Origin of the sequence: Novipirellula galeiformis, assembly GCF_007860095.1 — a bacterium.
GTDB lineage: Bacteria > Planctomycetota > Planctomycetia > Pirellulales > Pirellulaceae > Novipirellula > Novipirellula galeiformis.
Genome location: NZ_SJPT01000012.1, coordinates 1 through 57,671, shown reverse-complemented (window position 1 = coordinate 57,671; position 57,671 = coordinate 1). Strand labels below are relative to the sequence as shown.

General features: G+C 55.6%; 41 protein-coding genes, 2 rRNA genes, 1 pseudogene and 1 riboswitch (1 of these 45 running past the window's edge). Of the genes and pseudogenes, 20 read left to right on the top strand and 24 right to left on the bottom strand.

From position 1 onward, the window contains the following. The 3 genes from Pla52o_RS23750 to Pla52o_RS23740 all read right to left on the bottom strand — a co-directional run. Nucleotides 1-1,909, bottom strand: partial view of an acetylxylan esterase gene (locus Pla52o_RS23750; RefSeq protein ID WP_146597126.1) — the 5' portion only. Its footprint begins 308 nt before the window's first position; the window shows 1,909 of its 2,217 coding nt (coding positions 1-1,909); it begins with the start codon at nucleotides 1,907-1,909; its stop codon lies beyond the left edge, outside the window. A 135-nt stretch (nucleotides 1,910-2,044) separates the two neighbouring features. Beyond that, the gene (locus Pla52o_RS23745) at nucleotides 2,045-3,508 is read right to left on the bottom strand and encodes a DUF1501 domain-containing protein (protein ID WP_146597125.1); all 1,464 of its coding nucleotides are present in this window, start codon (nucleotides 3,506-3,508) and stop codon (nucleotides 2,045-2,047) included. Next, the gene (locus Pla52o_RS23740; RefSeq protein WP_197169466.1) at nucleotides 3,505-6,570 is read right to left on the bottom strand and encodes a PSD1 and planctomycete cytochrome C domain-containing protein; all 3,066 of its coding nucleotides are present in this window, start codon (nucleotides 6,568-6,570) and stop codon (nucleotides 3,505-3,507) included. The genes Pla52o_RS23745 and Pla52o_RS23740 overlap by 4 nt, the downstream gene beginning before the upstream one ends. 340 nt (nucleotides 6,571-6,910) lie before the next feature. Between Pla52o_RS23740 and Pla52o_RS23735 the strand changes: the two genes are divergently transcribed. Further along, on the top strand, nucleotides 6,911-8,257 hold the full coding sequence (locus tag Pla52o_RS23735; protein ID WP_146597123.1) for an enolase C-terminal domain-like protein: 1,347 nt from the start codon (nucleotides 6,911-6,913) through the stop codon (nucleotides 8,255-8,257). A 215-nt stretch (nucleotides 8,258-8,472) separates the two neighbouring features. Here Pla52o_RS23735 and Pla52o_RS23730 read toward each other — a convergent pair whose 3' ends face one another. Both Pla52o_RS23730 and Pla52o_RS23725 read right to left on the bottom strand, forming a co-directional pair. Beyond that, on the bottom strand, nucleotides 8,473-9,639 hold the full coding sequence (locus tag Pla52o_RS23730; protein WP_231612616.1) for an SGNH/GDSL hydrolase family protein: 1,167 nt from the start codon (nucleotides 9,637-9,639) through the stop codon (nucleotides 8,473-8,475). Between the two features lie 498 nt (nucleotides 9,640-10,137). After that, nucleotides 10,138-11,061 carry an SHD1 domain-containing protein gene (locus tag Pla52o_RS23725; RefSeq protein ID WP_231612615.1) on the bottom strand — a complete coding sequence of 308 codons (924 nt, stop codon included), beginning with the start codon at nucleotides 11,059-11,061 and terminating at the stop codon, nucleotides 10,138-10,140. 231 nt (nucleotides 11,062-11,292) lie between these two features. Between Pla52o_RS23725 and Pla52o_RS23720 the strand changes: the two genes are divergently transcribed. Then, nucleotides 11,293-11,733 (top strand): YkgJ family cysteine cluster protein, encoded by a 441-nt coding sequence (locus Pla52o_RS23720; RefSeq protein WP_146597122.1) that lies wholly within the window; start codon nucleotides 11,293-11,295, stop codon nucleotides 11,731-11,733. A gap of 169 nt (nucleotides 11,734-11,902) precedes the next feature. Further along, on the top strand, nucleotides 11,903-12,922 hold the full coding sequence (locus Pla52o_RS23715; RefSeq protein ID WP_146597121.1) for a rhomboid family intramembrane serine protease: 1,020 nt from the start codon (nucleotides 11,903-11,905) through the stop codon (nucleotides 12,920-12,922). A gap of 414 nt (nucleotides 12,923-13,336) precedes the next feature. Here Pla52o_RS23715 and Pla52o_RS23710 read toward each other — a convergent pair whose 3' ends face one another. After that, entirely contained in the window at nucleotides 13,337-14,380 is a 1,044-nt protein-coding gene (locus tag Pla52o_RS23710; protein ID WP_146597120.1) for an acyl-CoA desaturase, read from the bottom strand. A gap of 1,088 nt (nucleotides 14,381-15,468) precedes the next feature. On the opposite strand from Pla52o_RS23710, the gene Pla52o_RS23705 reads away from it, so the two are divergent. Continuing rightward, nucleotides 15,469-19,227 (top strand): serine/threonine-protein kinase, encoded by a 3,759-nt coding sequence (locus Pla52o_RS23705; RefSeq protein WP_146597119.1) that lies wholly within the window; start codon nucleotides 15,469-15,471, stop codon nucleotides 19,225-19,227. A 299-nt stretch (nucleotides 19,228-19,526) separates the two neighbouring features. After that, nucleotides 19,527-20,573 carry a glycosyltransferase family 9 protein gene (locus tag Pla52o_RS23700; RefSeq protein ID WP_146597118.1) on the top strand — a complete coding sequence of 349 codons (1,047 nt, stop codon included), beginning with the start codon at nucleotides 19,527-19,529 and terminating at the stop codon, nucleotides 20,571-20,573. 15 nt (nucleotides 20,574-20,588) lie between these two features. Here the strand turns inward: Pla52o_RS23700 and Pla52o_RS23695 are convergent, their stop codons facing one another. The 6 genes from Pla52o_RS23695 to Pla52o_RS23670 form a co-directional block, all read right to left on the bottom strand. After that, entirely contained in the window at nucleotides 20,589-21,635 is a 1,047-nt protein-coding gene (locus Pla52o_RS23695) for a ribonucleotide-diphosphate reductase subunit beta (RefSeq protein WP_146597117.1), read from the bottom strand. 3 nt (nucleotides 21,636-21,638) lie between these two features. After that, entirely contained in the window at nucleotides 21,639-21,920 is a 282-nt protein-coding gene (locus Pla52o_RS23690) for a hypothetical protein (RefSeq protein WP_146597116.1), read from the bottom strand. A 34-nt stretch (nucleotides 21,921-21,954) separates the two neighbouring features. Beyond that, entirely contained in the window at nucleotides 21,955-24,819 is a 2,865-nt protein-coding gene (locus tag Pla52o_RS23685) for a ribonucleoside-diphosphate reductase subunit alpha (protein ID WP_146597115.1), read from the bottom strand. A gap of 452 nt (nucleotides 24,820-25,271) precedes the next feature. After that, a riboswitch (cobalamin riboswitch) is annotated at nucleotides 25,272-25,516 on the bottom strand. Nucleotides 25,517-25,690: 174 nt separating this feature from the next. Further along, nucleotides 25,691-27,424: a Kelch repeat-containing protein gene (locus Pla52o_RS23680; protein ID WP_197169464.1), complete on the bottom strand. Its 1,734-nt coding sequence runs from the start codon at nucleotides 27,422-27,424 to the stop codon at nucleotides 25,691-25,693. 85 nt (nucleotides 27,425-27,509) lie between these two features. After that, complete coding sequence (locus tag Pla52o_RS23675; protein WP_146597113.1) at nucleotides 27,510-27,971, bottom strand: carboxypeptidase-like regulatory domain-containing protein; 462 nt, start codon at nucleotides 27,969-27,971, stop codon at nucleotides 27,510-27,512. After that, nucleotides 27,968-28,831, bottom strand: a complete 864-nt coding sequence (locus Pla52o_RS23670) for a DUF1559 family PulG-like putative transporter (RefSeq protein WP_449289965.1) — start codon at nucleotides 28,829-28,831, stop codon at nucleotides 27,968-27,970. The genes Pla52o_RS23675 and Pla52o_RS23670 overlap by 4 nt, the downstream gene beginning before the upstream one ends. A gap of 411 nt (nucleotides 28,832-29,242) precedes the next feature. On the opposite strand from Pla52o_RS23670, the gene hemP reads away from it, so the two are divergent. After that, the gene (gene hemP / locus Pla52o_RS23665) at nucleotides 29,243-29,443 is read left to right on the top strand and encodes a hemin uptake protein HemP (RefSeq protein ID WP_146597111.1); all 201 of its coding nucleotides are present in this window, start codon (nucleotides 29,243-29,245) and stop codon (nucleotides 29,441-29,443) included. 92 nt (nucleotides 29,444-29,535) lie between these two features. On the opposite strand, the gene mntR is transcribed toward hemP, so the two are convergent. Further along, complete coding sequence (gene mntR / locus Pla52o_RS23660; protein WP_146597110.1) at nucleotides 29,536-29,949, bottom strand: manganese-binding transcriptional regulator MntR; 414 nt, start codon at nucleotides 29,947-29,949, stop codon at nucleotides 29,536-29,538. Between the two features lie 262 nt (nucleotides 29,950-30,211). Between mntR and Pla52o_RS23655 the strand changes: the two genes are divergently transcribed. Together Pla52o_RS23655 and Pla52o_RS23650 are read left to right on the top strand one after the other, a co-directional pair. Further along, nucleotides 30,212-31,354 carry a DUF1559 domain-containing protein gene (locus Pla52o_RS23655; RefSeq protein WP_146597109.1) on the top strand — a complete coding sequence of 381 codons (1,143 nt, stop codon included), beginning with the start codon at nucleotides 30,212-30,214 and terminating at the stop codon, nucleotides 31,352-31,354. After that, complete coding sequence (locus tag Pla52o_RS23650; protein WP_146597108.1) at nucleotides 31,354-31,704, top strand: hypothetical protein; 351 nt, start codon at nucleotides 31,354-31,356, stop codon at nucleotides 31,702-31,704. Before Pla52o_RS23655 ends, Pla52o_RS23650 begins: the two co-directional genes overlap by 1 nt. Before the next feature lie 97 nt (nucleotides 31,705-31,801). Here the strand turns inward: Pla52o_RS23650 and Pla52o_RS23645 are convergent, their stop codons facing one another. Both Pla52o_RS23645 and Pla52o_RS27570 read right to left on the bottom strand, forming a co-directional pair. Beyond that, nucleotides 31,802-32,710 carry a cobalamin-binding protein gene (locus Pla52o_RS23645; protein WP_146597107.1) on the bottom strand — a complete coding sequence of 303 codons (909 nt, stop codon included), beginning with the start codon at nucleotides 32,708-32,710 and terminating at the stop codon, nucleotides 31,802-31,804. Nucleotides 32,711-33,425: 715 nt separating this feature from the next. Continuing rightward, nucleotides 33,426-34,385: pseudogene (locus Pla52o_RS27570) on the bottom strand (flotillin-like FloA family protein); the annotation flags it as partial. 662 nt (nucleotides 34,386-35,047) lie between these two features. Here Pla52o_RS27570 and egtD point away from each other — a divergent pair. Together egtD and egtB are read left to right on the top strand one after the other, a co-directional pair. After that, nucleotides 35,048-35,995 carry an L-histidine N(alpha)-methyltransferase gene (gene egtD / locus Pla52o_RS23635; RefSeq protein ID WP_231612614.1) on the top strand — a complete coding sequence of 316 codons (948 nt, stop codon included), beginning with the start codon at nucleotides 35,048-35,050 and terminating at the stop codon, nucleotides 35,993-35,995. A gap of 29 nt (nucleotides 35,996-36,024) precedes the next feature. Continuing rightward, entirely contained in the window at nucleotides 36,025-37,326 is a 1,302-nt protein-coding gene (gene egtB, locus Pla52o_RS23630) for an ergothioneine biosynthesis protein EgtB (RefSeq protein WP_146597105.1), read from the top strand. Nucleotides 37,327-37,381: 55 nt separating this feature from the next. Here egtB and Pla52o_RS23625 read toward each other — a convergent pair whose 3' ends face one another. After that, the gene (locus tag Pla52o_RS23625) at nucleotides 37,382-37,759 is read right to left on the bottom strand and encodes a tRNA-binding protein (protein WP_231612613.1); all 378 of its coding nucleotides are present in this window, start codon (nucleotides 37,757-37,759) and stop codon (nucleotides 37,382-37,384) included. After that, a complete protein-coding gene (locus Pla52o_RS23620; protein WP_146597181.1) occupies nucleotides 37,756-38,379 on the bottom strand; it encodes an HD domain-containing protein in 624 nt (207 codons plus the stop codon). Before Pla52o_RS23620 ends, Pla52o_RS23625 begins: the two co-directional genes overlap by 4 nt. A gap of 331 nt (nucleotides 38,380-38,710) precedes the next feature. On the opposite strand from Pla52o_RS23620, the gene Pla52o_RS23615 reads away from it, so the two are divergent. Continuing rightward, nucleotides 38,711-40,609, top strand: coding sequence for an alpha/beta hydrolase (locus Pla52o_RS23615; protein ID WP_197169463.1), 1,899 nt, complete (start codon nucleotides 38,711-38,713; stop codon nucleotides 40,607-40,609). Between the two features lie 77 nt (nucleotides 40,610-40,686). On the opposite strand, the gene Pla52o_RS23610 is transcribed toward Pla52o_RS23615, so the two are convergent. Continuing rightward, nucleotides 40,687-40,875, bottom strand: a complete 189-nt coding sequence (locus Pla52o_RS23610; RefSeq protein WP_146597103.1) for a hypothetical protein — start codon at nucleotides 40,873-40,875, stop codon at nucleotides 40,687-40,689. 2 nt (nucleotides 40,876-40,877) lie between these two features. Continuing rightward, nucleotides 40,878-42,710: an NADPH-dependent assimilatory sulfite reductase hemoprotein subunit gene (locus tag Pla52o_RS23605; RefSeq protein WP_146597102.1), complete on the bottom strand. Its 1,833-nt coding sequence runs from the start codon at nucleotides 42,708-42,710 to the stop codon at nucleotides 40,878-40,880. Between the two features lie 291 nt (nucleotides 42,711-43,001). Here Pla52o_RS23605 and Pla52o_RS23600 point away from each other — a divergent pair, with 291 nt between their 5' ends. The 6 genes from Pla52o_RS23600 (at nucleotide 43,002) to Pla52o_RS23575 (ending at nucleotide 48,511) form a co-directional block, all read left to right on the top strand. Beyond that, the gene (locus Pla52o_RS23600; RefSeq protein WP_197169462.1) at nucleotides 43,002-44,357 is read left to right on the top strand and encodes an aminotransferase-like domain-containing protein; all 1,356 of its coding nucleotides are present in this window, start codon (nucleotides 43,002-43,004) and stop codon (nucleotides 44,355-44,357) included. A gap of 55 nt (nucleotides 44,358-44,412) precedes the next feature. Continuing rightward, nucleotides 44,413-44,799: a group II truncated hemoglobin gene (locus Pla52o_RS23595; protein WP_146597100.1), complete on the top strand. Its 387-nt coding sequence runs from the start codon at nucleotides 44,413-44,415 to the stop codon at nucleotides 44,797-44,799. A gap of 61 nt (nucleotides 44,800-44,860) precedes the next feature. Continuing rightward, complete coding sequence (locus tag Pla52o_RS23590; RefSeq protein ID WP_146597099.1) at nucleotides 44,861-45,160, top strand: hypothetical protein; 300 nt, start codon at nucleotides 44,861-44,863, stop codon at nucleotides 45,158-45,160. A 146-nt stretch (nucleotides 45,161-45,306) separates the two neighbouring features. Beyond that, on the top strand, nucleotides 45,307-46,674 hold the full coding sequence (locus Pla52o_RS23585) for an MFS transporter (protein ID WP_197169461.1): 1,368 nt from the start codon (nucleotides 45,307-45,309) through the stop codon (nucleotides 46,672-46,674). 1 nt (nucleotide 46,675) lies between these two features. Further along, nucleotides 46,676-47,758 (top strand): dipeptidase, encoded by a 1,083-nt coding sequence (locus Pla52o_RS23580; protein WP_146597097.1) that lies wholly within the window; start codon nucleotides 46,676-46,678, stop codon nucleotides 47,756-47,758. A gap of 243 nt (nucleotides 47,759-48,001) precedes the next feature. Next, nucleotides 48,002-48,511, top strand: a complete 510-nt coding sequence (locus Pla52o_RS23575; protein WP_231612611.1) for a hypothetical protein — start codon at nucleotides 48,002-48,004, stop codon at nucleotides 48,509-48,511. Nucleotides 48,512-48,535: 24 nt separating this feature from the next. Here the strand turns inward: Pla52o_RS23575 and Pla52o_RS23570 are convergent, their stop codons facing one another. Then, nucleotides 48,536-49,609, bottom strand: coding sequence for an EF-hand domain-containing protein (locus Pla52o_RS23570; protein WP_146597095.1), 1,074 nt, complete (start codon nucleotides 49,607-49,609; stop codon nucleotides 48,536-48,538). A 381-nt stretch (nucleotides 49,610-49,990) separates the two neighbouring features. Between Pla52o_RS23570 and Pla52o_RS23565 the strand changes: the two genes are divergently transcribed. Beyond that, nucleotides 49,991-50,344 carry a VF530 family protein gene (locus tag Pla52o_RS23565; RefSeq protein ID WP_146597094.1) on the top strand — a complete coding sequence of 118 codons (354 nt, stop codon included), beginning with the start codon at nucleotides 49,991-49,993 and terminating at the stop codon, nucleotides 50,342-50,344. A 78-nt stretch (nucleotides 50,345-50,422) separates the two neighbouring features. Then, nucleotides 50,423-50,659 carry an RNA 2'-phosphotransferase gene (locus Pla52o_RS23560; protein WP_146597093.1) on the top strand — a complete coding sequence of 79 codons (237 nt, stop codon included), beginning with the start codon at nucleotides 50,423-50,425 and terminating at the stop codon, nucleotides 50,657-50,659. A gap of 199 nt (nucleotides 50,660-50,858) precedes the next feature. Here the strand turns inward: Pla52o_RS23560 and truD are convergent, their stop codons facing one another. Further along, nucleotides 50,859-51,947, bottom strand: coding sequence for a tRNA pseudouridine(13) synthase TruD (gene truD / locus Pla52o_RS23555; protein ID WP_231612610.1), 1,089 nt, complete (start codon nucleotides 51,945-51,947; stop codon nucleotides 50,859-50,861). Nucleotides 51,948-52,420: 473 nt separating this feature from the next. Here truD and Pla52o_RS23550 point away from each other — a divergent pair, with 473 nt between their 5' ends. Continuing rightward, entirely contained in the window at nucleotides 52,421-53,824 is a 1,404-nt protein-coding gene (locus tag Pla52o_RS23550; protein WP_197169460.1) for a N,N-dimethylformamidase beta subunit family domain-containing protein, read from the top strand. A 178-nt stretch (nucleotides 53,825-54,002) separates the two neighbouring features. Here the strand turns inward: Pla52o_RS23550 and Pla52o_RS23545 are convergent, their stop codons facing one another. From Pla52o_RS23545 to Pla52o_RS23535, 3 genes are all read right to left on the bottom strand, one after another. Beyond that, nucleotides 54,003-54,737, bottom strand: a complete 735-nt coding sequence (locus Pla52o_RS23545; protein WP_146597091.1) for a hypothetical protein — start codon at nucleotides 54,735-54,737, stop codon at nucleotides 54,003-54,005. A gap of 435 nt (nucleotides 54,738-55,172) precedes the next feature. Continuing rightward, nucleotides 55,173-55,281: ribosomal RNA gene (gene rrf, locus Pla52o_RS23540) — 5S ribosomal RNA — on the bottom strand. A 128-nt stretch (nucleotides 55,282-55,409) separates the two neighbouring features. Beyond that, nucleotides 55,410-57,671, bottom strand: a 23S ribosomal RNA gene (locus Pla52o_RS23535); the annotation flags it as partial.

Genomic DNA, 57,671 nt, shown 5'->3' with positions numbered 1-57,671 from the left:
CGAGCAAGGGGCCACCGCCATTGACGCCGATCGCTTGCAGCGATTTCGCTTCATGCTCGTCGCCGTGAATCCATGCGGTGACGGTCAGGATGTCGTGAACGCGGCGGGCAAACATCGTGTCGTTGTAACCGTAGGTGTAGCCAGCAAAGGTACGTGGGTTTTTCACGGTACGATTTTGCGATGGGGTCTCCGAATCGGTGACAAATTCGCCTTGGCCGTACAAATCGACTGCGACGACGGCATAGCCCGCATCGACAAGCCGCAACAAGTCGGCATGAGGCTTACCGCCGGGAAACATTCCCGATTTGCCCTGGCCATCAATCCACAACATCACTTTCTTGTTCCATTTGTCCGACTTCGGATAAACGGACACGACAGGCAATTGCTCGCCCTTGCTTTTCAGCGTGAGCAGGTCACCAATCTCGATGTAGTTCGCCCGCGTTTCCTTCCAAACATTGGTTCGCTCAATATCTGTGGCGTTTGGCATGCCACGTCCGATCAACGTTTCCCAAGCGGCGCGGACGGTGGCAAAGTACGTTTCCGTTTCGCTTTCGTTTGCGGGAGCGTGGTTGAACAATGCCGCCCGATCACGCTGGTCCATTTGCTTCAGCAATTTGCGTTCATAGTCGTCGCCTTTGGGTGGCGCGGGATGCTCGTCGTTCCAAACCGTGTACTCCTCGGCGGTGAGCGGTTTCCAATCGAGTTCTTTGATCGGTTCTTCCAACCCAAGTCCAAGGTGCTTGTTCATCCACGAGTACATGATGCTACGCGAGACCGCGTTGTAATTGTGAGGGAAATGCAGCATCGGTTCGCAGTAAACATTTTCCTCGACGCCGAGCATCGCATACAGTTGGCGAAGTTCGGGATAGCCCTTCGTCATCATTTCCTTCGTCCAATCATTGGCCGCCGTCATCGCTTGCGGACGTGGCGCAAACAAGGCGGCGAGCTCGACGTTGCCGGTACCGATTCGCAGCAGGCTACAATTTTCGCAAGTGCAACCACCCTGCATGCTGGTCGACACCATGCCGTTAGGGAATCCGGCGATCGGGCGTTCATCGATCGCGCCGATCATAATCGTTTGCGTGCCTCCACCGCTGCCGCCGGTCACTGCCATACGCTCGGCGTCGACATCGGAAAGGCTGGCCAAGAAGTCAAGCGAGCGGACACAATTCCAGGTTTGCAAACCGAAAATGCTGTGCAGACGTCCTTCGGCTTGTGCACCGTAAAAGCCCCAGTTTTCAGCGGTTTCCAAACCGGGGTGACGCTTGGCATAGCCATGCGCCCGATGCCTTGAAATTTGCTCGCTGTCAACGTAACCAAGCATGTCAAAGATAAAGGTGACGCAGCCCATCCGTGCCAATTGGGCACAGCGAGCCAGTTTCGGAAAACGCCCCGATTCACGATACAACTCGGCTCCCGATTCGATCAAGGCATCCATCTTCGCTTCGCCATAATCGTGCAGTCGACCTCCGTGACCGTGGGGACTCAACACCGCAGGCCGCTTGCCCGTCACCTCGCCCTCAGGCCGGAACAGCAATCCGGAGACAAAGTGGCCAGGCAAACTTTCAAAGTAAACTTTTTCCACCGTAAAACCATCACGCTGCACCTTGCCATGAATCACCGCGTTTAAAGGCGTCTTCTCTGGCATCGGAAACAAACCGGTCGCAACGAGCACGCGCTGCTTCAACTCCGCTTGACGTTGCTCCCACGCGGCTTTGGTTTCCGGAACGATAAAGGGAAAGTATCCATGGAGATCCTTCGGATCCTTCAATCGCACATCATTGGGCAGGGCGCCGGCATCGAGCACGCGATGCTTTTCAGCATCCGCGGCCGTGACATGGGACACTGCAGAAACGATCACCAAGGCCACCGCCAAGGGAACATGGGTGAGAGTCAGGATGGATTTCATGAGGGCTCCGAACGAGGTGGGTAAAAATTAGCGGACACTCATTGTAATCAAACAACCACCATCGTGAGGGAGCGGGAGGGCTCGGCAGCGGACAATTTTCGTCCTTCAAATCCTCACCCTTCCATCATGGATCACCTAGCTCAAAATGTCGTGTACGACATGGGCCTCTTCGACCCCCGTCAACCGTTGATCGAGACCTTGAAAACGGTGCGTAAAACGGGCGTGATCGATCCCTAGCAAATGCAGAATGGTCGCTTGCAAGTCATGCACTTGCACAGGATGGTTGGCAACATTGAATCCAAAATCGTCGGATTCCCCATACGTGATCCCTGGCTTGACCCCGCCCCCGGCCATCCACAGCGAGAAGGCATAAGGATGATGATCGCGTCCACGGTTGGCGCCGGGTCGGTTTTGCTGGAACGGCGTCCGTCCAAATTCACCGCCCCAAATCACCAGCGTGTCTTCCAAAAGCCCACGCTGTTGCAAGTCCTTGACCAGTGCCGCCGAAGGGGCGTCGGTGTCTTGGCACTGGATTTCAAGCTGGGTGTCAAGGTTGGTATGTTGATCCCAACCGGCATGCATCAGTTGAATGAACCGACAACCACGTTCGGCTAACCGGCGGGCCATCAAACAATTATAAGCGAAGCTTCCCTTCTCGTTGACTTGCGGCCCATACATGTCCAACACATGTTGAGGCTCGTCACGCATGTCGGTCAACTCGGGGACCGAGGTTTGCATTTTGTAGGCCATTTCGTATTGGGCGATGCGTGCGGCAATTTCGGGATCCCCGAGACGATCCATGTTCATTTGGTTTAGTGCCGCCAAGTCATCCAATTGGCTCCGCCGCATCGATCGGCTAATGCCGTTGGGGTTGGACAAATAGAGCACCGGATCGCCCGCGCCACGGAACTTCACGCCCTGATATTTGCTAGGCAAAAAGCCATTGCCCCAATAGAAGTCATAGAAGATTTGTCCACAGGAGGCTTGACGATCTCGGCTGGTCATGACCGTAAACGCCGGTAGGTTTTCCGTCTCGCTACCCAGCCCGTACGTTAGCCACGCCCCCATACTTGGTTTGCCGGGCAATTCCGATCCAGTCAAAAAGTAGGTGATCGCCGGGGCGTGATTGACTTGCGTCGTTGTCATCGATTGAACAAAACAGAGGTCATCGACGATCTCCGCGGTGCGTGGCATAAAATTACCAGCGACCCATTTTCCACAATCACCATGCCGGGCGAACTTGGTTATCTCCGGCAGGAACGCCTTCTCTTGCCCCGACGTCATTGTGCTAAACCGTTTGCCATCGGTCAGTTCCGCGGGAAGTCCTTGGCCAGCAAACTCAAGCAACTTCGGCTTGTAATCGAACAAGTCGACATGCGAAGGACCGCCGTTTTGAAACAGATAGATCACTCGTTTCGCTTTGGCCGGAAAGTGGGGCAACGTCGGCGCCAAGGGATCCGGCAGCGCCGCATGCGCGCTGCCGCTCATCCGTGTGCCATTGAACAAGGTGCCCAGTGCCGCCGCCCCGACGCCCAGTCCCATTTGGCCTAACAAATGCCGCCGAGTGATGACCGCCGCATGTTCATTGATTGGATTCATGGTTTCACCAGCGTCTCGTCGAGATTCATCAATGTGTTCAAGAGGGTTGTGTAGGCCGCGTGTTCGGCCGGGTCGAGCGACGTATCACGCGTGTAATCGCCGATCGTCAATAACTCGGATGCATTCTCTGGAGTCTTGCGGAACTCAGCAACGTACGACTCCAACCGGTGCTCGAGCAGCTCGAGTTCGGCCGCCTCCGGCGGGCGCGACGTCAGCGTGACGAAGGCCATGGTGATCCGGTCGCGATCCTCGGGGTGATCCTTCATCAGACGCCCTGCAAGCACTCGCGCCGCTTCGAGGTAGGTCACATCGTTGAGCGTGGTCAGAGCATGCAGTGGTGTGTTCGTGAGATTCGTATTCACTTCACATGTTTGTCTTTTGGCGGCATCAAACAGAATCGTCGGACCGACAATCCGCCGCCAAAACGTGTAGAGCGAGCGACGATACAGTTTGTCCGCCGTATCGGCTTGATAGCGAATTTTCCCAAACGTGGCCTCCGACCAAATCCCATCAGGTTGGTACGGTTTGACCGGCGGTCCCCCGATCGAAGGCAACAACAAACCGCTGGCCGCTAACGCATGGTCGCGGATCATCCACGATGGCATGCGATAACGTGGAGCCCGACTGAGCAGTTTATTTTCCGGGTCTTGTGCCAATGATTCCGGCGTCACATGAGAGGATTGCCGATACGTTTGGCTGGTCACGATCATTCGGTGCATGTGCTTGACATCCCAACCGGACTCCACAAATTCGACCGCCAACCAATCCAACAAATCGGGATGCGTCGGTTGAGCCCCCTGTAATCCGAAATCATCCATCGTCGAGACAATCCCACGGCCAAAGAACATCTGCCAATAGCGATTGACCGTCACGCGTGCCGTTAACGGGTTCTCGGGAGCGACGATCCAGCGTGCGAGATCCAGACGCGTTGGTGCCTCGCCCTCCGCTTTCTCGGCGAGCGGCGGCAACATGCTAGGCACCGCGGCGACGACCTTGCGATCGGTCACGTCATTGTAAATCCCCTTGACCAGCACGAACGTTTCACGTGGAGCATCGCGGGTGTCCATGACCATCACCGGCACCGGTTTCGCGTTCGCTTGTAACGTGACCAATTCGCGGCGTGCAGCGTCGAGTTGTCGAGCAATTTCGGCAGAACGGTCCCAATGAAACCTGCGAAAATGTTCTCGCAAGCGGGCCTGATCCGCCTCACGACGCTGGTCCACCGGAGTGCGCAAGAGCGTGGCGATCTTGGCATCCGGCCCCGTGGGGTGTTTGGCATCGGTAACCCTGATGCGGAATAACGCCATCGTATGTTGGATGAACCGAGACTCGAAGCGGAGCTTGACGCTCAACACCGTCCCTTGTTCGAAGCCAATCGGCTCGTCGGTATAGAAGTTGGCCCAGCGAGGCTCTTTCTTTTTGTGTCCGCTAACAGCCCAACCGCTGGTTTTGTCGACACGGCCATCGATGGCGTGCTCGACGGGGAAACCATCTTGAGAGAAATCCGCTTCGCCGCCGACAAACTTGACGGGCACCGCTTCCGATTCAGGGGCGTTCACGGGACGCGCCGTGACTTCGATTTCACTGAGCACAAAGTTGCCCCCATTGTCGCGGCCCGTCGATTGACCGGGCGACGTAGAGTCGACGAGAGCTTCTAGGCGGAGACCGCGGATTTCGTTCTCTTCGGTTGAGAACGTAATCTCGTACACATCTTGCTCCGGACGTTCCCCGGTCACATGCAGCGACAAATCCGCTTGTTTGCTGATCATGGCACCGCCGCTTGAGCGAAATACCGACGGATCAAGCGTGCGCCATGGTTCGGCAATGCCATCTCCCCAAGCCGATTCCCACACCGTTTGAGCCGCATCGGCTTCGTCCGAGGGGGCGACGAGTTGTTCGGCCAGTTCCGCGATCCGGTGTTTGAGTTTTTCGATCTCGCGCCGCTGTTCCTCGGGCACGTAGTCGATCGCGGGCGGAACCGCCAATCCGCCTACGATGCGTCCTGCTTCGGAGGTTTGATTGAAGAAATCGGTGAAGGCGAAATAGTCCACATTCGTAGTTGGATCAAACTTGTGGTCATGGCAACGAGCGCACTGCAGCGTCAATCCCAACCAAACGGTCCCGGTCGTTTCAGCGCGATCGAAAACGTTCTCCACTCGCGTCTCTTCCGCGATCCGACCTCCTTCGCCATTGTGCATGTGGTTGCGATTGAAACCGGTAGCCAGCCGTTGCTCTGGAGTCGGTTCGGGCAGCAGGTCACCCGCAATTTGCTCGATTGTAAATTGATCAAACGGCATGTTTTCATTCAGCGCCGTGATCACCCAATCACGCCACGGCCACATCGAACGTTCGGGATCGCCCTGGTAGCCGCTGGTATCAGCGTAGCGTGCCGCATCGAGCCACGGCCACGCCATCCGCTCACCGTAATGAGGCGACTGTAACAAACGGTCGACAAGGTTCTCATATGCCTGCGGTGAATCGTCGGCGAGGAACGCATCGACTTCCGCAGGACTCGGCGGCAGACCGATGAGATCCAACGTGACACGTCGAATCAAGGTTCGCCGGTCGGCTTCGGTGGAGGGCTGCAGGGCATGTTCTTCCAGCTGTCGTTGTACAAATGCATCGATCGGATGAAGGTTGAGTTGGGGCGGTTCGGGACGCAGCAGTTTTTCGAACGACCAATGCGTTCCCCACTTCGCCCCTTCGGCAATCCAACGCCTCAAAATTTCAATCTCTTGCTGCGTCAAGGGTTTGCGATGGGACTCCGGAGGCGGCATCAATTTGTCGTGATCCTCGCTGATAATGCGTGCGATCAATTCGCTCGCATCCGGTTCCATCGGTACAATGACCGCCATCTCTTCGATAGCCGATTCACGATCGTCGAGCCTCAAATCGGCTTCGCGATGCTCGGGATCCGGGCCATGACAATGAAAACAACGGTCCGATAGGATCGGCAGCACATCCCGGCTAAAGCGGATCGCTTCGATTTCCTGCGCCGACGAGGGCAAACCAAGCGATCCGATCATTAGTACCAAAACGATTTGAATGCGTTGAATCTTCATAACGCCCAGTTTAACTGACAATGGAACGTCCGATGCGGGATCACCGCCGCGCAATCTTTTGGGGGTGCGAGCTTTTGGGGGTGCGAGTTCACCGCAACGATGCCTTTTCGAATAACCGGGGGTCGCAGACGCCCACCCACAAAGCCCCACGGAGTCCTTTTGATTGTAGAATCGGTCGCTCCAGCCTTGCTGGGGTGACCGAGCAAGGGGGCTCCTGAGCTTTGGCGTTGCAGGCCGCCCCAGCGATGACTCTCCTTCCATGCGACACCCACCCACCGAGGGTGCCGCAAACGGTTTCGGCTTCGAATGATCGTCCCCTCCACACGCAAATGAATGTCGCATGGTAAATCGTTCTGTTCAAATCACGTCGGCAAACGTCCTGGATCTCCGCGTTCCGACATCGGACCAAATGCTTGGCTCGGACCCATTTCATCTTCAGCCCGATTATTCGGCTGCGGTGTTGCATCTACAAACCGATTCGGAATGGCGTGGTGAGTCAATCGTTTTTACCGTGGGTGCGGGAACCGATTGGATTTGTCATGGGATCGAGGATTTGTGTCAATTGATTGTGGGCACGTCGCTCGATGATTTTGCGGAGGCTCCGATTCGATTGTATCAACGTCTGATCGACCACCATCAATTGCGTTGGTTGCATGACGGTGTCTTTCGCATGGCAGCCGGTGCCGTGATCAATGCGATGTGGGACCTATGGGCAAAGTCACAACAGAAGCCGCTTTGGAAATTGCTCGTTGACCTCGAGCCCGAATTCGTCGCCGACTGTATCGATTGGCGCAACCTGCGCGACGCGTTGACTCGAGACGAAGCGGTCGCGATTCTACGAAAAGCTCGCACCGACGCGCCGCGGCGCGAAGCCGAAATGCTGCAGCACGGCCCCAAAGCGTATTGCACCGCAGGATGGCTCGGCCTCAGTGACGAGCAAATCCTCGCCACAATTGACAAACTGCGTTCGCAGGGATTCGATTCGTTCAAGATGAAAGTGGGCCGCGATTTACAACAAGATGTTCGGCGTCTCCGTTTCCTTCGCGAGGCGGTTGGTCCCGATTGTAATTTGATGGTCGATGCGAACCAGTACTGGGGCATACCGGAGGCCAAAGAGCATCTCGAAGCGTATCGCGATTTCGATTTAAAGTGGATCGAAGAGCCAATCGCGCGTGATGACGTGCTGGGGTATGTCGCATTAGCCGAAACGTTCGCCGACGCGAGTTTTGACTTCGCCTGTGGCGAGCACGCCGCGTCACCGGTGATCTTTAAGCAATTGCTGCAAAGCGGCGGGATCAAGTATTGCCAAATCGATGCGACTCGCGTCGCTGGGGTGAACGACGTGATGGCCATTGTTTTGATGGCGGCAAAGTTTGGTGTTCCTGTCTGTCCGCATGGAGGGGGCATCGCACTGTGCAACATGATCCAGCACTACGGGATGTGGGACCAGATTGCCGTGGCGGGCCACAGCGAAACCCAATTGGTCGAGTACATCGATTTCCTACAAGAATCAGTCGAGCATCCAGTGCAAACACGCGACGGTCACTATGTCGCGCCAACAGCGCCGGGTTGGGGATTGGAATTTGTCCCCGGCTTTGTCGACCAGTACCGTTTCCCCGATGGAACGGCATGGCGATACCGAAGTCCCACTCGCAAAGGAGTCATCTTTGAGGCGACGCAGGATTGAGCGGGCTCACCAGACGGACCGCCACCGCATCGAGCGAGGGGGCTTTGGATTCCGAAAAATCATGTTGGAATCCTAAGCTCACCTGGGCGATGACGACCGTCGAGATCCGAGCGAATTACAATACGAGGCGTTTGTTGAACGCCTAAAAGTCTCTGAATGACCCAAGACAAAGTCGAAGGGTCTGCGGACGCCAAGACTTGGTCAATGCGGTTCGATTATTCAGACGTTTCGGTGGCGATTGCACGACGCAAAACGGGCTCAAACAGGATCGCTTGTCGCATGAAGCCAAGATCGTTGGCGTGCGATCCATCGGTCGCTCCTTCGCTGTCGTCACCGTACAGGTAATCGCCTGGAATGTAATGCAGATTGGTCACTCCCTCGGCGACTAAGCTTGCGTGGGCGGCCTTCAACGCGGCGTGATTGCGGGTGTGGTGTGCTTGGCGATTCGGCAAAATCCAATCGTTGGTGTTGCGACGGTCTTCCACAAGCACAATCGGTGTCTTCGGATGAGCTTCACGCAGTTGCTTTACCAACGGGATGCACTTTGCCGTGACATCGGCGGGGCCCATGTTCGGCAAGCAATCGATGACGAAGGCGGCGGCATCGGTTTGCACCAAATAGTCACCAACCTCTTTGTCCATGCGGCCATTACCAGAAAAACCAAGGTTGATTACGGGGGCATCAAGCATTCGCCCCACGATTGCGGTGTGAACCATCCCCGGTCGGCTGGCACAGGCCCCATGGGTGATGCTTGTCCCGTAGAACACGATCGGTTTTTGACGAGGGGTCAAGCCTTCGAAATGGCTGCCGGGTTTGACGCCAATGCTCATGAATTCAACACCGTTGTAGAGCGGCAAGTAGGCAGCATACTCGCGTTGACCCGCGGCGAGTCCGCCGACGATCTCGGTTTTCACCTCTTGCGACGTAGGCCGGGTGACTTGCACCCATCGCCATTTTCCTTCGCTATCGCGAGCGTAGAGATCGACGCCACTGACGCCCGTCGCAGGCATGTGCGGCATCGCCAAGTTGGCTTTTTTCAGTTTGTAGTGGACGTGAATCGAGGTGGCATCGGTTTTGAATCGCACCATCATTCCGGCGCTGTCCCGGCTTAGGTTCCAGACATTTTTTGTGACCGATTGTTGCGCTGACGCCGGAAATCGATCGAACCATTGTTGCCGTTCTTGGTCGGGGAGGATGCGTCCTTCGACGCCCCACTGAGTCACATCGTACCAATCGAGCCCGTCGACCGTTTTCTTACTGACCTCCATCTCAGGGTCAAGTTTGCCGATCGCGACATCCTGAGCGAACGAATAAGACGCGAATGCGACAAGCGAGGCGGCAAATAAATTGCGAAACAAGTTGCGAAACAAGAACATCATCATGGGGTCTCTCAGCGGAAGGGGAAAAGGCAGGGGGGGGAGCGGCGGGCAGCATCCGATTTTCCGGAGCAGCAAACTCACAGGCGAAGTAACTTCATCGGAAGAGCAGAGCAACACGAACCGCCACGACATCATCGATAGTGTAACGTGTCGCCGCAGACGCTGAATGCTTTGGACGCTTCGGCTTTCAATCCAGAAAGAATTCCCGCCGGAGACGGTTGCAGATCGAGCGAGGACGTGGATCGTGCGTGAATGCTGAAAAATCCCCCTCCCGAAGCGTCAGCGAGGGACCGGTGCAAGCGTGAGATTCCCTCGCTTACGACTCGGGTTATGAAAAACCCAAAACTTCGAAACGGACGCTTGGGGTTACGATTTCATTCCTCACTTAAAAGCCACGTTTTGTTGAGCAAGCGGTTTAAGAAATCTTGTTAAGACATCGTGGGTCATTCCGATGCAATTCACAGCCTAGCGTGGGCGGTTTGAGTGAGCTCGCCAGGGACACTAAAAGTTTGCCCGGCGCACCCCGATCACCGCGAACGCAGGATAGCGAACCGCCACCATTCGTGTCGCGATATCGCTGTTCCTCGCCGTCACCATGATGCTGGTGCGATGACCGTAAACGCCTTGCCGAGGTTCAACGATGACTTCCCAAATGGAGCTCACCCCCGTCGCGGCGGCAAGCATATCGAGCTTCATTCTTTCGACTTGGTAATAGCGTTGATTGGCACGTTGATATTGCATCGCCGAGGATTGGACCATCAAGTTTTCGCGTGCTTGTTCCTGCTCGTATTTTTCTTGGCTAAGCCACCGCTCCCAACCCGGTTGCAATACGGCGAGGTCCTTCTTGGCAAACATAAAGAAGGGCAGGCTGATCTCGTCGCCGCTCTCGAGCTTCATCAAGACCCCTTGAAGCGGATACGTTTTCGCGTCCGCTCCGAGCGGTTTTGCCCACGCTTCGAGATCCCTCTCCGTTTCGAGCTTTTCATTTTCGAGATGAGAGACAATCTTTAAAACCAAACTTTGATGCAGAGGAGCCATCCTGGCAAACGGAATTCCATTGACGAAGACATTGCCCACTCGCCGGGTAATGACCAGATCTTTCTTGCCGTAGGCAATCACACGCCCACGGATCATCATGCCGTCGAATGCGGTCCAGGTTTGCATTTCATCAGCCGATTTCGCAAAGCTGTCGGTCGCTTCTTTGGAGGCGATATAATCCCGATCGCTCTGGGATAATTCCGCCAGCTCGATGGCGACCAACTTCCCACTGGGACGCTTCAAAACCACCGTCCACGGGTTGAACGCAATCACCTCGGCTTCGAGTTTGAATTGACCATCGGGATTCGACCACTCGCGAGCATCGGCGGACGCGGCAATCCCGACGATGACTAACAGAAACAGTAGTAGCGGAATGAAGACTCGCATTGCACTAGCTCCCTAATAAGCAAATTGGCGACTATCTTCAATTTAACACGATGGCTGCCTGAAACAACTTGAACGACCACGGCGGTGAACTTCAAGCGACGACAAAAAAGCTTGGCCGCGTCGACCTCGTTGCCTTCGAACGATAAAGTGATGGGACAATTGACGCTCCAAATGAGCTCGGGATCGAAACCGTTCGAAAGCAAACCGTTTTCTCAAAACACCCTCCCCCCCATGGCCAAAAAGCAATCATTGAAAGAAAGTCCTGCCCCCTGGTATGCCGATGGGCTTCGCTTTGAGTGCTCTCAGTGCGGGGATTGCTGCAGCGGTGAGCCGGGATTCGTGTGGGTCAATGAGGATGAAATCGCAGACCTTGCCAACGCAATGAACATGGATGTCGATTCCTTCGAACATCAATTTGTTCGGCAAGTCGGAGCGAACAAGAGTTTGAAAGAGTATCCCGATGGGGACTGCATCTTGCTGGATCCCGAAACCCGCAAATGCTCGGTTTATGATTCCCGGCCGATTCAATGCCGGACATGGCCGTTTTGGGACAGCAATCTGGCCACCAAGAAAGACTGGAATGAAACCTGCAGCGTGTGCCCCGGTTCCGGAAAAGGGCGGGTGTTCAGCTTTGCTGAAATCGAGATCCAACGAAAAGAAAAATCAGTGTGAGTGTATTGATTGCCTGCGACGCTTGGCATCAACGCGCTCGATGTCGAGGAGCGGAAGCCTTTGTGGGAGTGCTTTTTCCGACACTTCCACGTACAACTATCCCCTCACAATCAAACTTCTACGATCCATGACGCGATCCTCCTCTACTCGATAACACGGCCTTGAACTGATGCGGCGAATCGGCAGCCTTGAAAACGAAACTCTTGCTCATCGGTTTTGCGATTACTTGCTGACGTTGTCCATTGACGCCGCCGCCGATTCCGATGCGAGCGTGGACAATCCCCAGTGGGATATCTGGATTCGCGACGAGCAGGACGTGGACGAAGCACGCAATCAATTCGCCTTGTTTGTGCAATCGCCCGAGTCCGATACGTATCAAGTCAAAAGCAAAGCGGACGCGCTGCGCGACAAACGCGTCAGCGAGCAGCAGCAGAAACTCGCCGAGCGTAAAAAATTGCATCGGACCCTGCCCACATCGGGGGGAAGACCTGCGATGGGAGGACTAGGAGGCTCGAGCTTTGCCGCGCGACAGCAGAACATTCCGGTCGCCATTGGCGTGATTGTTCTGTCGGTGATCGCCAGCTTTGCGGGCGGCTTTGGACGCCCACGCCTTTCGCCGGACGCGAGCAAGTTGACGAGCGAGCAATCGGTGGATTACGCGATGTCGTTTGTCGATCGACGCGACTACGCCGAAAGCGATGGCGACTGGTTCGCGTCAATCCGAAAAGGAGAGGTTTGGCGTTTCATCACTCCGATGTTCTTGCACGCCGATCCGCTGCACCTGGCGTTCAATATGATTTGGATCTTCTTGCTGGGGTCCGCCATCGAACGGCTGCAGGGGTCGCTGTTTTTAGCGGTCCTGCTGTTCGTCAGCCAATTAGCCGGGATGCTGCTTCAGGTCTCGCTTCCCGGCTCGGAATCCTTGCCCCCGATGCTCCATGCGCTTGCCGGATCCCCTTTTGCGATCGGAGCTTCAGGAGCCGTGTACGGATTGTTTGGCTATTTATGGATTCGCCCCCAAATGGACGCCTCGTTTCCGATTCGATTGTCGCAGGGGAACGTGATGCTAATGCTCGGATGGCTGGTTTTGTGCATGACAGGGATGTTCGGCCCGATCGCAAACGGCGCCCATCTGGGCGGATTGCTTGCCGGCGTCGCCGCGGCCTTCCTCATCTCTCACAAACGATAGCGTTTTCGACGCCAAAGACGCCCCCAGCGAGCTCGCCCCCAAGAACGTCCCGTTTTCAAGGCTTCGAAGTTGCGAGCCATGAAGGGAGAGCATCAGCCTAGGGGAGGGGGTAAACGGACTCGCCCCTGTTGAAGTGCCGTTGTATTGCCGTCTTTCTCAGCAAATCACAACCCGAAGCCTCCGTGAGGGACCGAGTCATGAGGGACCGAGTCATGAGGGACATTCCCTCGCGGACGCTTCGGATTATGAAAAACACGGCACTTCAAAACGGACACCTCGGGTTGTGAACAACCCGAGTTCCGTCGCGCGGCCAACGGGCAACGCCTTTCCAAAGGACAGCCCGAGACAAAAAAAAACGCCGCAAACACTTGCGTGCCCGCGACGTTTTCTTGTTTTCATGATCCGCAGCGATGCCTAAGCTGCGGTCGTAGGAGCGGATTCGCCCGCTTGCTTTTCTGCGACGGTGCGATAATCGACCACGTCCCAAACCAGTCCACACGCTCGCAACAAGCGAATCGCTTGCCATGTGATGTCAAACTCCCACCACTTGTGGCCATGCTTGGCCATCCGTGGGTAAGCATGGTGGTTGTTGTGCCAACCTTCGCCGTAAGCCACGATCGCAACGAGCCAATTGTTACGGCTGTCGTCGGTCGTTTCGTAGTTCTTGTAGCCCCACATGTGCGATGCACTGTTCACCATCCAAGTCGCGTGCAAGACACCGACGAGGCGAACGAACATGCCCCAGATCAGAAGCGAAAGCCCGAAATCGACGCCGCCGATCGCGTAACCAATGCCGTACAGGGCACAGCCCACTCCAATATGAAGCGGCAAGAACAACATGTCTAAAATCCGCATCCCGCGTTGCTTGTAAAGGTCCGGTACCCAGCGCTGCAGGTAGGCCGTTCGATCGCCATTGTGGGTGTGAAATGCGAGCCACATGATGTGAGCCCACCAACCTCCTTCGTGCGGCGAATGCGGGTCGCCCTCATGATCGCTGTGGGCGTGATGCTTGCGATGGTCGGCGACCCAGTCGAGCGCCGAGCCTTCACCCGCCAAAGTCCCAATGGTTGCAAACGTATAGCGAACCCACGAATAGGTCTTCATCCCGGTATGCGTCAACAGACGGTGGTAACCAAGACAAATCCCCAAGCTTCCGGTCATCCAGTGCAGGACGAGCATCACAGCCAACCCGGTCCAGGAAAAATAGAACGGGGCCGCGAGCACGACGAGATGAGCCAAGGTCAACCAACCAATCGCCCAATAACTGAGGTTCTTGACGTGACGTCGTTCGCTCGCAGTCGGATGGGCGTTTGCTGGCAACTTTGATGCATGATCATGGCTCGCATGAGGCGAATGCTGATCGCGATCCGATTTTGGATTCGATGAACGCTGAATCCGATCCAACGATTTCCGTTCGCGGCGAGTCTGTTTTTGGGTAGGAGGGATGACCGAAGCCATGAGCAGTGATCCTGTCTTTGAATGTCCATGTGGAGCGTCAGACAGCTCACGAAGTTGTCTGAAGTACGGGGATTGTACAAAACGGCAAGCCCCGATCTGTCTCAGATCGGGGTATCCTGTGTAACAGGAGTGTAAAAGTCCGCCGATTCTCGAAGGACAAACCGGAGAACCCCCTCCATAGGTAAGGTCGCACGGTCCACCAAGCCGTTGTGGCGAGACGATTGAGTCAAGGTTGCTAGCCCCCCCCAGGTGCTGAACATTAGTTTCCCAAAGCTCAGCCGTTTCCCGAAGCTCAGCGAACCATCGGCATGTGACCAGACCGCAAGCGATCAGGAATTCACGATCGCCAACGCCGAGCTCCCGTCCACAACTGGGTTGCCACCATAAAAACGGAACTCCGCGATCGTCGACGTCCACGGACTGGTGATTGGGCAGCGGGGAAAAAAGGCCATGAGGGACTCGAGCGGTCGATGCGAACCATCCGTTGAGCGATGGGGGCTGCTGAAACGCTTTGCCGACAAACCGGGGAGAGTGGGAGCAGGGGATGCTCGATCGCGTCATCGAACGAGCATCGGCCGACGTAAAGAGCGCCGGCCAGCGTAAAGATTGCCACAGATCGCAGCTTCACCCAGTGATGAACGATGTGACAGCTATGAACGATGTGACGGCCGCAGCGATCCACGCGGAACGAGGGATTTCCCCCATCATCCGCTAGCAAAAATGGTAGTGGGTAACGTCGCCGACCGGGTTCGAGAGAAGGCGTCTGCTCCACGAACGCCACCGCCAGCGATATCAAATTTACAACACGAGAAAAAACGTGTAATTCGTGCAATCGATTGCGTTTCGGGCCGCAATGTGACGCTTAAAATCGCAGATGCCACCCAACTCCAAGGCTTCGGATTGCCGAACACTTAGCGGAAAAGTGACTCTAAAACTCGAGTTCGCGAGACGACTCGGTGCCCCCAACTTGTAATTCTTTTTAACCCACTCGATGATTTTTCGCTGTCGCATCGGATGCAATGACCTATAATCCTGCCTTTATGATTTAGGTGATCACCGTCTAGCCAGTGGATCTCTGGGGCAAGCAAATGCGGAATCTACGTGAGAACGAAGAATTTTTTCCCGTCGATCCTGCCTCGGACACTAAGGTGCGTGGACAGCGGGATCGCGAAACCCATTTGCCCGACGGTTCGACCGATCAGTTCATTCCCCCATGGAAACCCGGGGACCAGCTCGGTTCGTTTGTGCTTGGGGAATTGCTCGGCAAAGGATCCAGTGGATTTGTTTATCGCGCGTGCAACAAAGACACGGGGCATCATTGCGCACTGAAGCTTCTGACGCCCGCCAAGTGCGAGAATTTGGTGCGCAACAAACTTGGCTTCCGCCGCATGATCCCTCTGCGACATCCGGGTTTAATCCATGTCGACCGAATTCATTATCTCGACGGCTACATTGCCTTTTCCATGGAAGAGGTCAAAGGGCAAACGTTTGCGGTGGGGGTTTGGGAGCTGACCCAAGCTGACAACGATGGCTACCGACACCTACTCTCGTTGATGCGTCAATACGCATCGGCATTGGCGGTCATGCATTCCAACGGCTTGGTGCATCGCGATATCAAGCCCCAAAACTTAATGATCGATCATCAGGGGCGGGGCCGTTTGATCGATTACGGACTGGTTGGCACGATTGACATTGCAGATGATCCGAATGGATTTCGCGATTACTTGGTGGGGGCACCGCACTTCTTTGCACCGGAGAGCCTGTGGGAGCAATACTATTTACCCGCCAGCGATGTGTTCAGCCTTGGCTTGGTCATGCTCGATGCACTGCGAGTTTTGGACCGTTCGAGCGATCCACTACACCTCTCGATCGAACGCTCCCAAGATTGTCGTCGTGAAGACGAAGCGATGATCAGTGAAGCGGTAGAGGACTTGTCATCGGATGTCCCCACTGTGCTGCGTGAAGCATGTCTAGAGATGCTACAAAGTGATCCCGTGGATCGCCCTACCGCCGCGGAACTATCGCGACTTGGCTTATCGACGTCACCGCGTTTTCTATTCCTCGACCGTCCCATCATTGGACGCGAGAAAGAGTTGAACCAAGCATTTGCTTGGGTTGATAGTATTTTCGACGGCGGGGTGGGCCGTCTTCATATCGAGGGCGAATCGGGAGTCGGTAAAAGTTGCTTGGTGGAAGAGATTGAGCAATACGTTCGCTCCAAGCGATGGGGACAACTGTTCCAGGCGAAGTGCCGGTCGGGTGAAGACTTTCCGATGCAAGCCTTCGATCAAATCGCCGACACCATTGCGACTCGCTATATGAAAAGCGATCGAGAAATCATGCAACTCGATCCCGTCAGCGCCGAGTTTTTGCACTCCGCGTTTCCCGTGCTGAAGGACGTTGTGCAAGCCAGCGTTTCGGCAGTCCCGGTCCGAAAAGTTTCCCAGCGACTCGATGCAATCGAAGCGGGAGTGCGATTAAGCGAAGAACTGCGATTGATGGGACCGTTAATCCTCTTGATTGATGACGTTCATTGGGCGGATCGCGACAGTCTAAACGTGCTGGATCGTCTTCAAAATGTGTCGGGGGGCATGCTTGGGATCATTACGATTTCACGTCCTAAAGGGGACCGGCAAGTCTCGCCACCGCACCTGAAACTATCAATCGATCCATTATCGCACGCGGCGTCCAAGGAACTACTATTGCATGCCGCTCGTCGGTGGTCGGTACAACTCGACCACGACGCATTGGAATCACTGATTACCGCAGCCCAAGGCTCCCCGCTTCGCCTCGTCGACTTTACCGAAGAATTCCATCCCGGAGGATTGCTACACCATACCGTCACAGGCGAACGTGCCGACGGGGAATTGGGAAGCATGTCGAACATCGAGCGGCTCTGGGAATTGCGTGTCGCACGATTGAGTGCAGAAGCCAGGACCGCACTCTCGTATATCGTGACTGCGGAAAATTTGATATCGGCGGAACAACTCAGTGAGCTGACCGGGCTTGGCGAGTCGATTGACGCGGTGCTTTCAGAACTCGTCCAACAGCGATTGGTACGCGATGATATCACCGGCGACGAGTGCATCTCGGTCTACCACGACAGCATCGCGGACAACTTGGCGAAAACGCTAACGGAGGAGCAAAAACGCGAATGTCATTTAGCTTGGGCGAGGCTGCTTTCTCGCCAAAATCAAGGCGGTAAATTAGCGGCGCGTATCGCCGGCCATTTCTTCAATGCCCATGAACCGAGTCGCGCGGTTTCCTTCGCAATTCTTGCTGCGGAGGACGCAGACCGCTGCTTTGCGAAAACCGAATCCGCTCGTTGGCACGCCAGAGCGATTGACCACCTGCATGGCCCCGAACGCATCGAACGGATTCGCATCGCCGCAGAGACGTTTATCGAAGCCGATCGACTCGCTGATGCCGCAAAGTACTTCCAAATGCTCGCGTTGGAGGTCGGCCATAAAGAGAGCGTCAACTATCGATTGAAGGCAACCTCACTTTTGATTCGCAGCGGATTTTTCCAGGAGGCACGTGATCAGCTTCGCACGCTAACTGAATTACTTAATTTGCCGTCTGCAAAACCGCGTTGGTTAAGCCAGATCAATATTGCCCGTTTGCTGCTGAATTTTGCTTACGTGTCGATGCGAGGGGCGAGCAAACGACCGGACGATCAAGCCGCTACCGATGAAACGGTGATTCGCAATCGCCAACGTTTGAATCTATGCCTGTCGATCTCAAACCCGTTAGCGATGTTCGATAACCTACATGCCTTCGAATTGAACATCGTCGGGTCCGGCCTTGCCATTCGCTATGGCAACGAAGCTGAACGAATCCTGGTGGAAGTCGGCAACGCCCTCTTTTCGTCGCGTGACCGTGGAGCGAAACGGATCCGTAGTGAGATCGTGATGCAGCAACTCTTGCCGCGAGCGATTGCAACCAAAAACGCAAAAGTGATCGGGGACGTCTGGGCTGGAATCGGTTTTTTACAAGGGCTCGCGATGCGTTGGAGCAGCGTGGAGGCGCCGATGACAAAGTGCTTGAATCATTACAGTGAACATCAGGACCACGTAGGCCAAGAACTTTGCCATGTCCGCGCCATGAGCCTGTGCGCTCTATGGCATATCGGTCGCTGGGGACAAATGCGCAGTATGGGCGAAGAAATGCTTGAGCTTTCCCAGCAGCGAAACGATCAACTGCAATGGATGATCATGAGCAGTGGCCACGGCGGCGTCACGTGGTTGATGCGAGACCAGGTGGAAGAAAGCGAGCGGATTCGCATTCAAAATGCAGCAAAAATGGGGCAGAGCCGGGACGTGCAAATGCTCGATTTCTTTGAGTGGATCTCGTTGATGCAAATCGACCTCTACAAAGGGGATTACCAAGGGGCGTCGCAGCGACTGAGCAAGATGCCGTCCTCATGGCACAATCTAATGGTTTCCATAGTCCAGGCGCATCGCGTGATGGTGCAGCAATTTGTAGCCTTGGTTGGGTTGCATCTGCTTAAACAAAATCCACAAGGACCTTGGGGCAAGCAAGTCAAAAAGGCGATTGTGCGATTGCGTCGTGAGCGGAATCCGTTCGCGGAAGCCATGGCTCACTTCTACGAAGGACTACTGCTGCAGCTCACCGCGTGCTCGCCCAAAGACATTGCCGAGGCGCGAAAGCATCTCGTGATCGCCTGGGAAATGAGCAAAGAGGATCGACTTCGCCCGTACCAATTGGCGGCCGAAGATGCGATCGCGGTGATCGACCATGGCAAGTCCGCCGGGCGTCTGATCCAGCGAATGGACCACCATGGCATCGTCGACTCCCAGCGATTTTCGCGACTCTACACGATTTAAGGGCATCCGACGGGCACAGGCTTTCCACCTTCGCTGGCGGCGCTGCTGGATTGCGCCCCCTTAGCCCTCCACGAGCTCTTTTGCATCGCACGCCCCGTTGTTGAGCACCGCAAAGGGGCGATAGTTTGTCGATCTTCAGCGGCAGGATTCGATGGAAAATCGGCCGCAGCGCCTTTCGCGGAATGGATTTGCTAGCGAGCCAAATGCCACTCCGTGCGATCTCTCTGGCATCGGCTATGCCTGGGAGCTTAGAATCGGCCGCAGGACGCCTCTCTTTTTTCGTGCGAAGGATCGCCGTCATGTCCAAACCAAAAACCGAGTCCCGACGTGGACCTCGTATTCTGATCGCTCGCCTGAGCGCAATTGGAGATGCGATTTTGACGCTCCCCGTTGCCTGCGCCTTGCGTGCCAAATTCCCCGACGCCTATCTAGGTTGGGTGGTGGAGCGAAAAGCGGCACCGATGGTGCGGGGGCACCGAGCCCTCGACGCAGTGATTTCACTGGAGCGCAACTGGTTTCTCTCTCCCAAGGGGATTCACACGGCACGTGCACAGTTGAGGCCCCATCGATTCGACATTTCGCTCGATTGCCAAGGGAACACCAAGTCGGCCTTGGCCGGATGGATCTCCGGCGCGAACCAGCGAATCGGTTATGCGGGGCAATACGGGGGTGAACTCAGCCGGTTGATGAACAACGTGCGTATCGCTCCTGCGTTTCGACACCTCACCGATCGCTCCCTTGAACTGCTCACGCCCCTTGGCCTTCGTTCTCCTTCGGTTCACTGGGACTTGCCGGTCTCGGATGCCTCCGTCGTTTGGGCTTCACGATGGCGCCGCACCATTCCAAGCAAGCGTATTGCCGTCCTCAACCCAGGAGGAACATGGCCTTCGAAGCGATGGGAAGCGAGTCGTTTTGCACAAACCGCCGTCTACCTAAAGCATCGCTACGGCTATCAGTCCGCGGTGGTATGGGGCACCGGCGAAGAGCGAGCGATGGCCGATAAGATCGTGGCCCAAGCCGACGGAGCGGCCGTATTGGCGCCCCACACCGATCTACATCACCTCGCGGCACTGATTAGTAACGCTAATTTATTCATTAGCGGGGACACCGGGCCGTTGCACATCGCGGTTGCAGTCGGCACCCCAACCATCGGGCTGTATGGCGCAACACGTCCCGGTGATTCGGGACCTTATGGTCAGATTGCGATTCAAAAAGCATACGAATCGAGCTCGCGAAGGCAGCGCAGCAATGCCAACAACTCCGCAATGCGGGCGATCCAAGTCGCGGACGTTTGCGCTGCGATCGATGAACTGCAGGGAAAACAACCGCTAGTCGGAGCCGCGTAGTCGCGCCGCCGGCCATCAGTCCCAGCTCAAGCTGCCGGCCGACTGGTACTCGGTCACGCGAGTTTCGAAGAAGTTCTTCTCTTTAGCCAAATCCATCGTCTCGCTCATCCATGGAAACGGATTCGAAGAACCGTATTGCATCGGTAGCCCGATGCGTTCGAGTCGCCGGTCGGCAATATGTTGGACGTAATCGCGGAACAGGTCATGATTCAACCCCAGGATCCCGGTGGGCAAACAATCGCTCGCATACTCCAGCTCCAACTCGACCGCTTGCTTGACACGGTCGATCATCGCGTGCTGGAACGACTCGGTCCAGAGCTGAGGATTCTCAGCCTTGATGCCGTTGATCAGATCGATACCGAAATTCAAATGGATGGTTTCGTCACGCAAAATGTATTGAAACTGCTCGCCGATTCCGGTCATCAGATTGCGGCGATGAAACGACAACATCATCACAAAGCCCGTGTAAAAGAACACGCCTTCCATGATCAGGTAGTATCCGATCAAATTCTTTAGGAACGTCTGGGCCCCTTCCTCCGTCGACGTGGTGAAGTGCGGATCGAGCACTTCGGCGGTCAACTCGGTCTCAAAGGCATCCTTCCGCGCGATCGAAGGGACCTCGTGGTACATATTGAACACTTCGCCTTCGTTCAACCCCAAACTATCGACCACGTACAAAAACGTGTGTGAATGCACCGCCTCTTCAAAGGCTTGTCGCAACAAGTATTGGCGACACTCGGCATTGGTCACATGTTTAAAGATCGCCAATACAAGATTGTTGCCGACCAAGCTTTCGGCGGTGGAAAAGAACCCGAGGTTTCGCATGATCACACGGCGTTCGGCGTCACTCATTCGATCGCTCCGCCACGTTTCAATGTCCTTGGTCATCGGAACTTCGGTCGGCATCCAATGATTGGCGCAGCCGTTTTGATAGTGCTCCCAGGCCCAGTTGTACTTCAGCGGCATCAATTGATTGACGTCAACTTGGCTGCAATTGATCAATCGTTTTTCGTTTGCAGCAAAGCGAGTGGCTTGAGTTTCATTTGGATTGGAATGGGACATGGCTTACATCCGAGGGTCGGTGGGAATGGGAATGGTGCATCGTGAGCGAAGCCAAGCGGCTAGCCCTAGTCGGCTGTCGAGAACCATCGGGCCATCGACAACTTGGTCGTCTTTGCTGAACTGAGTGATTTGGAAGGGACCGTTTCGCTGCGGCAAATCGCAGCCCCCGAGATCGGTCAAAACAAAAAAATCGCCGTCGTTTTCGATTCGCATATATGCCCGAGCAATGCCGGGCGTATGGACGACGCGAAAACCTCGCTCGAGCCAGTTGATATAGAAACGCATCGCGATCGTCCAACGCGGCAACCCGCGTGGCGGCCTATTGGCACGCCTCGCAGTCAGGATCTTCAATCGAACACGCCGACGGCACTGGCTGCGGTCCGCGGTCGATGCGAATCTCACTTGACTCGCTGGCCGATTTCATCCAACGAGGTTGGATGCCATGACGATTTACGTCGACCGTCGACTTTTCAACTTGCGTCGCGGCGAGTGAACGCAAGTAATACGTCGTCTTCAAACCGCGTTGCCAGGCAAGTTTGTACATCGAGTCGATCGCTTTGCCGCTCGGCTTGGCCAAATACAGGTTTAGCGACTGGCCTTGGTCGATCCACTTTTGTCGTCGCGACGCCGCCTCGATCAACCACTGTGGCTCGATCTCAAAGGCGGTGGCGAACAACCGTCGAATCGGCTCAGGGACTCGCTGGATATCAGCCAACGAACCGTCGTGGTACTTCAGATCATCGAGCATTTGGGCGTCCCACAAACCGTGCTCCCGAAGCACATTGACCAGCGGTTCATTGATCTGTGTGAATTCACCCGACAGATTGCTTTTGGCGTACAACAGCTTGTAGGTCGGCTCAATCGATTGCGTCACCCCGATAATGGTGGAGATGGTCGCGGTCGGCGCGATCGCCAAGCAATTGCTGTTTCGCATCCCATGGGCGGCAACCGCATCGCGAACGAGTTGCCAATCCATCGTCTCACTGCGATCGACATCGATGGTGTCGCCGCGTTGTTGTTGCAACAGCTCGATGGTGTCGATCGGCAACAAACCCCGGTCCCACTTCGAGCCGCGATACGATTCGTAGTGCCCACGCTCGGCAGCCAATTCGGTCGATGCGAGCAGCGCAAAGTAGCTAATCGCTTCCATACTGCGATCGGCGAACTCAACCGCTTCGTCACTGGCAACGGCGATCCCCAATTGGTGCAGCGCGTCTTGATAGCCCATCATTCCTAACCCGACCGGGCGGTGACGCTGATTCGCGTTACGAGCTTCCGGTGTGGGGTAGTAATTGATGTCGATCACATTGTCGAGCATTCGCATCGCGGTCGAGATCGTCGCTTGGAGCAACGCGTGATCCAAACGACCGTCGACCACGTGGGCGGCAAGATTGACGCTGCCCAGGTTGCAAACCGCCGTCTCGTCCGCGCTGGTATTGAGCAAGATTTCCGTGCACAGGTTGCTGCTATGAACCACGCCGGCATGGTCTTGCGGGCTACGGATGTTCGACGGATCTTTGAACGTCACCCACGGATGCCCGGTTTCAAACGTTCGCGTCAGCAATTTTCGCCATAGCTCGATCGCGGGCAGTTGGCGATGCTGTTTCATTTTCCCCGCCGCGGCAAGCTCTTCGTAGTACTCGTATCGCTCGCGGAAGCGTTGCCCATAGGCGTCATGCAAATCGCTCGCCTCGTCGGGGCTAAACATGGTCCACATCCCGCCATCACGTAGTCGCTGCATGAAGAGGTCTGGAATCCATGCTGCGGTGTGCATGTCATGGGTTCGCCGCCGATCATCGCCGGTGTTCTTACGGAGATCGAGAAACTCTTCAAAATCGAGGTGCCATGGTTCCATGTAGGCGCACACCGCTCCTTTGCGTTTGCCCCCCTGATTCACCGCGACCGCAGCATCGTTGACGATTTTTAAAAACGGAATCACCCCTTGGCTGGTGCCGTTGGTGCCTTTGATTAACGAACCGGTCGCGCGCACGGAGGTCCAGTCGTTGCCCAATCCACCAGCCCATTTCGACAGCATGGCGTTGTCACCAATGCTCTTGAAAATGTGTGCCAAATCGTCTTGCACCGTCGTCAAATAGCAACTGCTCAATTGCGGATGTCGAGTCCCCGAATTAAACAACGTCGGCGTCGCACTGGTAAAGCGAAACGAAGAAAGGAGTTGGTAGAACTCAATCGCGCGTGCAGTTCTCTGGTCCTCCTCTTCACGCAGCGCCAATCCCATCGCGACCCGCATCCAAAAGTATTGGGGGGTTTCGATGCGTCGGCCTTCGACATGTAACAAGTAACGATCATAGATCGTCTGGACGCCCAAATAACGAAACAACTTGTCTCGTTCGGGCAACAAGGCCGCGGCAATTCTCTCGAGATCGAAGGAGCGTAATTGTTCGGACAATCGTCCACAGCGAACGCCCTCGATGACGTAGTGCTCAAAACGATCGCGATAGGTCGTTTCAAAATGTTCATCGCTTTGAGTCACATCGAGCGTTTGTCGATAGACGATCGCTAACTGCAACGCGGCGGCAAACCGATCGTAGTCAAGACTGCGTTCGATGCGACTGCGCGCCGACAGCACCAGGGCGCGTGCAATGTCACCCGGAGTCATCCCATCGAACGAACCTCGGATCACTTCGGCAATCACTTCCTCGGTCTCGATACCCGGCAATCGGGACTCGGGAATCGAGTCGAGAAACGATTGCAACCTCGCTTCGGAAAACGCCACATACACCCCCGGTTCGATTTGCAATCGCATCCGTGGTGTCGCCTCGCGGTTTTCAACCGCCAATTCGTCCAAGTCCGCATCGACATGCCGCACCGCTCGCAACCGCGCATGCTCGGTGCGGTACAAAATGTATCGGCGAGCGACATGGAAATGTTCACGCCGCATCAAGCCAATTTCGACGACATCTTGAATCTGTTCGACGCTCAAGCATCCCTTCGACGCTTTGGACGATGCCGACGCATAGACTTGCTCGATGATCGCGAGGATATCTTGGTCAATCTCTGCACCAAGCGGTTGTCCATCGGCTAGATTCAATTCCGCATGAAACGCCTTTTCGATGGCCGACGCGATTCGACTGCGGTCCATGTCGACCTCGCGACCGTCACGTTTGCGGACCTTTAGCACGGCACCGACCGGGCCAGCCTTTTCCGATCTCGTATCACTCATGATCATTCATTCCTGCGGCATGGGCTTTCCTCGATCGCTAGCGCAACTGGCAAAAAGCGTTTCACTGAAGCAGCAGAGCATTCTTCGCAACACGCTCCGACGTGAACCGTTTGCGAGGGTCGGTTCACGCGGAACCAAATCAATCGCTTACACGATGCGACTCGAGCGGGCGGAAAACGCGTTACTGCGGCCCTGAATGTTTTTGCGGTGGCACTAAAACTTTTGCGGTGACACCTCGCGGTTCGCAGCCACCTTGATCACGAACGGAAGTACCGATCGCAACGCTCAGCGTGCAACGCGCGGGGGAGACAACGACAACGATCGAGCAGAAGCTCACGAACCATGTAAAAAGTTATCAACGTGCGATGGAAAAATCAGGAGCGTCGGTTAGCGGGCTCGCTGAACCTTTCCGCAATTCACGTTGCAACGATCACCCCATTCCGAGAGGGCACAAAACCGTCTATTTCGTGGTAGGTCTTCTGACTCACTGCCGTTCAATCCTCACAGCCTTCTCACTGATGCCCTCGAATGAACGAGTTTTCTCAGCAATGGCACTTTTAACGAAGGAGGATTCGATTTGGATGCTTGGCACCCGAGGCAGTTCACAGCGGCCGGACCGTCCCGGAATTTCACCGGAGTTCCCTGTTCGCTCGCGAGTGTAGAAACACCGCGAGTCACCACGAACGCTTAAGAATCTATCAACTCCGACTGCGGCGTCAATCCAATTTGAAAGGACAAGGCAAATTCGAATGCCCGTCCCGACGCTTCAGCCGGGAAATTACGACTCCGGCACGAGTCCAAAATCATTCCCTCGCCCGCTTCATCGCACCAATGAAGCGTGAGGTAAAAAGGGGGGACATCCCCCGCCCCCCTACTCGATTTCCACCTTATCGAGATTGGTGAATCGGCCGATCGACATGTTCGCCCCGCCGACCATCACCATCGATTTTTCCGTCAACGGCAACATGCAGTGGAAGAACCGAGCGGGTTCGTAGTGGCCCACGATTTCCCACGCCTGCTCGTCCTCACTCAATCGTTGGATGTTGCCGCTAATCGTGCTGACGTACAGCCGGCCCCCGAGCGATTGTGCCCAGCACCCAAAGCCGGTCATCGGTTCGCCGACCAACGCAGGCCCCTGGGTCCATTGGGCTGACTTAGGATCATAAACATCCACTCGCGTGCTCGGCCCGCTGTCTTGGTCCATTCCACCGACGGCGTAGATGCGCCCCTGGTGGGCGGCAACCGACAAGGCGCGACGCCGAAACGTCGGCGACGACATCGCTTTCCATTGCAAAGGCTCTTTGCTTAGATCGGCGGTCCATGCGGTTCCCAACCACTTGGTTTCGCTTTCGCCCGCCATCGACCAACCGCCCACAACGTAAACGTCGTTGCCAATGACTGCGGCAGCATGCGACGATCGCGGTTCGGGAAGCGCCGTCAACTCTTTCCACGTTCGGGTGGCAACGTCATATCGGCTAACGCTCCCTTGCGATTGCAAGTCCTGCTCGTCGCCTTCCTCGTTCATCGCCGTAAACCCACCGATGCGAACGACCGAATCACCGTGACCGACCATCGCCAGTCCCTGCAAGCGGGGTCCCGATGGTAGCGAAACCCACTCCTTGCCGCCCTGAAGATCCAACGACCATAGCGCATCAGATTGTTCCGCGGTGGAATACGAATGGGCGTTGCCGGTATGGCCACCGTAGACGAACAAGGTTCCCTTAGCGATCGCGCCACCAAAACTGGTCAACTCCAACGGCAGATCGGGAAGCGAGGATGGATGCACGTTCACGGAGAAGTCCGCCTTTGTCATCGAAGAGGGTTTAGCCACCTTGGGGCTGCTGCCGGAATCGCTGCTGCCCGAATCGCTGCTGCCCGAATCGCCGCTGCCCGAATCGCTACTCTGGTCCGGCCAGTTAAAGGTGGCGGTTAGGTAGTTGCTCGTCGCCTGGAAGGGCACACTCTCAAAGGTACCCGATGCACCCGAGTCAGTGAAGCCAACCATTACGGCGTTCAACCCGGCTTCGAGTTCGTCGCCCGTGAATGTGACGACGCCCTGCTCGCTGGTCTTTGCCGCCGCTTCCTGATGACCTTCGCGGCAAAAGAGTTTCACTTCGACGTTCGTTAACGGTTGGTCGTTCCAGTGAACCGCAACGCGGATTCCATCGCCGTGCGGTGTGATCGACGCTCGCAGCATCGAATCGCTCGCCGAATCAATCCACGTCGATGGCCCCGATCCAGGAAAGTGCTGAACAAAATAGACCAGCTTTGAACCGTGATAAATTCCGTACGGTTGCGTGCCGTAGAGCGAACCTTCGGACTTGGCGGATTCGCTCGCTTTCAGCCCTACCAACGTTTCCGTCGAAACGGGCTTCATCTCGAATCGCTGTGATTGCCCCGCCTTGTCGCGTTGCTGGATCTTGAACTCCCGCATCGAGTCGGGAAACGGGTAGGTGCGATCACTGAGATCTTCACCAAAAAATAACACCGGTTTCCCCTCGCCATCCACTGCGAGCCAAGGGAAATGGGCCTCGGCGTGGAGCGTGCCGAACAAACTAACGAATGTGAATAAAGTCGCGATCGCGATGTTTTGTATGGTCTTCATTGAAAAAAACTTGTTGGGTGGAAATGGATTGATGATGGGAAACGTGCGGGGCATTCCCTTGAGGCGGCCCCCATGGTCTTCGAACTCACTTCGATCCGCGTAGCTCAATGGAAAGCGGAGTCGCTTCGTTGTCAGTGATGTTGATCATCGCGTTGGCTCCGGCTTCGAATGGCCGCCGCGACGAGGACATCGGCTGAGCACGAAATTCCCGTGCCGCCTGGTTCGGGTCGCGTTTGGCGACTTCGACAATCGCTTCGATCGATGCCTCGTCGGGATTGATTCGCACCGTGTACTCTCCGGCTCGAGGTCCTGTTTCACGAGTAAAAGAGAAGTGTCCCGATTTAATTCGCGTGGTCACAGTACTGCCGCCAGCAGAGGTTGGCGTTAAAACCAAGGTGGCATGATCAATCGGTTGATCCCCGATCTCGATCGTGCCTTGAATGGCAAGCCGCCCCTCCTCGTTTTGGGTGCAACCGGCAATCATCATTATGGCAATCGCCGATGAGAAAGCGACTGAAATTTGGATCCGCCAATGAACGCGTTTCATCGCGATTCTCCCGCAATGATTTCGTGCCCATTCTTGCTCGCCAAGGCATTGTAGATTTCATAGTCGATCGAATCGCTAATGAAACGCGTGCTTCCGTCGGCGTATACGAAGTGCGCTCCAGCGGGATGTTGACTGGCAAATCCGCCGACATTCGCTGCGGTGTGGACATTCAGCGGGAAAAGCGTCGTACCAAGCGAGATTTTGGGATAACCGACGACCCAGCGGGCGGTGCCCCATTTGACTGTTCCAGCCATTCCGCTGGGCAACGTGCTGCCACTCCATAGGTAGTCGTCGTAGTTATAGACCGTCTCTCCCAAGGCCAGAGTCGACGACGTTCCGTCCAAACAATCGCGGAAACGGTTCGGTGGGTTTTGATATCCGTAGGCTGGCCAATCGAGCCCGAACAATCCGTCACCGTGCTGCATGTAGTCATCGGTCCCTTCGCACCACAGGTAGCTGGCCGGGCCGCCGGTTTCGACCGGAAGCCCATTCGTACCAAGTCGTCTCTCGGGCGTGTCGCGACGGAGCACCATCGAGGGACAGAGAAAGGTTGCGATCTTCTGAGACGAAACATTTTCGTTGTAAGGATCACTGTAGTTTTTTGAAAAATCCCATTGCTCGTAGTGACTGGACTGCTCCAGATGCGATAGCACCGAGACAAACGGGCTGATGAAATTGCTTTGCACGCTGCCGGCCGGAAATTGCCCGAAGGTGCTGTGGTAGTTGTGGGTTGCCAACACAATTTGACGCATGTTGTTGGAGCACGACATGCGACGGGCTGCCTCACGGGCGGCTTGGACGGCGGGCAACAATAAACCGACCAGAATGCCGATGATGGCGACCACGACCAGCAATTCCACGAGCGTAAAGCCCGCGCGGGGTCGGCGGCGCCCGCCCCCCGTAGGGACAGAGTGCGTCTTGGGGACAGCGCGCGTCTTGGGGACAGCGCGCGCAGCGGTAGAGGTTAAATTCACGAAAGGTCTCCTTCAGAGCTCACACGAAATGGGGATCAGTCGAGATGCCAATCGCTGCTGCCCTCGCCGTGCTTGGCGGGGGGAAAGCAATTGCATCAAGAACAAATCGAGCGTGGCTGGCTAAGGAGTCGCGAGAGTCGATCGGCTGGGACCGAAATCCATGGCTTGCTGCGTCGTCGATACCGATTCGATAATGCGAATCAGTCTCAATAAGTATTGTGCGGCGAGCCGTTTTTCGCAAGAATGGGTGAGTAAAAAAAGAGCCAATCATCCTAAGCCCTCATTTCAAAACGACTTATGACGTTTCCAAGCGAACCGCTGCCGCCCGATCCCGCAGACAACGCATCCGCCGATGGGGTCTGGAGCAAGCAGATTGCGCCGAAAATCGTCCGCTTCAAAGATTTAGCGAGGTGTGGAGACGAGATTTGGATCGAGCATCAAGGCATGCTCTACCGGCTAAGAGAAACTCGCCAAGGCAAACTAATCCTGACTAAATGATCACGGCGAATGCGGAGACGCCGCGTCATGGTTTCGATGCGCGCCTGCGGCGCAGCACGCTTCTGGGGACAGCATCCGCTCGCCCACCCGATTCACTCGTTCTCGGGCCACCCCTTGGTGAGCACTCGCTTCATTGCCGCAAGGGTTTCTTTGCTGACATGATGCTCGATTCCTTCGCTGTCGACCGCCGCGGTGGCGGCGCTGACGCCCATGCGTTGCAAAAAGGTTTCCACGATTTCGTGGCGATTTCGAGACTGGGTTGCCAACCGTTTGCCTGCGGCCGTTAGATCGATCGGTTGGTAGGGCTCGGTCACGACCAAACCATCGCGCTGTAGACGCCCGATCGTATTGTTGACCGTAGCATGGGTGACCGCAAAATGTTTCACCAAGTCGATCGCGCGGCAAATGCCTCGCTGAGCGATGGCATCGGCGATCGCTTCAACGTAATCCTCCGCAACTTCACTGGCATGATCCGATCGAATTCGTCGATAAGTCTTGGAAGTCAAGTTTTTGCTCCCTCGTTGAGCCCAAAGTGGTGTCAAAGCCAGTGAAAATCGGCATCCTTTTTTCAACGCTCATCCTATCACAAATATTTCCACCCTGAATCCCCTTGCTGCCACGCACCCCACCCCCTAAACTCCCGCCCAACTAAGTTAGCCTCGGCTAACACGAACCGCATCCCAGAGCAGAAGCTCTGTTTTTCAACGCCGCCAAAGTTAGCCCCGGCTAACTTTGGCGGCAAAACGATCACTCCAACTTGGAATTCAAATGCACCCCCACTCACGAATCGACAAAAGACGAGCTGAAGCACCACCATCGCTGCCGATCACCTCCTCACCCCAACGTGCTCGCGTGGCGTTTACGTTAGTTGAGCTATTGGTTGTGATTGCGATCATTGGAGTCCTGGTGGGCCTATTACTGCCTGCCGTCCAAGCTGCCCGTGAAGCATCCCGGCGGATGTCATGTAGCAACAACCTGCGTCAGATAGGGCTGGCAGCCCACAACTATCACTCCGCATACCAACGCCTACCCTCCGGTTACGTTTCCTACGCGACCCGAGATGGATCGGCCCCCGCAGCGGTGCGGATGGATGCGGTCACCTGGGACGCAGGCCCCGGATGGGGCTGGGCGGCGGGGTTGTTGCCGTTTGCCGAAGGCAATACGGTGATTGAAAACTTGCGGCTCGACCAACCGATTTGGTCGGCAGCGAATCAGCAAGCGATTGCAACCACATTGCCGATGTTTTTGTGTCCCAGCGCCAGCGGCGGTGACGCCCCTTTCGTGGTACGTGATTCTAGCGGCAACCCGCTTGTGGTCGAAGGACGACAAGTGCAACTCGGCCGCAGCCACTACGTCGCAAGCCATGGTCAAGAAAGTTGCTGGGGAGAGTGTGGAGCCGCAGCGACGGGTGAAGTATTTACCAATATCTACACCTCCACGACCACAATCGTTTCAATCCACGGGGACGCCGGAAACGTCGCCGATGGCCCCTTTTTCCGTAACTCGAAAACTAAATTCCGCGATGTGCTTGATGGCACGAGCAACACCCTCTTCTTTGGTGAACACAGTTCGGCATTGAGCGAAAAAACATGGGTGGGCGTGGTGCCCGGCGCATTCACGCATCCTCGCTTCCGCTCACCCGAAAACGGCCCCGATGCGGCGGCCACCTTGACGCTGGTCCACGCCGGACCGTCCGGAGGCGAATTGGATATTACCGGCAATCCGATCATCCATCCGGTCAACTTTCCGACCTATCACGTGGGCCAAATGTTTGCCGAGCATCTCGGCGGCGGCAATGTTTGCATGGGCGATGGGTCGATACGCTTTGTCACCGACTTCGTCGATCTGTTTCTGTGGGCGGAACTCTCCAGCATGAATGAACACGAAGTCATTAATTGGGAGAAATTCTAATGGCGCGCAACGTAGAAAAATCAAATGTCGACTCAAAGCCTTGGGTAGTCGGATTCATTCTAGTGGTCTCCCTCGGTCTTGCGGGGCTGTGGTGGTGGTCCCATTCACGGGTAGAGCTTGATGAAATGGGCTACGATGTGACGATTGCACTGTACCGTGTTTGCAATCAACGAAGTGACGACGGACTGCAGCAGATCGAGAATCAAATACGAAAACTTGAAACGGAGCAAGCTTTCTCGTCCGCGGCCAACCAAGCCATCATGAGCATCATTGCAACCGCCAAAGCGGGGCAATGGCAGAAAGCCGCAAGGGCATGTCGTCAAGCACTTGAGGATCAAGTGCAACGCTAAGACCATGCCCTAGCGCGAACGACCAAGGCCGTGTGCGGAACCGGACTCCGTCGCAGTCCATTGCGACTTAAAAACATCCCTCCGCCGCGGCAGCAACCTATAGCTGAAACGCCTTCGGAAGTCCGTCCGGCAGCGGATGCAGCGAGCCATGCAGCGCGTTCGCTAGAATCTCAAGGCTGTCGACAAGCCTAGGCCCTGGGCGGCTGAAATACGCCGAGCCATCGACGATATAAACGCGGTCCGCTTTCACACAGGTAAGTGATTCCCAACCGGCATACGATTGCAAAATGGGGATGTCTTGCCTCGTTCGCGGCACGTCAAATCCGCAACAAGCGATCACCAACACCTCTGGATCGGCGTCGACGATGTCATCCCACAACGTTGTCACCGAGCGCTCGCCAGCGACACCGATCGCTTCGCGTCCGCCGGCAAGTGCGACCAATTCGGGGCTCCAATGCCCCGCGCTGAACGGCGGGTCAATCCATTCCAACAACATCACGCGAGGACGATTTTCAATCGATTGTGTTCTCGTCGCAACGGCATCGACACGGCGTTGAAGTTCGCCGATGTAGCGTTCCGCGTCTTCGCTACATCGTGCCGCAGCAGCGACTTGGCGAAGACACTCAAACACATCGGCCAAACCGCTCGGCTCGAGGTTGATGACTTGCGGTGATCCAGGCAGCGAACATGCGGCGGCCTGGACTTCACTTTCCGCGACCGCACACACATCACACAATGCTTGAGTCACGATCAAATCGGGACGAAGGCTTTCAAGCGCCGCCATATCGAGCGAATAAAGCGCCTTTTCGGTTTTCAGTCGCTCGCGGACCAATGCATCGATTTCGCCACTGGTCGCATCGTGGGGAATCAAGGTCTTGGTGACCTTGGGCAAATCCACGACGTCCGCAGGATAATCACACTCATGCGTCACACCGACAAGTTGATCACGAAGCCCGAGACCACAGATCATTTCGGTCGCGCTCGGCAATAGAGAGATAATTCGCATGGGAATTCGACTTGATTCAACCTGATTCGTGTAACGGGGAATCCATCCTTACACATGATCCCAAGTACCGGAAGGAGACCGGGTACCACAAGGAACCTGGCCGCGACACCGAATCGAGTGTCGCCCCATTTAAAGCCGGGCATTCGCGTTATTTAGGCACGAAAACGTGAAACCAATCCACTCTCGAGCTTCGAGTCGACGCTCAAACCGACGCCGCGTTCGCGAGCGGCTCGACATCATACGCTTGCGTGCTGGTATCGAACGTCAACCGAAACGACGCGGTGACATGACTGGCTTTCGAGTTCATCGCATCCAAGACCGATTGCATCGTCGCCGCATACAACTCCGTTTCGTGCGGCCCCGTCGCGTCGAGAACGACAAGCCGAACGAGCTCACCGGGGTTTTCGAGTTGACTTTGCAAGTACCCTTTCACCAACGGGTAGGGCGTCAACGCAACCGGGTCGCTCGCACAAAACGCGTCATAGGGTTGCTTGTCCGAGAACCCATAAATGATTTGGTAGCGTGAAGCCGAATCAGGTGCGGAAAGCGTTGGTCCGAGACGTTCCTTACCAGCGAGCAGCACGTAGTTGGGGGTAGCGAGGTAGACGGGCATCGACGGAGGCGATTTCACGGTGGGTTGCAGTGTATGAGCAAGGCCCTGGGGGCGTGGGGGGGAACGGTGAAGCGACGGGCTCGGTCCCATGGCCGGACGACGCAGCGAACCCGCTCGAAATGCCGCCGCCAACGCCGCAGGCACTTTCGCTTCGGCTAATACAAAGGCGGCTTGGTTTCGCGTGACCTCAGCCTTCCTTTTCTGTTCAAGGGCGACGGCTTCGGCGCGGCGTTCCTCGGCGACGGCGCGGGCGATCCGCGTGTCCGCATTGGCTTGATCACTTTGCAATCGGGCGCCGATGTTTTCGCCGACATCAATGTCGTAGATGTCAATCGAGACTATCGCAAAGGCGGTATTGGTGTCCAATCCATCACGCATCGCACCTTTGGAAATCTTCGAAGGCATTTCCAACACGTCCATGTGTGATTCGGAGGCCCCAATCGCCGAAATGATCCCCTGGCCGACGCGAGCAATGACCGTCTCTTCGGTGGCTCCGCCAATCAATTGATCCAAATTGGTGCGCACGGTGACACGGGCGCCGACACGAAGCTCGACGCCGTTTTTTGCCACGGCGCTGAGCGTTTGTGCTCCGCCTTCGGCACCGCGAGGACAATGGATCACCTTGGGCGACACGCTCGTTTGCACCGCCAACAGCACATCGCGACCGGCGAGGTCGATCGCTGCGGCGCGATCAAAGTCGAGGTCGATGCCGGCGCGGTGCGCCGCAATTTGAGCTTGGACCACATTCATCACGTCGCCACCAGCCAAGTGATGTGCTTGTAAGCGATGGGTACTCATCCCCGTTCTGCGATCAATCGACAGCCCGGCTTGCCGTGCCATGATTTTGGCGGTCACGATCAGGCGATGCTCGATGTGAAGAAAGCTCATCACGATCAAACTTTTCATCGAGATGTCGGCACCCGACATGTAGGACTGCAACCAATAAGATCCCCACTTGGCGAAGATCCCTATCAACAAGATTGCTAAAATCGACGCGATGACGGCGATCCCAGCCATCGCTTGCCAGAAACTTGGAAGCTCGATTGCCGCATACAACTCCATCACAGCCGCCACCTTTTGTTGCGCACGTCCCTAGGCGACTCGCCGAAAAAAATTTCGCTCTCGGCGCAGTCTGCAATTTCAACAGCCATCTATATCCAAAGCCCAGCCCTTTTACGAGCCCTCTCGATTCAAATAACCTCGCCTGCGGCAGGGCAATGGCAGGCGAAAACAGCTTGATCCCCTATCGAAATCAACTAAACGGGGGTATCAGCCGCAGCATCCACGATGCATGCATGGTTGTAAATCCAGCAATTTTGAGTGAGAAAATCCGACCGAGGATGGCCGCGTTGAACGTGCAAGGCAAATTGACGACCTCCCGGAGCAAGGGAACCGTTTCGTCAAAATGACAACGCACCAGCGGTTCTTAGCTGCTAGCGTCCCAATATCGCCGACCAGGAAACCACGCCGCACGTTCGCGGAACTCTCGCTGGGGAACCTCTTTTCGCGTTCCTGATAGGCCTCGATGCAATGTGGGGGACACCGTGTTGGCGATGCCTCGATGGGCGCAGCATTTGCTACGTGTTGGTGCGTACTGTGTTGGTGCGTACTGTGTTGGTGCAAATTGTGTCGATGCGGGTTGAAGTGCGGTGCTGGATTGGTGGCACCGTGTTTTTACGCATTCGCACGTCGCTGCTCCTTTTCCCATCATAAATGAGATGATCATGACCCCGGAAACCATCTCGCGAAGCGACTCGTTTCTATCGGATGTCGTTCATGGATTGTCACAGCCCCGCAAAACGTTGCCGTGCAAATACTTGTACGACGAGCATGGCTCGCAGCTCTTTGATCAAATCTGCGAGTTGGACGAGTATTACGTCACGCGCACCGAATGGTCGATCATGAAGCAAAACGCAGCGTCGATTGCCCGCCAAATTGATACCCAAGCGATGCTAGTAGAATACGGCAGTGGAAGCAGCTTAAAGACACGGTTGCTTCTCGACGCACTTGAGCAACCGAGAGCATACGTGCCTGTCGACATTTCCGAAGAACACGTGTTGAAGACCGCCGATGGGCTGCGTTTAGCTTACCCGAGTTTGCAAGTCATGCCGGTGATCGCCGACTTCACCCAACCGTTTTCATTACCGGATTGTGAACCGCCCGCCTCTCACGTGGTGATCTATTTCCCTGGTTCGACGATTGGCAATTTTCCTCCACCCCAAGCGGGAGGATTATTGAAGCAAATGTCACGGATGTTGGGGCGTGACGGAGGCTTGTTGATCGGCATCGATCTACAAAAGGAGGCGGGGATCATCGAGGCGGCCTACAATGATTCCGCAGGTGTCACGGCGGCATTCAACCTCAATGTGTTGCAACGCATCAATCGTGAACTCGGCAGCAACTTTGAGCTGGACCATTTTCAGCATCGGGCGGTTTACAACCGGGCACGCCACCGCGTGGAAATTTCGCTCGTCAGCCTTGAGACTCAGGTGGTATCGCTTGGTAACCGTGAAGTGCATTTCGATGCCGGAGAAGAAATCGTGACGGAGTATTCGCACAAGTACACCGTCGATGGGTTTGCCACGTTTGCCGAGCAATACGGCTTTTCGCTCCATCAACACTGGACCGATCAAGACCACTACTTCGCCGTGTTGCACTTGGTGATCGAATGAAATCCGCCATAACATCAACCACGAACGCCATGACTAGCCCCCCCGTTAATGCCGCGTCCCTTTCGCTGGGTGAACAATTACAGTCGCTCTATCACCTCGTGCGAAGCTTGACGGACCACATTGTCGAGCCGTTGTCGGTCGAAGATTGTGGGGTCCAATCGATGGACGACGCCAGTCCGATACGTTGGCATTTAGCGCACACGACGTGGTTCTTTGAGACGTTCATCTTGCGTTCGCAAGCGGATTACCAAGAGTTCAATCCACACTTCGGTTTTCTCTTTAACTCTTATTACCACTCGATCGGCAAACAGTATCCGCGTTCACGCCGCGGGTTGATTTCACGCCCGGGACTTTCTCAGGTCAGAGAATATCGCCAGCACGTGGATCAGGAAATCTTGACTCGTTTACAAAGGGAAGATTTCGCAATTGCCGCCGAACCACTGCTCCGCGTAGGCATCCATCATGAGCAACAACACCAAGAGTTGATGCTCACCGATTTGAAACACATGTTGTCTTGCAACCCGATGTGGCCCGTGTATCGCGATGATCCGTTTGATGCCTGCAACGCGCCGGCCTCTACCACGCCGACATCGGACGAATGGATCGAGATCGCCGAAGGGGTGTACCCGATCGGGCACGACGGGAATGGATTCGCCTTTGACAACGAATCTCCCCGACACCCAACCTACCTGCCCAACGCGTCGCTTTCCAGCATGTTGGTGACCAATGGCGAATACCTCGAATTCATGCAAGCGGGCGGCTACGAACGCCCCGAACATTGGCTTTCGATGGGCTGGGCCACCACACAGCAACAGCACTGGGATTCGCCCCTGTATTGGCTGCGTCACAATGGCGAATGGCATCAATTCACGTTAGCGGGCTTGGTCCCGGTGGAATTGGCTTGGCCGGTAACCCACCTCAGTTACTTCGAAGCGGATGCGTTTGCGAGATGGAAAGGGAGACGTTTGCCGACTGAATTTGAATGGGAAGCCGCGTGTGATCAAGTTGCCTCGACAGCGACGACGCCCCTCGATCAAGAGCCTTTTGCCGATGTGTTGTTCGAGCAAGACAAATGTATCCATCCCACCCGCTCTCCCGATGGATTGATGGGAACGGTGTGGCAATGGACGTCGAGCAGCTATGCGGGATATCCCGGCTATCGTCCAGCGGCCGGGGCGGTGGGTGAATACAACGGCAAATTCATGTGCAATCAATCGGTATTGCGAGGCGGAAGCGTTGCCACATCGAGCACGCACATTCGCAGCACCTATCGCAATTTTTTTCCTCCCGAGGCGCGTTGGCAATTCAGCGGCATCCGCTTGGCAAAATGAACGCGGTGGAAACCACCCAGCGCTCGTCCGATGCTCCTGCCAACTCGTCCGATCCTCAGGCCAGCTTGGCACCGTTGTCCACGGGTTGATCGGGGCCGACGGATGGATCGGGCACTGCCAAGACGACCGCCCCATCCTCTCGATAGAACCCCATGATCAGGAACTCGGACATGAACGGCCCGATCTGTTTGGCAGGAAAATTGACCACCCCGATGACTTGCCGGCCGACGAGATCGTCCTTGCGATACAACGCCGTGATTTGGGCGCTAGTTCGCTTGACTCCGATTTCGGGGCCGAAGTCGACGGTGACTTTGTAAGCCGGTTTACGGGCTTCGGGGAAATCATCGACTGCAACGATGGTTCCCGCACGCATCTCGACCTGAGCGAAATCGTCCCAACCAATTAGCGCAAGTTTCGGTTCTTGTGGACTCACTTGGTTTCACCACACTCGTCGTAGAATTGATTCAAGAAGGTACGCATGAATTGCTCACGTTGAACCGCGATCCGACGTGCAGGTTCGGTATTGAGCAAATCACGCAGCTTAAAAAGTTTTTCATCGAAGTGATCGATGCCCATTTTGTGCTCGCCGTTTTCGTTCTCCGAAAGGTAGAACGGTTGTCCCACGGCGGCTCCGTACTCAATCGTGCGTACGATCCCAATCGCGCCGAGTGCGTCGAGTCGGTCGGCGTCTTGGACAATTTTGCCTTCGAACGTCAGCGACTCGGAATCGACTCCTTTGCGAAACGAGATATTATCGACAATCGCCGCAACATGATCGATCACGTCGCCATCGACATCGAGGCCCCTCAATATTTCTCGCGAGAATTCAGCACTTCGCTCCTGTCCGTTGTGAAATTTTGCGTCTCCCACGTCGTGGAGCAGGGCCGCCAGTTCGACAACCAATCGATTGCCGCCAACCTCGGATTGGATTTGACGAGCCAAAGTGAGGACGCGTACCACATGGTCGATTCCGTGCCCTGCCTGTTGTCCCGCCATCCGTTGGCGGACGATCGCGTCCACCCGTTTGACGGTTTCCGTTTCCGCTGCGTTCATCATGATCGTTTCGTTTCCTGGTTGCCACTTCTCGTGGATACGGTCTCGTTGATCTCGTCGCTTGGCTCGGCGGACAAGCATACTGCGGACGACAAGCGTCCCCCAGCCATCAAGTTATTTCAAGATCGAGTTGATTCGAGTAGGGGTGTGGGGTTGATCTCTTGCACGAGCATGACGATACAAGGTAATCAGCGTGGTGTCTTGAAGGCTTGCTCGGGCTCTGGTCGAGTGGCCCCTGAGCGAGTAAGCCCTGTTGGCAATCGGCCGATCGGAAAGGGGCTCCGTCGGCAATGAGGCTAGTACACGGGTGCCCATCGGTAGGAAATGCTCTGTGTTTGAAAAATGGAAGTGGCGATTGCAGACGTGGTCGCTCGATTATGGACGCTCGTTCTCCTTCATTGGCTTGGTCTTTGCCGCATTATTCTTTGCCGCTTCGGTCACCCCCTCGCTGTTGCCGAGGCATTACGCGGTTCAAGGATTGCTATCGGGTTTCTCGATCGCCTCGGGCTACGGGGTGGGCGTTGCGCTGGTTCACCTATTTTGTTTTCTGGAATTGCCAGAACCCTCGGAAGCAAAACAGTGGACGTTAAAGCGTTTGATTGTCGCTGTGGTCGCAATTGTCTTTGTCGCGTTTGTGTGGCGGATGACGTTTTGGCAGAATTCAATTCGCGTCTTGATGGAGTTGCCGCCCTTGGAGTCGGCTTATCCCTACCGAATGGCGTTGATCGCGATTGTTTCCGGGGCGAGCTTGGTAGCGTTGGGCCGCATGTTTGTCAAAGCGGTCGGCTACGTGTCCGACAAATTGAATCGCATTCTGCCTCGCCGGATCGCATTCGCTACCGGATTCACCTTAGTCGTGTTGTTCGCGTTTGTGTTAGCCAATGACTTGATTGCACGCGGTTTGCTGGATGCCGCCGACTCCTTCTTCGCACGTATGGACGTATCAACCGACGAAGGGGTCGAGCAACCAAGCGAACCGCTGCTCTGTGGCAGCGAGGCGTCGTTGGTAGCATGGGATTCGATCGGACGGCAGGGGCAAAACCACCTCACTTCGGGTCCCAGCCAGCAACAAATCGCTGCCTTTTTCGCTGTTGATGCCCCAGTTCACCACGGGGCGGATGCCGCTGATGATGATGGCGCTGCCGGCGGCGACGCGGATGCCTCCAGCAAGGACGGTAGCCGGAGTCAGGAGGGTAGCCGGGTTGATCGCGTTGACGATACGAATCCAGAAATTCGGCGTCCGGTTCGCGTCTACGTCGGGATGCGTTCACATGCCAACGAGCAGGAGCGTGCCAGTGATGACGAGCGTGCCAAACTTGCCTTGGACGAACTGAAGCGTGTCGGCGGATTCGAGCGTTCGGTGCTGATTGTCGCCACGCCCACGGGCACCGGTTGGTTGGATCCGTCGGCGGTCGACACGATCGAATACCTGCATGGCGGAGACACGGCGATCGTCAGCATGCAGTATTCGCACCTACCGAGTTGGATCACGCTGCTTGTCGATCCACAACGTTCGGTCGAAGCGGCCGACGCGCTGTTCAATCAAATCTACGGCTACTGGAAAACGTTGCCCAAAAACGCTCGGCCGAAATTGTACTTGCATGGCTTGAGTCTGGGGGCGCTCGGTTCCGAAATTTCCGCAGACATGTTTACGATCTTTGAAGATCCGCTTGATGGAGCGGTGTGGAGCGGGCCCCCGTTTCCAAGTCAAAACTGGCGATCCTTCGTCAACGACCGCAACGCGGGAAGTCCGCCATGGTTGCCGACCTTTCGTGACGGACGACTGTTGCGATTCACGGGCCAACACAATGCGCTGCGGTCCAACGCCGCCTGGGGCCCAATGCGAAACGTCTACATTCAACACGCTAGTGACCCGATGATTTGGTTCTCACCTCATTTGGCTTGGATTGCTCCGGATTGGTTAAACGAACCTCGCGGACCCGACGTTTCGCCGCACCTGCGCTGGTACCCGATCATTACGTTTCTACAGGTGGCGTTTGATATGCCGATGGCAACCAGTGTTCCGATGGGCTACGGGCATAACTATTCACCGTCAAGCTATATCGATGCCTGGATCGCCGTCACGCAGCCCAAGGGCTGGAGCGAACAAAGGGTGACTTCACTGAAGAGGCTTTTCGAGACACGGACCGTCACGTCGAGTCACGATCCCACGGCGCCTCGATTACCTCCCACACACTCTCCCACGTTGTTAGTGCCACCGCACCAATAATTCCAGGCACCGCACGTGTGAGCAACCATGACTCGCGTTCCTCCGACCTAATTCTTTCGCCCTAATCCATCGCATGCCTAGACGTTGATTTTCTCGTTGCCTTCCTCGTCATAGCGCACGAAGGCGAAGTACAGAAAGGGCATGTGCAGCAGCGGAATGATGAGCAGGAAGAACCAAGACAAGAATGCCGACATCACCATCAACATTCCCACGAACCCTGCCCACAACCACCATGTATCACGCCAAAGGCCTTTAATTTGTTCCATTTTTACTCTTTCGTTTCCTCGTGATGGATGGGGTCGGTAACCGAGGGCGAAACGCACGGTTCACACCCGATCGCGTCACAGGCCGTCCGCAGCGCATCCACTCCGAACCGGTGACAGAAATCACCGAGGCTTTCGCCCACGCTGCGTTGGTCTTTGTAAACCGTAAATAAGCAGGTCAATTCATTCACAATTTCAGCTGCGGGCACGAGCTCTTTGTAGAGGATCGCGAGGCGATTTCCCAGCAGCGTTCCGCCGAGAAACAGCGTGTAGCGGTCAACCGCTTTACCCACCAACGCGATGTCGGCAACGTAGGGTCGAGCACACCCGTTGGGACATCCCGTCATGCGGATGGTGAACCGTTCCGCGTTTAACCCGAGTCGAGCGAGCACGTGTTCCAAGTCGCTGATCACGCTCGGTAATCGGCGTTCGGCTTCGGTAACCGCCAAACCGCATGACGGCAGCGCGACACAAGCCATGGCGAAGCGACGAACGAGGCTGGTTTGTTCGCTCGAAGCAATCTGGTGTCGCTTGAGAATCTCAAAAATACGATCGCGTTGATCCGATTGAATATCGCAGAAGATTAGACTTTGATTTCCCGCCAATCGAATTTCGGTTCCCAGTGTTTCCGCCAATTCACGCAGTGCCGACTTCATCTCGATCGCATCAGAATCGCGAACGCGGCCATTTTCGACACACAACCCGTAGGACCACCGACCGTCTTTCTGCGGTTGCCATCCCATGTGGTCGTCGACGCCGTGAACATCGTCTTCGGTGCAATCCTCAAGTGGGAATCCGAGCACCGATTCAACTTCATTGCGAAACCGCTCGATGCCCCAATGGGCGACGAGGTACTTCATCCGCGCGACTTTGCGATCAGCCCGATTGCCATTGTCGCGTTGGACAATCAACACCGCCTTGGCGACATCGATGGCTTGCTCGGTCGTACAAAAGGCCATGCGTTTGGCAATCGCGGGAAACGTCTTCTTCAAACTAGGCGTGGTCCCCATGCCGCCGCCAACGAGGATATTGTAGCCGGCCACACTGCCGTCTCGGACCACCGCAATGAACCCCAGGTCTTGGGTGTAGACGTCAATACAGTTGTCTTCGGGCAGCACGACGCCGCACTTAAACTTGCGAGGCAAGTAGGTCGGACCGTAGAGCGGTTCGACGTTCTCGGGCGAAGGCGATTCGCCGCCGACTCGCATCTCTTCGCCGCTCGTTTGATCCTTGACCCACAACTCCTGGTACGCGCCGGTCCGCGGCGCCAATGATTCAGCCAGCTCGTCGGTCAAACGCTGCAATTCCGCTCGGATTGGATCGTTGCGCTTCGCCGGACAACACATCACGTTTCGGTTGACATCCCCACAAGCGGCCAACGTTGAAAGGCCGAGCGAGTTGATCCGAGCGATGGTTTTTCTCAGATCGCGTTTCACCACGCCGTGCAACTGGATCGTTTGCCGCGTCGTAATCTTCATCGTCGAGTTCCCCAACAACTCGCAGATGTCGAGGTGGGCGATGAACTGGTCCGCCGTCATCCGTCCACCGGGAATCCGGCAGCGAATCATCATCGAGAACGCTTTGTCTTTACCGACTTTACGAAGTTCGCGGCGCTGATCACGGTCGTCTTGCTGATACGTGCCATGAAACTTCAACAGTTGCAAACTATCACCGACGAAGTGATCGGTTTCATCGGAGAGCTCTTCGTCGATACGCCCTGCCAACCATTGGCTATCCGCCTTGATCTTTTCGACGCCACTTCGCTTGTACGCTGGATCCGTCGTTGGGTTCGTCACCGAGATTTTTCCTGAAAGAGGAGAGTCACGCTTGAAGTTCATCCGAGCCTACGAAGGTCCCATCCAGAGATCAACGGCGTGTGGGCATTTCCAGCGCAAGCAGACCGATCCAGACCTCCTTTCCATGCAATGACCCACTCAATCCTCCATTCAATTGCGTTGCATTGCACAGACACCCTGCCACCATCTCGCGTCGGTAGAGCGACACGTCCGCGTCTGTTTAGTGACGGGGCCGTCGGCTATCATGGGTACGGCGCGTCTCGGGCCACGCAATGCGGATCGGGAGCCAGCTTGATTCGAGCGAACATCCCCTGTACAGCCCCCTCTTTTTCAATGCGACGAAGCGATTGGACTCCCGATCTGACTCATTGCGATGTGCCCCTTTTTGAAGGCATCGCACGGGCCATTGCTAACGATATTGCTGACGGGCGACTGATGCCCGGCGATCACCTGCCGACGCAGCGCGCGTTGGCAAAACGAATCAATTTGGATGTCACCACGATTGCGCGGGGGTACGCCGAAGCGGCACGGATCGGTCTGGTCGAAGCAAGGGTTGGCTCGGGAACGTTTGTGCGGGGGAGCAAGCACCCTGGCAATGCAAGCCTGCGACGCGCGGACTTGGCCGACCGCAGTATGAATCAGCCACCGGATGTTCACGACGAGGCATTGCTAGGCAAAATGCGGACGTCGATGACAACCATTAGCAGTTTGATGCCCCAGTTGCTTCGCTATCAACCCGGGGGCGGCGTGGCCCAGGACAAAGCTGCCGCGACCGATTGGTTATCACGTCGAGGAATTTTGCTAGATCAGCACTCATTGCATATCACCGCGGGGGCCCACGCCGCAATCAGCGCCGTGCTTTCGACGTTGCTTTGCCACGGTGGCTCGATCGCTTGCGAATCGATCACCTATCCCGGGCTACGTGGGATCGCGAAAACGATTGGTCGCGAGCTGCATGGTTTGCCCACCGATCAACACGGCATCGATCCGGCCGCGTTGGCTCAAGCCGCGACTCGAAACCAAGTTCGCGTGTTGTATCAGAACCCAACGCTACGAAACCCAACGACCGAAACGGTACCGATGCATCGTCGCGTCGAGATTGTGGAGGTTGCTCGCAAGCACGGGATTGCGATTATCGAAGATGACGCGTACGGTTTCTTGCCCGTCAATCCGCCGCCCGCGATGGCGATGCTTGCTCCGGAGTTGACGTTCTATGTTGCCAGCCTAGCGAAGTGCCTAGGTCCGGGGCTCCGCATTGCCTATCTGTTGACACCGCGAGTGATGGAACCGGAAGACATCGTGGAAAGTTTGCGAGCGGTTTCCGTGATGGCCTCGCCGTTGACGTCGGCGTTGGTGACCCGATGGATCGAGAACGGATTGGCCGACGCGATCCTCGCAGCGGTCCGCGCCGAGACACGGGCTCGTCGCCGGTTGTTGACCCAAGCGTTGCCGAGTGAGTGCCTCGACACATCCGAGTTTTGTTTTCACGCTTGGATCAAGCCGCCCGCATCGTTGGGTCGCCACCGCGTAGTGGATTGGACACGAGGCTATGCGCTCGGCGCGGTTGCGTCCGATGATTTTTGTATCGACATCGAACCTCCCGAAGCATTCCGGTTTTGTCTGGGCGGCGCGGCCACCTTTGACGAAGCCAAACGAGCCGTCGAAGCGTTGGCCAGCTTGCTGCAATAAACGAGCAACGATAGGCCCAGCTTGGCATCCCAACGCATTGAGGTACGATAAACGCATGAATGAAACGACAATTTACAGCCGGCTGGGTGGTGAAACGGGAGTGCGGAACATCGTGGACCGCTTCTACGATCTGATGTCGGAGTTGCCCGCGGCTCAACAAGTGCGCGACCTTCACCCGGCCGACCTGACGGAGTCACGGGACAAGTTATTCAAATTTTTATCGGGCTTTTATGGAGGCCCCTCCCTCTACATTCAACAATACGGGCATCCGATGTTGCGCGCCCGACACCTGCCATTTCCGATTGGTGAAAACGAACGGGATCAATGGATGATGTGCATGAATCAATCGCTTGACGAACTCGTTGAGGACCAAGCCTTGGCGGCACATTTGAAGACGACGCTGTTTCGCACCGCCGATCATATGCGTAACACTCACGAGTAATGCCCCCCAGTGAGACAAGGCTCTCATCCTGTGCTACTGCGGTTTTCGAAGGCGATTAACCGTGACGGTGGCTAGTCTCGCCATCGTCGATAGCCACGGCTTCCGCCCCCTCTGCGTCATCCATTTGCGTGGCGTTCACACATCACTCAAAAATCCCGAGTGGCGACAGGCCCGAGCAGTAAAGGGACGCAAGGTTATTTCTGCGGCGACGGCGGCAAACTCTACGCTGACGTTGATCATCACCTCTCCGGAATTTCGTTTACGAATGGATCATGTGAGTGGGGGATTCATCCGGTTTTCTCGGCCAGCAGCTTTCCCATCGCCGCTCGACATCCGCTATGCTGATGTCATTCCCGCCTGAGCGATCCGCCACCCACTTGGCCGATTTCAATGTCCATCTGCGTTGTGAAGGGCATTGCGTGAGCGTTCGGAATACCGCGTGCAAAACATTAAAAGAAGATGCTAGGCGACTTGCGCCGCACCGCCCACGAAAACAGCCCCTCGCCTATGACCGACCACCACGATTCTCCGCATCGCGGAGATCCGAATCCGCAAGATGTCCCTAGTCGGGTTCGCATGCGAGTCGTCGCGGTCAGTGTGCTGATGGCGTTCATGTTGTACCTCGACCGCGTCTGTTTGGGCGAGATCATCAAAAGCGATTCCTTTCTCGGCGATTTCCAAGGGGCGACCAAGGAAGAGATCGGCGAGGTATTAGGCGCATTTTTCTTCGCCTACGCTCTTTTCCAAGTCCCTTCGGGCTGGGCCAGCGATCGATTTGGGGGTCGCGCGATGTTGACCTTTTATATTCTCGCCTGGTCGGCATTGACCGGGTTATCGGGGATGGCCAACACGCTCAGTGGTCTGTTGATGGCGCGACTCGCGTTTGGCGTTGTCCAAGCCGGTGCTTATCCGACTAGCAGCGGCGTGATTCGCTGCTGGTTTCACTTTCGCAACCGCGCCATGGCAAGCTCGTTTGTCTCGATCGGCGGCCGCATGGGCGGAACACTCGCGCCGTTCTTGACGACATTGCTGATTTACCAACTTAGCAGTTGGCGTTACGTCATGTATCTGTACTGTATCGTCGGGTTCGTTGCCGCGTTGGCCTACTGGATCGTCGTCCGCGACCGCCCTCAAGAGCACCCCCGAGTCAATTCAGGCGAGCTTGATTTAATTGGACAATCCACCTCGTCCGAGCAAAGGACGAACGCACGTGACATCCTTCCAATGTTGTGGGCGATCATCAAAAGTCGCTCCTTATGGCTCAATGCCATCGCCCAGTTTTGCTTGGTCTTTGGTTGGGCGTTTCTGATCACTTGGCTACCAACCTTTCTGAAGGAAGAGAAAGGGGTCGAAGCGTTCCTGGGGTCGCTGATGGTGACCGGGGTGCTGGCGATTGCGATTCCGGGACAACTGATTGGTGGCTGGTTGGGGAACCAAGCGGTCCGCACCTTGGGTCATCGCTGGGGACGTATCGCCCCGCTGAGCGCAACCTGCTTTTTCGCAGGGTTGGCCTATGTCGGATGCTCCAGCTTTGATTCGGTTTGGCCGATCGTAGCTTGTTGTGCGATGGTTTCCTTGATGACCGATATCGGCAACCCGACGGTGTGGGCTTTTATGCAGGACGTTGGCGGACGGAACACATCGGCAGTGTTCGGTTGGGGTAATATGTGGGGCAACTTTGGCGCTGCGGCTAGCGCGATCGCGGTACCGCGATTGATGACGATGGGTGAGTCGATTCCAGAAGGATTCGGCAGTGGGCAATCGCTTGTCTTTCTAACCTGCGCCGGCATGTACATGTTGGCCGGACTCGCCATCCTTGGTACCGATGCCACCCGACCGATTCGCGAACCTTCAAATTCTTTGGAAAATGCTTGAAATGAAAATGATCTTTGATGCGCATCTTGACCTCAGCCTTAACGCATTGGAATGGAATCGCGACCTCCGTAAGTCAGTCGCTCAGATTCGTGAGGCAGAGCGAGCCATTCCCCAGCGGTTGAATGGCCAAGCCGGCGGCACGGTTTCCTTTCCCGAGATGCGTCGCGGAGGGATTGGGTTGTGCGTGGCGACTCAAATCGGGGGCTGCATGAAGCCGCGGTCGTTTGTCGCCAATTGGGAGTCGCCTTCCCAAGCATGGGCGATGACTCAGGGGCAATTGGCTTGGTACCGCGAGATGGAACGTCTCGGCGAAATGGTGCAAATCCGCGACCGCAACGCACTCGAATCTCACCTGCTTCGCTGGTCCGACCCCGTTGCTGCGGCAGAGCGGAACGAGCCGATCGGGTATATTTTGAGTCTCGAAGGCTCCGATTCCATCGTCACGCTCGACCACTTGAAACAGGCTTGGGATTACGGTTTGCGAGCGTTAGGCCCGGCGCATTACGGGATCGGTCGCTATGCGATGGGGCATGACGCGCTCGGAGAGTTTCCTCCCGAGGGAATCGAATTGGTGCGAACCATGGACCAACTGGGGATGATCTTGGACGTCACCCATTTGAACGAACCTTGTTTTTGGCAAGCGATTGAAATCTACGAGGGGCCAATCTGGGCCAGTCATCAGAATTGCCGCGCGCTGGTGGATGATGTCCGCCAATTCAGCGACCGGCAAATCAAAGCACTGATCGATCGCGACGCCGTCCTCGGGGCGGCCTTCGACGTGTGGATGGTGGTCCCAGGATTTATCCGCGGCGAATCGACCCCCGAGTCCATCGGTGTCACGATGCAGCACATCGCAGATCACATCGATCATATTTGTCAACTTGCCGGAAACACGCGACATTGTGGGATTGGTAGCGATTTGGACGGTGCCTTTGGTCGCGAGCAATCGCCGAGTGATCTGGATACGATCGCAGACCTACAATCGCTCGATTCGATCCTCACCGATCGCGGCTACAGCGACGATGATTTGTCCGCAATCTTTCACGGCAACTTTTTGCGCGTGCTACGTCGCGCCTTGAAGTAAGCCCCGAAGATAAAAACGCCACCGTCACCCGTGGTCTCGTATTTGTTGTCGCGTCACTCATGACGCTGTATCTTAGAATTTGTTGGAAAGCTACTTCGCGTCTCGCCTGCGCGTGCGGTCCCACCGTGTGATTCACGAAAGTGAGTTGACTTGCAATGTCAGCGCTAGCGAGGCCCCCATCGCAATGTGGCTTTCCAACAATGACTCCGCTCTTGGCGGCTACTCTTCTTCAGGTATTCAATGATGAGAAACACCTTCCGCGTTAGCCTTCTGCTTCTCTTGGTGGCAGCGACCGGCTGCGTCCCCGCCTCTCAACCGGCTGAAAAAAACGACTCATCAACCCCGGGCGTCACCGCCGATGAGGCGACTCCCCGCGAAACGGTCGGCAAGACGACTCAAAACGTGCTCTCGCTCGAACAAGCGACCAACGATGGCGCGGTCCTGGCAAGCACTAAAATTGAAGCAAAGAACCCTTTGATGGCAAGCGCCGATGCCTATCGAACCTCGGTCGCCAAGATTGGCGGTATGGGCGTGGAACAGGCCATTCAGCTTCGTAATGCACAAAGTATCAGCGATCCCAAGCCGCTCACTTACGAAGTCTTCATGGCCGAAATCATCAAGCCAGATCAACCCGACGGGATTCGGCTGCCGATGCTGCCCTATTATCAAGAGTACGCTTGGGATCAACCGAATCAAAAGTTAGTGGTCGTCGATTTCCCCGCTCGTAAAGCCGAACGCGAAAAACAGCGTTAAGAAAACCCGACCCGCCAAGCAGTGCTACGGTTCCGCGACCACCTTCACCCGGCACGCCGACGACGTGACGATGAACTTGATCGGAAGTCCCTTAGGAACCGGTTGATTTTTAAAAAGTTGTGGCAAATGTGGAGCAAGATTCATCCAAACCGGATAGCTCGCGGTGATCGTGTACTCTCCCGCTTGAGTCCAGTACACATTGTCGAGGCTGAACTCGCCCGGATTGAGAGAACCGATCGCAATGCGAAAGCGTTTTCCCGGACGAATCACAGGCTGAGGGGTCGATCCTGAGGACGTTCCCGAAAACGACCTCAGACGATCGGGCGCAACGAGCCCTGGTCCCTGAACCGTCAACTCCGGTTCGTCGATGCCTCCGCCCGGAGAAATCATGATGGGCTCGTCACTGGTGTTGTGGAGCTCCAAGACCAATTTGACCTTCGGCGACGCGGGAAGATTTTCACTTTGCTCCTCTTCGATGATCCGTTTGCGAAAGGCGTCGCTTTGCCATTCTTTGGGCAGCGTGTAAGTCTGCTCGATCGCGATCAAGCGAGCCTCGATGGGAGCCTCTCTCGCCCATCGACTCCACACGCTCAGAAATTCTGTGACCGAGAGGGTCAAGTCACCATTGGCATCAAAGCCGTTGAAGACGCGTCCGGCTAATTCGGGATCAGCGAGCGACGAGCCGGCGAGGAATTCGTGCTGGTGGATTTGGGCGTTGCCATCGTTGTCGATACGTTGAAAGAACTCCTTTGCCTCGGCATTGATCACTCGGTCGAGAAGAAATTCGTCCTTGAACACAAGGCCTCCCACCTCGCGGTCCAAAACGAGATGCCCGGCCTGACGCGTAAGTTCATTGCCATGCTTTGCGAATTCCGCTGCATTGACAAAACCATCCTGGTTGAGATCGAGTTTCGCGTAGTCCGCCTCGTAAGCGGCCAACTGCTCCGGCGTGCCACTGTTTTCCATCTTGGCGCCCATCAGAATCAAGACCTTTCGTCCACCAAACGGGGCTGCATCGGGAGTCGCAAATGCCATCGTCGCGAAAGAAAACGCGAGCAGCAAAGCACCGAGCGGCAAAACCGATGCGTGAATCAACACTTGAGTCAGCTTTGGAGAGATGGAATCGATCCCGTGAGATAAGATTTCGACCGAGAGACGAGAGCGCGTATGCGACAGGCTCCATGATAATCTAACGACCGCCGAGTTGCGTTGAATGCCGTTCGCCGAACAAGGCGGCAATCGGATTGCCATGATCGGTGATGGAGCAGTCAGGGCCGTCTGACACCCAGCGGGAATCCATCGGGGTGTCTCACTCGTACAAAAAACAAGTCATACTTGAACTCGTTGAGAGTCGCTCGCCAGGAAAGCGAGCCACGGTGAGGCGAAATTTCCGCCCGCCTATGTCGGATACATCTGTCCGGCTCTGTTTTTATTGCCGTATTGCTATTTCCGCAGTCACATCCAAAGCCGCTCCCCGTTATGACCACGCCCCCCACCCAACCTAACAATCCACTCCACGGCGTTACGCTTGCGGCATTACTAGAGGACTTGGTCCAACAGTACGGATGGGAAGGTTTGGGCGACCGAATCCCCATTCGCTGCTTTACGGATAACCCCAGCATCAAGTCGAGCCTCAAATTTCTTCGCAAAACCGAGTGGGCCCGCAGCAAGGTCGAACGGCTCTATTTGAAATCCGTTCGCCACAACAAGCGACGCTCCGCGTCCGGGGACCACGACGAGATCCATCACGACGCGGATCAACACAGCGAAAATGACGCCCCTTTGAGCGAGAATCCCTTGCACGACTTCTGGAATAAGGCCCGCAAACGGTAAGAGGAACGGCCTCTACTTAACATCCACCATCGGGGGGATGGCCCAGACTTGAATCGCGGTTTGAGCTAAGCTGCAAGAATGAACAAACGACTCACCAAAATCAGCAAATACTTAACCTTCATCCTGCGGCACCATCCCGAAGCGATCGGGATGCAGCTTGATCCCGAAGGCTGGCTGAATATTGATGAGTTGATCAAAAACGCTAACCTTCATGGCAAATCGATCACGCACGCCCAACTCCATGAAGTCGTCGCTTCGAACGGCGAAAATCGCTACGCGTTGAGCGACGATGGACTGCGGATCCGTGTCACCTAGAGCGAGTTTCTCGCCAACGGGTTGCCTGGGCGAGCTTCAAAGTGGCGTGGTTTTCCATTACCCGATACGCCAGCCAGGGAACACCTCTCCGGCCCCGGTCCCTCGCTAACACTTCGGGTTATGATTTCCGATTTAGCAGCATTGGCGAACGCCATGCGGCTAATTTTCAAGAAAGAATCCTGCTTAGACGCCCCGCCGATCAAGCCAGATCGGCTAACTCTCGCAGTAATGTCGTCGCGTAGGTCCCTTTGGGAAGATCGAAACTCAGCACAAGCGTGGAGTCGGTTTCCCAGTCGAAGGTGGCTGATTGCGGTTTCAAGCGGATCACTCGGCGCTCTTGCCGCAGATTAAATTGAGCCAGACCTGCGAGCATCTCCGGAAAACGTTGGACCACATCCTGCTCGAGCGTCTGCACTTCTCTCTGGCTCAGCAAGTCGCCCTCGCCCCACAACGGAGCGGTCAATTCAAGCGTCCCGTTTTTCACACGATCCGATTCATCGCCGTGAAGGTTGTTTGGCAGCACAAGGCTCTTGTTATAGGCGAAGCCAAAAACCTCGCCATCGAGTGGGGTTTCCCAGTTGCCAAGCTGAACGCGCTGCGCGACACAGGCATTGAACAGGAAACTGCGCGCTGCGGAAATCAGGATCCCCCGCAGCGTGCGATCGCGAACGTCGAGTTCACCGGCCATAAAACGCCTCGCTTGTTCAATATTGCCGCCATCACGCCCGAAACGCTGCGGCCCAAAATAGTTCGGCACCCCACGATCCAAGATCGCTTGCCAACGTTCCGCAGCGGCGGTTTTGGAAAAGCCACATTCGCGCAAACGAATCAGAAAGCGATTTCCGTCGTGTGAGCCGCGGTGAAGTTTCCGCAGGTTGCGGGTGACCTTCAAAACACGTACTCCCTCGATCGCGAGATCTTCGGCCACCGGGGATGGCTGGCCTGGTATGTGCAAACTGAACCATTGCCGCGTCACCGCGTTCCGATCCTTTAACCCACAATGGCTAACAAGCCGTTTGCGAATCCCAAGCTTGTTCGCGAGTTCCGTCGCAATGTCGTTACTATTACGATCCGTTTTCTCGACCCAAACGAGGCAATGCTCCCCCTCGCCGGATGGCTCAAAACCCAGGATTTCTTCGACTTGAAAGTCCTCAGGACGAGACTTAAAGAGCGCCGGACCAAGCGAACTCCCAAGCAAGCGTGGGGGATGGATAGGGTTCATTCCTTCGAGGACCTCTCGGGCTGCCATCATCGGGCCGCCACCACTTACTTTTTTTGAGAAGAGCACAGCGTCCATGTTCGCTGATTACATGGACCGAAACCGCACTCGCTAAGATTTAGTAGATGTTCAGACGGGGAGGGCGAATCGGTAAACCGGTTTGCAACGGCCTGCGTGCGGATCGGAGCATTCGTTTACGACCACGTTCTGCCGCCGCGAATCAGAAACGGGATCTTGCATCCCGGTCGCCCTTCATCACGACACCAATCTCTCCCCCAACGCGATTTAACCTGAGGCAATCTAACGAACTGCAGGAAACTGTCCAGCCTCATCCCTGGCGGCAGGATTCAGGATTCGGTGCCACATTGAATCGCAATATCACCGAACCCGCGACATCCATTCGCCACGCTCACTCGGAAATCGCCCAGTTGAGAGTGAATCCCAAGCTCATAAATGGGAAAGTGGGCCAACATTGCATACAATCGTTCGCTATTGCGACTCCAACACGACGAACAACTTCGCTCCACCCCCAGAGGTTACCCATGAAATTAAACGGTCTTGTCACTAGTATCTGCATCTTCGTTGCTATCGGAGCAGCGCGAGCGGGGGCGGATCAGGTCCAACCCGCCGCTCCCTTTGTATTGGGGTATGCAAATCAAGTCAGCGTCGCTGCGGGAGAAGAGATTTCGTTTCACGTTTCGGCCAGCGGCGACGCTTTTGATATGCGGGTCGAGCGGGTGGGAGCCGAGCGAACCAAGGTGCTCGAGAAATCACAAATCGCCTGTGCCACTCACCCCATCCCCGATCGCGCCTCGTCGCATGGGTGCAATTGGCCGGCCGCGCTGACAATCACGGTCCCTCCGGATTGGGCCAGCGGCTACTACGAGGCAACGTTGACGCTAAACGACGGCGAAAAGCCAGCTCGCAGCAGCCTGTTTTTCATCGTCCGTTCGGCAGAAGCGGGAAAAAACACCAAGATTTTATTGGAATTGGGGACCAACACCTACAACGCCTACACCAACTGGGGCGGGCACAGCTTGTACGGTTATCACGACCGGGATGGGATTCAAGGGCACCGCGTTTCGTTTGACCGTCCCCTCAACTCACTTTTTAGTAAATGGGAATTGCCGTTTGTAAAATGGGCCGAGCAAAATGGTTATACGCTCGACTACGCATCCAATTGCGACCTGGAATTTCACCCCGAAATCCTCAAACAGTACAATTTAGTGCTTAGTGTCGGCCATGATGAATATTGGTCCTCGCCGATGCGAGATCACCTTGAGCAATACATCACCGATGGCGGCAACGTCGCTTTTCTGACCGGCAACACCTGTTGTTGGCAAGTTCGTAGCGAAGACAACGGCCGAGCGTTAACCTGCTGGAAACAATCCTTCAATAGCGACCCTCTCTATCGCACAAGCGACCACAAACTGCTGAGCACCGCGTGGAGCCATCACCTAATTGGACGCCCCGAAAACGAACTGACGGGACTTGGTTTCCTGTGGGGCGGCTATCATCGCAGCCACGGTCAATTCATGGATGGATCCGGAGCCTTTCGAGTTCACCGCCCCGAGCATTGGCTGTTTGAAGGGACCGACCTCAAACGCGAAGACCAATTCGGAGGCGAACACTCGATCGTCGGTTACGAATGCGATGGCTGCGAAATCGAGTGGGCCGATGGATTGCCCTTTGCAACGCACCGTGATGGTACCCCCGAATCGTTCACCATCCTGGCAACCTGCCCGGCACGCTGGGCGCCCGGCGATTGCTTCTGGTACGACCGCTTTCCCACAGATCGTGTTGGAAATGCAGTGTTCGGAACCTACACCCGTGGAGGCACGGTGGTCAGTGCCGGAACAACCGATTGGGCCCACGGACTGGCAGGTAACGATCCAAACGTCGTCCGAATCACGCGCAACATCCTTGACCGATTGTCCGCTCCCTAAGCGAAAACCGAACTCCGCGCGATTAACGCCACCGTGCCAACGGTGGCCTTCGTCGGTCTCGATGGTGGCGTGATCCACGCTCACTTCTCGCCATCACGACCTGCTCAAATCGTGATCGCGATGAGGGTCTCGATGATCGCTGCCCCCGCTGGGTCTGCCGTTACGATAATCGAGCGCATCAATCAAAGAACTTCTTATGCACCGCCGCATCGGCGGTGAGCGCTTTCACGGTGCTGATCAATGGCAAAAACTGCATTGCTTTCGCCCTTTCGACCCGCTCATTGCAGAAGAACAGCAGCGTTAGGAACGTTTTGCTAATCGCGAAACCGCCTCCAACACCAAATACCGATTTGACGCGGTTGCTTTGCACAAATGCTTGGGCGGAAATGATCTTTCGCCCCTGGCTATCCACCGCCGAGGCTGCATCGGCAACGTAAAACACCCCAGACAGCTTCGAAAGGGTATCGATCTCTAACCCCGAAGCATCCCCACCGAGCCAACTCAAATCGAGCCCAACCTCCGACAATAAGCGAGCGATCATCGGAACTCGACTGACAAAGTCGCCCGAAACGAGCGGAATCCCCAGATGCCCTTCGGAACGGCGATGATCGTTCCATGCGGACTGAATTCCCCGAGAGGCGATCAAGGATAAAACAGGCGTTTGCGGCGTAATCTGATTCGAAACCCCCGCGTCGTTCGCCAATTTATCCACGAATTGCTGATACTGTGGAGGCAAACCTTCGTAGGGGATCGTGGCGAACATCCTCGTTAACACCAGCGAATGCTGGAATTCAGCAAAAATTACATCGACAATCGCCCCCGACGCCCTCTCTAGCGTTTCACAACCATCGGTATTCGCCTTGATCGCATCAAGCAACGAAAACAGGTTGTCAAAATCGTTGATTTTAGCCACGGAGACACCTTGTTGAGGGATTCAACTCAGTCGCGAGCCTGCCTGAAGCATAACGAACTTGCCTGGCTGACGCCTCTGAAATCGTATCGCCAAGCCTCAAAGCTTGGCAACTCGGGCCACAACCCGGCCTTCCGAAGTCTGAAAACCGTGAATTCAAGAGCGTTTCAGCCTCCGTGGAGCCAGCGATTCATGTCATCGCCCCTCCAAATCCAAAACGCCCGAGCGCCAAACCCCAAAATAAAGCCGTAGCAGGGTGGGGGCGTTGTGTTAGAAGCGGATCGTGCAAGCTTGGTTTCCCCACCATCCCGGGCCGCATGGTGCGGAATTCCCGTCCCAGCCGGGAGGGTGAAATATCACGAGGCAAACGGAACGGGAGCGTTACCGTCGGCGCATAAAAAAACTCTCTTGCAGCAAAGCTACAAGAGAGTTTTAAAAATCCGGCAATACCTACTTTCACGCTGGTATGCACTATCATCGGCTCAGAAAGCTTGACTTCTGTGTTCGGGATGGGAACAGGTATGACCTTTCTGATATGGTCGCCGGAAAGACACACTTACGGGTATTTCACCGCAAGTGCGCCGAGTTGTTTGGTAGCTGTTATTGTATCTGAAAGAGTTTTCTTAAACTTCGTCGAAGCCATGTATCCCTATAGAACATGAGTGCGGGATATCGATGGCCAAACTTTCGCCCGTTAGTACTGGTTAGCTTAATACCTTACGGTACTTACACGCCCAGCCTATCAACCAAGTCGTCTTCTTGGGGGCTTTCGACTAATGTCTACGAATCCTAATCTTGGAGCGGGCTTCACGCTTAGATGCTTTCAGCGTTTATCCGTTCCGAAGTTAGCTATCCAGCCGTGCCGCTAGCGCGACAACTGGTACACCAGAGCTTCGTCCAACTAAATCCTCTCGTACTAAAGTTGAACCTCCTCAAGATTCGTACGCCCACGGCAGATAGGGACCGACCTGTCTCACGACGGTCTGAACCCAGCTCACGTACCACTTTCATTGGCGAACAGCCAAACCCTTGGGAGCTTCTACACCCCCAGGATGTGATGAGCCGACATCGAGGTGCCAAACCGCATCGCCGCTGTGGACGCTCGGATGCGATAAGCCTGTTATCCCCGGAGTACCTTTTATCTGATGAGCGATAACCCTTCCATTCGGGATTACCGGATCACTAAGACCTACTTTCGTACCTGCTCGACTTATGGGTCTCGCAGTCAAGCACACTTCTAACTTTACTCTCTTCGCCTGATTACCGACCAGGCTGAGTGTACCTTTGCACTCCTCCGTTACTCTTTGGGAGGAGACCGCCCCAGTCAAACTGCCCGACTGACATTGTCCTTCGCCCTGATTCAAGGGATCGAAGTTAGAATTAAAATATAACCAGGCTGGTATTTCAACGACGGCTCCTTCGACACTAGCGTGCCGATCTCAAAGCCTCCCAGCTATCCTACACAAATTATATCTCAACCCAATATCAGCCTACAGTAAAGGTTCACGGGGTCTTTCCGTCTAACCGCGGGTATGTGGCATCTTCACCACAACTACAATTTCACCGGGTCTGTGGTTGAGACAGTGCTCCAATCGTTACGCCTTTCATGCAGGTCGGAACTTACCCGACAAGGAACTTCGCTACCTTAGGACCCTCATAGTTAGGGCCGCCGTTTATTGGGGCTTCGGTCGCCAGCTTCGCTCCGAAGAGCTAACCGTCTTCCTTAACCTACCAACACCGGGCAGGCGTCAGACTCTATACATCCACTTGCGTGTTAGCAGAGTCCTGTGTTTTTGATAAACAGTCGTTAGAGCCGATTTTCTGTGGCCCACTTGCGTGGGCGCCCCTTATCGCGAACTTACGGGGCCATTTTGCAGAGTTCCTTAACCACAGTTCTCCCGAGCGCCTTAGAATTCTCATCTCGCCTACCTGTGTCAGTTTTAGTACGGTCAGTTGCTTAACTTCGCAGCTTTTCTTGGACGTCCTTCCAATGACTTCGAGAACTTAAACGCTCTCGAGCTATACCTTGGCTTATGTCGGGTCTTTTAATCCCCAACACCTCAGTGGTCGCTACGGACATTTCTATTCGTACCGCTCACTTTCCGGACGCCGTCCCTGCGATTAGATACACAACCGGCACAGGAATATTGACCTGTTATCCATCCCCTACGCCTTTCGGCCTCGGGTAAGGTACCGGCTAACCCTGGGCGGATTTGCCTTCCCCAGGAAACCTTAGGCTTTCGGCGAATAGGATTCTCACCTATTTTATCGTTACTCATTCCGGCATAATCACCCGATGACGCCAACACCGCTCGTTACCGTACGGCTTGTATCTCGTCATCGGCGCTCTCCTACCACTTTAACCCGAAGGTTAAAATCCGCTGCTTCGGTGTTTTACTTACTCCCGTTCATTATCGGCGCAGAAATGCTCGACTGGTAAGCTGTTACGCACTTTTTAAATGGTGGCTGCTTCTAAGCCAACATCCCAGCTGTCACGGCATTCCAACTTCCTTAGTGACTAAGTAAAACTTCGGGACCTTAGCAGGCGATCTGGGTTGTTTCCCTCTCGACCCTGGAGCTTATCCCCCAGGGACTGACTGCCGCGGTACGGTCACCGGTATTCGGAGTTTGGTTCGGTGGGGTACCCCGGGAAGGGCCCCCATCCGATTCAGTATCTCTACCCCCGGTAACTAATTTACACGACGCTATCCCTCAAGATATTTCGGAGAGAACGAGCTATCTCCTGGTTTGATTACACTTTCAGTCCTCCCCACAAGTCATCCCCTCAGTTTTCAACCTAAGTGGGTTCGGTCCTCCACGCAGTTTAACCCGCGCTTCAACCTGCTCATGGGTAGATCACACAGGTTTCGCGTCTGCAGCAAACGACATATTTCGCCCTATTCAGACTCGGTTTCCCTTGGGCTTCGTTCCGTAAGA

What these genes read in the sequence shown, in the direction of transcription:
- Pla52o_RS23745 (WP_146597125.1), bottom strand. Translation starts at nt 3,508, where the DNA reads ATGAATCCAATCAATGAACATGCGGCGGTCATCACTCGGCGGCATTTG.
- Pla52o_RS23740 (WP_197169466.1), bottom strand. Translation starts at nt 6,570, where the DNA reads ATGAAGATTCAACGCATTCAAATCGTTTTGGTACTAATGATCGGATCG.
- Pla52o_RS23735 (WP_146597123.1), top strand. Translation starts at nt 6,911, where the DNA reads ATGGTAAATCGTTCTGTTCAAATCACGTCGGCAAACGTCCTGGATCTC.
- Pla52o_RS23730 (WP_231612616.1), bottom strand. Translation starts at nt 9,639, where the DNA reads ATGATGATGTTCTTGTTTCGCAACTTGTTTCGCAATTTATTTGCCGCC.
- Pla52o_RS23725 (WP_231612615.1), bottom strand. Translation starts at nt 11,061, where the DNA reads ATGCGAGTCTTCATTCCGCTACTACTGTTTCTGTTAGTCATCGTCGGG.
- Pla52o_RS23720 (WP_146597122.1), top strand. Translation starts at nt 11,293, where the DNA reads ATGGCCAAAAAGCAATCATTGAAAGAAAGTCCTGCCCCCTGGTATGCC.
- Pla52o_RS23715 (WP_146597121.1), top strand. Translation starts at nt 11,903, where the DNA reads ATGCGGCGAATCGGCAGCCTTGAAAACGAAACTCTTGCTCATCGGTTT.
- Pla52o_RS23710 (WP_146597120.1), bottom strand. Translation starts at nt 14,380, where the DNA reads ATGGCTTCGGTCATCCCTCCTACCCAAAAACAGACTCGCCGCGAACGG.
- Pla52o_RS23705 (WP_146597119.1), top strand. Translation starts at nt 15,469, where the DNA reads ATGCGGAATCTACGTGAGAACGAAGAATTTTTTCCCGTCGATCCTGCC.
- Pla52o_RS23700 (WP_146597118.1), top strand. Translation starts at nt 19,527, where the DNA reads ATGTCCAAACCAAAAACCGAGTCCCGACGTGGACCTCGTATTCTGATC.
- Pla52o_RS23695 (WP_146597117.1), bottom strand. Translation starts at nt 21,635, where the DNA reads ATGTCCCATTCCAATCCAAATGAAACTCAAGCCACTCGCTTTGCTGCA.
- Pla52o_RS23690 (WP_146597116.1), bottom strand. Translation starts at nt 21,920, where the DNA reads ATGCGTTTCTATATCAACTGGCTCGAGCGAGGTTTTCGCGTCGTCCAT.
- Pla52o_RS23685 (WP_146597115.1), bottom strand. Translation starts at nt 24,819, where the DNA reads ATGAGTGATACGAGATCGGAAAAGGCTGGCCCGGTCGGTGCCGTGCTA.
- Pla52o_RS23680 (WP_197169464.1), bottom strand. Translation starts at nt 27,424, where the DNA reads ATGAAGACCATACAAAACATCGCGATCGCGACTTTATTCACATTCGTT.
- Pla52o_RS23675 (WP_146597113.1), bottom strand. Translation starts at nt 27,971, where the DNA reads ATGAAACGCGTTCATTGGCGGATCCAAATTTCAGTCGCTTTCTCATCG.
- hemP (WP_146597111.1), top strand. Translation starts at nt 29,243, where the DNA reads ATGACGTTTCCAAGCGAACCGCTGCCGCCCGATCCCGCAGACAACGCA.
- Pla52o_RS23655 (WP_146597109.1), top strand. Translation starts at nt 30,212, where the DNA reads ATGCACCCCCACTCACGAATCGACAAAAGACGAGCTGAAGCACCACCA.
- Pla52o_RS23650 (WP_146597108.1), top strand. Translation starts at nt 31,354, where the DNA reads ATGGCGCGCAACGTAGAAAAATCAAATGTCGACTCAAAGCCTTGGGTA.
- Pla52o_RS23645 (WP_146597107.1), bottom strand. Translation starts at nt 32,710, where the DNA reads ATGCGAATTATCTCTCTATTGCCGAGCGCGACCGAAATGATCTGTGGT.
- egtD (WP_231612614.1), top strand. Translation starts at nt 35,048, where the DNA reads ATGACCCCGGAAACCATCTCGCGAAGCGACTCGTTTCTATCGGATGTC.
- egtB (WP_146597105.1), top strand. Translation starts at nt 36,025, where the DNA reads ATGACTAGCCCCCCCGTTAATGCCGCGTCCCTTTCGCTGGGTGAACAA.
- Pla52o_RS23620 (WP_146597181.1), bottom strand. Translation starts at nt 38,379, where the DNA reads ATGAACGCAGCGGAAACGGAAACCGTCAAACGGGTGGACGCGATCGTC.
- Pla52o_RS23610 (WP_146597103.1), bottom strand. Translation starts at nt 40,875, where the DNA reads ATGGAACAAATTAAAGGCCTTTGGCGTGATACATGGTGGTTGTGGGCA.
- Pla52o_RS23605 (WP_146597102.1), bottom strand. Translation starts at nt 42,710, where the DNA reads ATGAACTTCAAGCGTGACTCTCCTCTTTCAGGAAAAATCTCGGTGACG.
- Pla52o_RS23600 (WP_197169462.1), top strand. Translation starts at nt 43,002, where the DNA reads ATGCGACGAAGCGATTGGACTCCCGATCTGACTCATTGCGATGTGCCC.
- Pla52o_RS23595 (WP_146597100.1), top strand. Translation starts at nt 44,413, where the DNA reads ATGAATGAAACGACAATTTACAGCCGGCTGGGTGGTGAAACGGGAGTG.
- Pla52o_RS23585 (WP_197169461.1), top strand. Translation starts at nt 45,307, where the DNA reads ATGACCGACCACCACGATTCTCCGCATCGCGGAGATCCGAATCCGCAA.
- Pla52o_RS23580 (WP_146597097.1), top strand. Translation starts at nt 46,676, where the DNA reads ATGAAAATGATCTTTGATGCGCATCTTGACCTCAGCCTTAACGCATTG.
- Pla52o_RS23575 (WP_231612611.1), top strand. Translation starts at nt 48,002, where the DNA reads ATGAGAAACACCTTCCGCGTTAGCCTTCTGCTTCTCTTGGTGGCAGCG.
- Pla52o_RS23565 (WP_146597094.1), top strand. Translation starts at nt 49,991, where the DNA reads ATGACCACGCCCCCCACCCAACCTAACAATCCACTCCACGGCGTTACG.
- Pla52o_RS23560 (WP_146597093.1), top strand. Translation starts at nt 50,423, where the DNA reads ATGAACAAACGACTCACCAAAATCAGCAAATACTTAACCTTCATCCTG.
- Pla52o_RS23550 (WP_197169460.1), top strand. Translation starts at nt 52,421, where the DNA reads ATGAAATTAAACGGTCTTGTCACTAGTATCTGCATCTTCGTTGCTATC.